Here is a 57,671-nt window from a genome sequence, read left to right as displayed (position 1 = left end):
GTTCATTTTGCTTCTTTAATTCTTCGTTTCGGATTTTAAATAATTTATAGAAGTAGTAGACTACTACTATAAGACATACAGGAATTGCTATGTTAAAAAGCATCATAATGATTGGAATTATACTTAAGGTTGCATCCATTTTAACTTTCCACATCCTTTATAGTTTATATTTAGATTATGTTAGACTATATAATCTTTATGTCTATAAAATAGGTGGAAGGAAAAATTTGAATACAGAACAATTGTTATCAATTTTGAAACAGAACACTGAACATACTTCCACCTTTTGGATTTGCTTTATATTCTAACTTAGCACCTAATAAATTAGCGCTATCATTGGCGATCGCCAATCCAAGTCCTACTCCTTTTTTATCAGAACGTTCTTTATTACCACGATAGAATTGGTCAAATATAAAGGGTATATCCTCTTGTGAAATACCAGAACCACTATCTTTCACACAAATGTAATTATCATCTACAATAATTTCAATTAATGAGTTACTATACTTTACCGAGTTATCTATAAAAATATAAAGAATTTGTTCTATTAATTCTCTATTACTGAATACGGTTCCCTTACCTTCAATCTCTATTTTTCTTTTGCTAATAAACTCGAATTTCTTTGCTACTCCTTTTGCTAACAAATCCAACTGAATTGTATTATTAATTATGTTACGTTTTTTTAAACTCGTTAAAAGCAACATTGGCTCTATTAAACCGTTCTTCATACGATTTGTCTCTTCAATAATATGTTCAATACTTTCTTTAGCAATTTCTGGATTTTCTAGTCCCCATCGCTCCAATAATTTTCCATATCCTTCGATAATTGTAATCGGTGTTTTTAATTCGTGTGAAACATTACTAACAAAAGATTCTTGTCTCTTTATCATGTCTTTAATTTTAAGAATCATCTGATTGAATGCCATTACAATTTGACCTAACTCATCTCGTTTATGTTTCAATCCGATTTCCTTTAAATCCTCACTTTCAGTAATCTCGTTCATTGTATTGATAATTACTTTAACTGGTTTAAATAAAAAATGTACAAATAAATAAATACATATTGTTCCAAGTGTAATAATGCTAATTGTAACTTCTATTAATACTTTTTGTAGATGGATTAACATTTCATTGAGATCACGATTGTAAAATGTAAATGCCACAAAATAATCATTTGTTTTATCGCTTACAGACATTCCAAAGGATGTTATAAACGGTCCTAAATATCTGCTATATTTTTGGCCATTTAAAGCTTTATTTAATTTTTCTTCCTCACCTGATCTACCACCATGAAATTCTTTTTTATATAAAACTTTATTTTTTTTATAAACAGTCATATACCCTTCATTAAAAAATATTCCTGCACTTACATTACCTTTATCCCAATCTTCTAAAGAGATGTCACTCATTATCTCTTTAAAATTATTCTCCATTTCTACATAGTTTTGCGCTGTAGCATGATTATAAGTCGTTAAATAAATTGCAATACTACCAGCTACCGTACATAGAATCAATATACAACTAAAGACAAATACTAATTTTGTTTTCATTTTCATCACATCAGTCCTTCCATTGATAGCCACTACCTCTTATTGTTACTAATTGATTTTGTTGTAACTTCTTTCTTAGATAGCCGATATACACATCCACAATTTTGATCTCACCATCAAAATCAAATCCCCAAACTGCATTTAGAATTTGTTCCCTTGAAAGGACTGCGTTTCTATTACGTAAAAAATAACTTAATAATGAATACTCTTTTTCTGTTAGAGCAATATCCTTTCCATTTTTCATAACTGATTTTTCTTTATAATTTATAAGTAACTCGCCCATTTGTTCTGTATTATTCCATTTTCTATTTCTCAATAAAACTCTTATTCTGGCTAGTAATTCTTCTACAACAAAAGGTTTTGTTACGTAGTCATTTGCTCCATGATCCAGCCCTTTAATCTTATCTTGAATCTGTCCCTTTGCAGATAACATTATTACAGGTAGTTCTGAATGGTACTTTCGAATCTCATTAATAACTTCCATACCATCTAGGTTAGGCATCATGATATCTAACAAAACTAATTCAAAATCATATTCATGCAAAACTCTTAAAGCACTAAGTCCATCGTAAACACAGTCTACTTGGTAACCAGCGTGATTTAATTCAAGCTCTAATAATCTAGCAATCTTTACATCATCTTCTACAATTAGAATCCGTATTCCCATTTCACTCTCACTCCTTATGAATAATTGTACAAAAACTTTGTAAGAATTTGGTAAGAATAAAACGAAAATTTCAAATTAAAACAAATGGATTAAAATTAAAAAAGAGTTGCCCAAAGCAACTCTTTTCGTACAACTATCTCGGTGCGTCAGTTGCATAAGAAAATGCATTTTAACCATCAAAATTTTCATTGTATGGGTTTGCGTACAAATCAATATCAATTTCAGCTTTTACACTATTTGCAAATTCAATTTGTTTTTTATCAAGATGCAAACCAGGAGTGTATCCATTTTCCATAATTATTACTATTGAAAAACAACAATCAAGTTCATATTTTGTTTTTAAATTATTTATTATTGATGATTTATTTTTTAATAACTGTAAAATCTGATCAAATTGTTCCTTTACATTATAGGACTCTTGGTAGCCAGTACTAATTTCCCAGGCTGATTCTTTTCGAAATTTTGTTTTTGCTGTATTAACATTGGGATTATGAGGTTTTAAAATTTTATCCCCTTTTTTATAAGCTGTGGTTGGTTCTATTTCTAACGATTTTGTAACATAATCTATTGGAAACTTATCTCCAAATAAACTAAAATAAACCATAACTTGTGTTTTGTCCAATTCGAATTTTCACCTCTCGAAGTTTCAAAATTCATCTGTTTATTATACCATCCTTATGCAACTATAAATTAACAATCGACTTTAGCAGAGCCAAAGAAAATCAGCAAAATTATCCCATAATAAAAGGGAGTTCAAAAGTACTTTAACTTTTGAACTCCCCTTTTTGCTAGTCTACAGACTAAATTTAACTTTGCTTCAATTTCTGTTTTTGATCTAAAAAATGATAAATTGCATGGGCTACGCCTGCTTCTTCATTTGTTTTTGTAACAAATGTACAGTGGCCTTTTAGCTCTTCTTTCGCATTTCCCATAGCTACTGGAAAACCTACTCGATTAAACATAGAGACATCATTAAAACTATCTCCAATTGCCATGCTCTCATTTAAATCTACTCCAAGGATTGGTGCAAGCTTTAATAATGCCGCCCCTTTACTTACATTTGCTGCATTAATTTCAACGTTATTTGAGCTTGACGAAGTAATTAGTAAATTCTCTTCTTGCATTAGTTTTAGACGAATGCGACTAATAACCTCTTCATTATTAGAAAGAAATAATATTTTATATACATCAAGATTATTAAAATCTTCAATAGAAGAGTAATTTCGAACTTTTCTTAAAGTAGCTGTTACTTTGTGTGTTTTGCCAGTTTGCTTATCAGTAAAAAATTCATCATATAGTGTATCTCGACACTTTGTAAATGATCCTTCACTAGTACTAATAATAAATGTTTTATTTTCTGCTTCACATATACTTAAGGCTTTCGCAAAAATTTCCTTATCCATTGAATCGTTGTGCAATATTTTTGCCTCATAGTCATATATTTGAGAGCCATTTAAACAGACAATCGGACAAGTTAGACCAGCTTCATCTAATGCCTCCTTCGCACTTTCATACATTCTACCTGTAGAAATGACAACATGGATTCCTTCCTTTTGTGCCGCTCGGATGCTTTCAATGTTTTCCATTGGTATTCCATTCTTACCATTTACCAGTGTACCATCCATATCAATTGCAATTAGTGCCATGTCGTTCTCTCCTTTTCTACTATTCTCTTATAATCTGAATGCTAACTATTCCCCAATTCTACTAAAGCATTCTTTTTACAATTTAACTATTTTCTATTTTATGTTTTCATTCTTTATTATTATAACGCAAAAAAAGACCTTCTGCATTCAGAAGGTCTTTAGACTGCCTACAAAACTCTTTTCCTAATAGAGCTTATAGCTCAATCTCAATAATCTCCTTACCAACCAAGCGGGCGCCTTGTTTGGCTACGACAATTCCGGTTGTAGAAGTGAATACATTGTTTGCTACAATTTTATCCATTACTTGATTGATTAATGTTGGATCAACTGGAATTGTTGGATTGTCTACTGTTAGCGTAACAATCTTTTCATTTTCATTTAAAAATTTAAGTTCTAATGTTTGAATCATATCGCTTTCCTCCTTTTTTAACTGTTTAAAAGTAGTCCATTGCTTAATACTTCTAGCTCTACTAATGGTAGATCTTGCAATGATGCTAAGGCATTACCGATTTCACTTAGCTTCACTAAATCAACATCAACTCGGACATTTTTATATGCCTTCCTCTTGATAATGATTTTTCCTTGTGCATCTTTTCCTGCATGTAAATTTACATACAATGTTAGTTGTTGAGTAGCAATTTGAGCCATTTTCAACTCCCCCTTTCGATGTATATGTACTTAAAAAAGGGGGGATTTTCGTTAATGGTTAATTATTTTTTTGGATGTTCAAGATCCAATTTTCACGTCCACAATATCACTTAATAACAGCTCCATATATCCAGCCTGTTCTTCATAAATAGATAGCCTATTTTGGTGTAAATTAATTTTCCCTATTTTTCCTTTTACATTATGGTGATAGTGGTCTTTATAATAAGTAATTTGTACACTTTCATCTTCGTGAATTGCCTGTTGAAGATGACGGTTCATTTCCTCTAATAGCTGTTCATCTACTTCTTTTTGTTGTTCATAATTTTGTGATACTTTCCAATCACGAAGCATTTTTACATGTTCTGGTAACATCATTGACGTCCATTTAATGGTGCCACGGTCACGAATCATCGGCATTCTTCTCCTTTTCTTCTCTTTTTATCTGGGTTAGAACTAGTGGCTTTGCAGGGGAAAAGGACAAAAGGAAATTTTTTAACCTTTATGTCCACCTACCAGCTTGCTTCGGGCAAGTGCTGTTCCTCCTTCCGCATAAGAAACAGCCCAGAGGAGCGAAGATGATCCGTATTTTTTTCGGACTGCGTCCATCACATATCCTAAATTGCGCTTTTGAGGTTTTTTCTGATCAAACAAATTTAACTGCATGATTTCATCACTTACAATATTCGAAAGAGAAATGAGAATTTGCCGAACTGTCTTCCCTTCATAATATCGATCAAATAGTTTTGTACAGATCTCATACAAATCTGAAGTAATATTTGTAGGTTCATCCATTGTATATGCATGAGAAAATCCTCCACCAAATTCTTCCCGACTATATCCAATTCCTAATGTAATCGTACGTCCTGCCTTCCTAGCATTACGAGTTCGGCGTGCAACCTCTTCACACATTTCACGAATAACAAATTTAATTTCTTCAACTTTTGTATAATCTCTCATTAATATTTGGCTTTTACCAAAGCTAATCTGTCCGTTCATTATTGGCGCACCTAGCTCAGACAGATCTACTCCCCACGCATGATGATATAGTTGATTTCCCATCACTCCGAATTTCTTCTCCAGCAAATGAAGAGGATATTTCGCTAACTGTCCTACGGTAAAAATACCCATTGCATTTAAAGTGCGTTCGGTTCTTTTACCGATTCCCCACATTTCACTAAGAGGACTTACCTGCCATAGTTTTTTTTCTACATCTTCATAAGTCCACTCCGCTATCCCATCTTTTTTTCCTTCTAAATCTAAGCAGAGCTTTGACAAAAGCATGTTCGGTCCAATCCCAATCGAACAAGGTAATTGAAATCGTGCCATAATCTCAGTACGAATTTTTTCGGCAATCTCCCACGCATCCCCCCATAGTCTCTTCACTCCATCCACCTTTAAAAAACATTCATCAACACTATATACATGTAAATCCTCTAAAGGGACAATTTCATTTAGTAACTTTACTATGTTCGTTGAGATTTCTAGATATTTTGACATTGAAGGATTTACAATTTTGATTCGAGGATCTTTTGGTATTTCAAAAACCCTTGATCCTGTTTTAATCCCAAATTCCTTTTTCAATCGCGGAGAGGCTGCAAGTACGATACTTCCTTCCCTCTCCACATCTCCAACAACTGCTAAATAACATTCTAATGGATCTAATTCGAGCATGACCGCAGAACAACTTGCATAAAAGCTCTTCATATCGATGCATAATATCCGATGATGTGGTAACTCTTCATAACAAATGCTCATACATATCACTCCGATTTTCCAAAAAATAGCAGAACTAATGTTCTTATTTTTATTATAAACATATATTAAACGAATATACGTTCGATTTCAATAAATTTTTTCGCTAGGAACAATACAAAATTTTAGCTATACTAAAATTAGCTTAAAGGAGGAAAGACTTAAAGTGGATGGACAGTTTGTAAAGCAGATGATTAAACGAGCGTTAATGCAATATAGAGGAGAACACGAACAGTGGATTACAGCTGATATGCTAGATAAACTGTACGAACAAATCGTTACCGAACAATTAAATGATGACCGTGAATTATATGAAATAGTACAAGATATTGTTTACGAATACGTAACGAATTATGCCTAAGCAATCGAAAAAACCCGAGAAAGAACATCCAGTTCTCTCTCGGGTTTTATGAATAGACAAATGATATTTCACTCGTAATTCCATCTTCTTCATCAAAACCAATAATGATTTCCATTGCATAGGATGAAAAACGATGAATCTCTTCCAAGTAAAAACCAATTGCGTCAGATATTTGTTGCTCAAAATAAATTAAATTCCGATGATTAGCTGATACTTCACAGCTTACACCATCATCTTCATTAAATAGAAATTCAATTTGTACACTTTCTGGTCGAATTCCTTCCAAATCAGCCGCATATACACAAATTGCATTGGCAACATCTTGTTCATCAAAATAGATTTTCACAAGTCACCTCAAAAGGGGAAAGTTAATATCGGTTTCTACGAAAGATTTTCTTAATAAACCAAATAATAACTATTATTACTAAAAAATCTAATAGTAATCCAAAAAATGAAAAACCAAATTGCTGACCACCATAGTAGCCACCAAATGGGTTTAGCATCGAACCAAAAAGAGAGCCTAACCCAAATGCACCTGCATAGCCTAAAAAATTCCTTCCAGGACTTCTATACGAACGATAGCTCGACCTTGGTGCTGTTGGACGATAACTTCTATTAGAACGATACGATCTCCTAATTGCAAGATGCGTTGATGTTTGTTTACTAGAAACTAAAGTATTGGCTTCTACCTTAATAGTTCGCTGGTTATACGTATTGCTACTTGCATCCACTGGGAATGACAAAGCTAACAAAAAAAACAAAACCCATATGGATATTAGAGAATTTATTTTCTTCAATATTGACCCTTCTTTCATCATCACATCTTTCTTAGTATGGATCATTTTTAATAAAAAAATGTGATAATTAAAGAGCTCTATAACCACTTAATACTTTGTTTAGTAAACAACTGATCCGCTAATAGGTGAGAAAAATAACCGACTGTACCAGCTAACCATAATCCATTTACATTTAAGTCTTTTTGCAGCAAATAACAAATTCCACTCCAAACAGCTAAAAAGTAAAGGGAATGAGTTGGTCCACGATGCTTTAATCTCGATGAAACAGCAATAAATAATCCAATCGCAAAGATTGACCAATAACCATAAAAGAAAAACCAACCAATAACTGCAATTAATATGCCTGTTAACATTAAGATTGTTTTTAAATGCCGTAACCAGCTCACACAAATAATAAATAATGTGAGAATACCTACTGCATAAATCCATGATCCAGAATAAATTAACTTCCCTGTCTTCACAACAATAAATAATGTAGCTGCTAAAAATAATAAGCTGAAGAGAACTTTTAGCGGCATTGAAACTTTTTTTGTTAATGAACTATTATGATGATCTAAATCAGGAGCCAAACTACTGATTGCACCAACTATAAGTGGGACGGTCATAGAATCATTTTTTGTTGCATACATTGTGACACCAGTTGCAAATAATCCTACAATTACATGACTTTTTCCATCCAAAACATTTACCATCCTTATCTTTCATACTCATACTTTTATTATAGTCGGATAAGGTTAGTTTTCATATGAATAAATTAACAAATGATGGTAATTTAAGAATAATAAATGTCTCTATATTCATTGACGATTGTTCTTTTTTCTGACAAAATATAGGAAGCTCAATATTATAGAAAACTAGTCGATTGGCGAGCCTTTTAGGCGAAGACTAAAGACGTAGTTGCACTTACACTTTATTCCTAAAATTGGCAAACTACATCGAGTAATTAACAACGCTAGCCAATTTATACTTTTTAAAGTGTAATAAAATACTTTCACAGTTTGCTTTGGGGGAAATTATGCAAGAAAAAGAAATGAGTGTCATTGACCATTTAGATGAGCTTCGAAATCGAATAATAAAAGTGATTGTTGCATTCGTTATTTTTTTAGGGATTGGATTATATTATACGAAAGCTATATTCAATTTCCTTGTTCAAGATTTGCATGGAAAGCTTCTAGCACTTGGTCCAAGTGATGTCCTTTGGATTTATCTTATGATTGGTGGAGTGTTCGCGATCGCGTGTAGTATCCCTGTCATAGCTTACCAAATATGGGCGTTTGTAAAGCCAGCCTTGCATGTAAAAGAACGAAAAAGCACAATGCTTTACATACCAGCTTTATTCTTATTGTTCGTTTGTGGATTAGCATTTGGCTATTATTTCATCTTTCCAAACGTTTTAAAATTTTTACAGGACATTGGAGAAGACTTAGTAACAGTTACATTCACAGCTGAACGCTATTTTAGCTTCTTATTTAACTTAGTTGTTCCTTTTGCGTTTTTCTTTGATTTACCAGTCATTATACTTTTTTTAACAAGTATCGGAATCGTATCACCAGCATTTTTAAGAAAATCTCGACGATTTGCATATTTTATCCTTATTATTATCGGAACAGCAATTTCACCGCCTGATTTTGTATCTGATATGATGACAAGCTTACCATTGTTAGTTATATACGAATTAAGTATTCTTGTTTCATCAATTGCATATAGACGACGTATTAAACGCCTACAACATGAATCGGAATAAAAATAAAAAAATGGACAGCAGTTAGTATGCTTGTCCATTTTTTTTTGACTATGCCTTATAATAAAATATGTGATGTATACAAAGTAACAACTAAACCTGAAAAACTATAAATTAACGATGCTTTAATAGCAATTTTTCTTTGAAAATCTTTATGTAAGTCATTAAATTCTAATCCAGCAGCACGCAACCATTGATATCGCTGCAGAGGAGTATAACTTACTTTTTTAGCTGTTTTCCAATAAAGGAAGACCGTCGTAACGAATCCTACCATAATAGCAATATTACTAGCCGATGAATCCGAGAGAACACTAACAAGGAACGTCAAAATTACTTGTACAATTAAAATAGCAAAAACGTAAATGAACTTTTTCATGTTAATCCTCCTTATTTAAGCTTATTTAAATTATATCAAAGATGTATTTTTCAGAATAGTAAAAATTTTGTAGAAACCGTGGGTAATTAGAACTAAATAGACAACAAATTGATAAGAGAAAGAGTCTGTTTATCAGACAAAAAAGTAAGAGATATGAAAAAATCCTATTCCCTTCTTCCTATTTAAGTTCTTACGTTCGACTTTAAACTTGTACAAAACGAACGTTAGTTCTATAATGAATATAGAAAAAAGATTCCCACATATATGAGAATCTTTAAGTTTAAATAATTATTAGTTTGAGGTGATCTCATCTTCCGATTTCGGCACAATGATGATTGTTTCTCCTTTTTTAGAGAACATGTATTGATCACGAGCATAGTTTGCTATGAAATCCGGATCATTTAATAGTCTAATCTGTCTGTTTAAATCTTTTTCAGTTTTAGCTACTTTTTTTTGTTCGACATGTAATGTTGAAAGTTCATGTTGCTTTGCCGAAGCGATCTTATTTTGACTATACATATATATTCCAGACGCGATAAGTAAAGACAAAAATAATGTTGTCAAAATGATTCGATGGATTCGTATTGTTTTTCTTTTTTTAGTCTGCGGAAATTGATTACGAGAAGGCTTGTTTAATTCTTCTCTTTGTGGATTAAATAGTTTTCGCGCTTCTGCCTTCACGTTAAAAACCTCCCTTTAAAAATATTATTCTACTCTAGTTTAACAATTAATATCTTTTTAGAAAAGAAAAAAAAGGTAAAACAAGTAAAAATTTGACTATTTTACACAGAAACTCGTCTTTTTTGTCGAGTTCTAGTCACGTATATTATCATAAAAAGATACCATTAATTACCTCATTTTCTTATTTTTTGAATATTTTAAATTTTTTTAACAAAAGTGGTTGACGAATATTTTCCCATCATGTATATTAAATATAAATTAACTGAATATTTAAACAGTTAAATTTTAGTAATCATGTTATACACATCCCCCCAATCCCTATCACCCAATTAGATAGGGATCTTTTTATGTTCAAAATCACAAGCCAACAAATTACCAATTTAGGGAAAGTTGGATTATAATACTTTTTAAAGGAGGTACGAGAAAATGCAAAAATTAGAAATTGGTGCTGCCCAAGATGCACTTCAAAATTATATAAATCAAACAGTCTATTTACATTTAGAAACTACAAATGGTGCATATGCTAATCACTTTAATGAAAAAGTAATGACGGTAAATGCCTTTATTAGAAATACGAAAGTAATCATTAGCCGTGCTACGATCACAGGCAAATACCCATTCCGTGTCGGATTAAAGCTTGAAGAAGGCTGGGTTGTTGCAGAAGGATTAACTGATTTTGAAGTTGATGAACAAGGTCGCCTCCTACTAGCAGGTCATAATGAGGATGGAAAGCTTGCAATCGCAATACATTTAAGCTATACGCCATTTTAAGAGAGGAGCACTAAAAATGAGTCAAAAACAAGAAAAAGTATTACTTGTGTTCCCTCACCCTGATGATGAAGCTTTTGGGGCTGCTGGAACGATTTCGAAGTTTACAAATAAAGGGATTCCGGTTACATACGCTTGTTTAACTTTAGGAGAAATGGGACGAAATATGGGAAATCCATTTTTCGCAACAAGAGAATCACTTCCTACAATACGTAAAAACGAATTAATCGACGCTTGTAGAGAAATGGGAATCCAAGATTTAAGAATGCTAGGATTTCATGATAAAACAATTGAATTCGAAGACCCTGAGGATGTAATTAGTCCAATAAAGGAAATCATCGACGAAATTCAGCCAACATTATTAATTACTTTTTATCCAGAACACGGTGTTCACCCAGACCATGATGCAACTGCAAGAGCTGCTGTTGAAGCAGTTCGACGAATGGATAAGGAAGATCGTCCAACAGTATGGTGTATCGCGATTACAAAAGAACGCTTTGAAGTTTTAGGAAAACCAGATATCGTGAATGATGTAATGGATGTTGCAACTCAGAAACTAAGAACGATGAAAGCACACCGTTCTCAGACAGAGGCAATGCTAAAAGACGTTGTAAAAATCGAAAAATTTGAGGATATACCCGATGATCGATTAAAATCATTTTTTGCAAAGGAATCATTCTATACCTATCAGTTTGAATAAGAACTTGCCAAAACCAATGTAAGAAGGTAAATACCTTATATATGTAGAAAGAAAAAGAGATTAAACTATTCTGGAGGTTAATGAAATGTTGAAAATGAGGTATTTAATTTTATATGTTTCAAGTCTAGAAAAATCTCTTACTTTCTATACTGAGTCTTTAGGCCTTCCTATTCGTGGAAATCATGGTACGTATGTCGAATTAGATACTGGCAATACCGTACTTGCTATGATTGAACGTGGCAATGTTCAAGAGCTGACTGGATTAAATTATTATAAAAATACTGAAGCATCGTCTCAAACATTTGAAATCGGATTTGTAACTGATGATGTGCATTCTACAATAGAAGATTTACGAACAAAAGGTGTAAACATCATCAAAGAACCGATTACAAAACCATGGGGCCAAACAGTAGCATATGTAGCAGATCCAGACGGTCATTATATTGAAATTTGTAGTTCAATGGACTAATAAAATAGCTAAAAAATCCATCTCTAATAAAGAGATGGATTTTTTTAATATCTACACAAAATTTCTAGTAGAACTATTACGACTAAACTTATAAATAGCAATTAAGAAAAATGCAGCCGCAAAAACTAGAAGGATTAAAATGTTTAAATATAAGCTTCCTAAACTACTTCCTTGTTGCAACTTCGTCAATGTCTCTAACGTCCATCTTTGTGGAAGAAAATCCGCAATTCTTTGTACGGATGATGGCATAATCTCAATTGGCCAGAAACAACCGGAGATCATAACAGTTGGAACAACAATTAAATTCTGCAATGCGCCAGATGATTTTGAACTATTTGAGAACGCCACAATCATTAACGAGATCCCGACCGAGACCAAAGCAAAAAGCATCATAACAATTGCCGCTTCCCAAAACGGAATATGAATATCAATATGAAACACTTTAGTCATAAAGAGAAGCGTAATAATTACTTGAATAGTCATTACAATCATATTTACTACAACATTTGAGAAAATATATTTTCTAGCATTAATAGGTGCTGACAAAAGTCTGTAGTAAATTCGATTTTCTTTTTCCTTTAAAATAATTTCAGAAAGATTCCCTGCAGACATTAGCATAATCATAATCAAAAAGCCTAAACTATATGTCGTCATATTTTCAGACTGAGATGAATCTGATAATGTTTTTGTTGCTACCTTGAAGCTTGCGTTTTGGTAGTTGGAATACATTTGATTAAATTTAGTTTGGTCTGTTTTTGCCACTTTACCAATTGCTGAAACATTATCGATATAATTATATAAATAAGATTTTACAAAGCTCGTAATTTGAGCACCTTTTATAGAAGATATTTGAATATGATCTGGATTACCAGAACGTATACTATCTGTAAAGCCATCATGGAACGAAATAACACAATCAAGTGATCCTGAAGCGAGCTTATCATTTGCATCCGTAGTATTAATTATTTCAATTCGAACGTTATCTAAGTGTTCTAAAAACTTAATCGTATCATTTGCAATATATTGATGATCCTCATTGACAATCCCAACGTGAACGATCGTTTTATTGGAACCACCATAAGCTAGAAAGGAAATAAAAATACCAATTAGAGGCACTAAAATATACATAATAATATTTTTCTTATTTTTAAAAGTAGCTCTTAAAGTGTTCGAAATTAGCCAAAAAACTGTCTGCATCCTACAGCCCCTCCCTTCTTTGTAGAGAAATAGATGCAAGAAATAGGAATAATAAAGAAAAACCTATATTAAAGACAAGCGCCGGGATAGCAGCTGATAAGTCGTTTGCATAAATAATTTTTGTAATTGCTGTATTAACCCATGTAAGTGGTGAAAGCTGAGTAATGAATTTTAAAATCCCACTAGTATCGCCCAATTTAAAGTAAGCTCCACCAAAAAATGAAGATAGCTGCACAACAATCATGATGAATGCTCTAGATGAAGCATTTGATTTCGTTATATAGCTTACAACTAACCCTAAACTAATTGATAGAAGAACTTCCGTCAGTAAAACAATAAAGACTAATAATAGATGGCTACCCCAGTTGGCTTTAAAAAAGAATTTACTGAAATAGACAACTACAATAATGCACAGAAAGTTAGCAACCAAACTTCCAAGTATTTTCCCGATAAAAATCTCAAATTTGGAAATAGGAGCAACGATTAATCGATCAGCAGTTTTTCTAACTCTTTCACCTGTGATCAATTTACTTGCAGACATAGCTGCATAAAGAACAATCATAGTAGTCATTGCAATCGCGTAATAATCCATCGAACCTGGCTGTTTATTTGATGCAATCGACGTGTCCTTAATATAATTATCATGAGAATTACCTAAAAAGACTTCTTTAACTTGAGTTGGATCGACTTTTGCAACTTCCACGCCAACATTATATTTATCTACAAAAGAAGTTAACATTCCTTGAATAACACTACCCTCAACACTGTTTCCTTCATTGATATAAAGCTTAATTCCGTTATCTTGAATAGAAATATAGCCATCATAATGATTTCGTTTCACTTCATTCTCACCATTTGTATTACTCGCAGCTTTTTCAAAATGAATTCCAGACTTTTTCGTACTTTTAATTAATTCGTTAAAATACTGCGAAAACTCACCTGTTGTTGATTGATCTTTATATAAAACATGCACATCTTTAATCGGGACGGATGTTGAAAAAGCATTTGAAAGTGATGTACCTAAGACAAGCATTAAAATGATTGGAAATGCTAACATAAAAAATAAGTTCCTTACATCTCGAAAGTCACGCTTAATTTCCATGAAAGCAATATTAAAAATATTCAAGCTAATTGCCTCCTTATTAAATAATTTCCCATGAAGTTAATCACGTAAATTTCGGCCTGTTAATGTAAGGAAAACAGTTTCTAAGTTAGGCGCATTTTCCTGTAATGAACTGATTTCGATTTCATTATTAATAAAATGTTGAATGATTTTATTTAAATTATTCACACCATTATCTGAAGTAATCGTAATAACATTATCTAAAATATGAACGTTCTCAACGCCATTAATCGCTTTAAGCTCAGTAATATCAATATTTTCAGTCGTTTTAACTTCAATTCGAATATCCTTTGTATTCGTAATAATCGATTTAAGCTGTTCTTTTGTTCCTTCAGCTATGATTTTTCCATGGTCAATAATCGAAATACGTGAGCATATTTCTTCAACTTCCTCCATGTAATGGCTCGTATAAATGATTGTACAACCCATTTCATTAAGTTTACGTACACTATTAAGAATATAGTTTCGTGAATGTGGATCAATCCCAACAGTTGGTTCATCCATAATAATCAGTTTAGGTCGGTGTGCAATCGCACACGCAATATTTAACCTTCTCTTCATTCCACCAGAGAAATTTTTTGGGTATTCCTTAAATTTATCTTCTAACCCTACAAATTGTAAGGCTTCTTCTACTCTTTCATTTAATTCCGAACCTCTTAAACCATAAAGTCCTGCGAAAAATCTAACATTTTCATAGGCAGTTAAATCTTCATAAATAGCTAAATCCTGAGGTACCATTCCTATATTCATTTTTGCGAACTTACTATTCTTCTTACTGTTTTTACCTAAAATTTCTACAGTACCTTGATTACTTCGAAGTAGCCCTGAAATAATATTAATTGTCGTACTTTTTCCTGCACCATTTGCTCCAAGAAATCCAAAAATTTCTCCTTCTTCAATTGATAAAGACATATTATCTACTGCTATAAAATCCCCGAACTTTTTAGTTAAATTTTTTATCTCTAAAACTTTCATCCTCTCACCTCTCTGAGCTTTTTACTATGATGCTATTATAATCAAAAGGGTGAACTAATATCAGTGTATTAGTTCACCCTTTTCACATGAGAATATTCATGTTTTTATTTAGGCAAAATCATGATGGACTTAATAGAAATTCATATCACATGTTAAGATTATTGGATTGGAAGTAAAGTTGTAACTGAAAAACCATCATGACCATCCACTATTATTTTCCCGTTTATAGCCGCTGTTCTCTCTTCCATCCCAATGATGCCTAAACCTTTTTTAATTTTCACTTTCCCTTTACCATTGTCTTTTACATTTGTTTTTATCATTTTATTCATAACATGTATTTCAAGCGAAACCTCTGTAGCATTTGCATATTTCATCGTATTTGTTAAAGCCTCAACTACATTTTCTTGAATTACTTTCCATTGAATTGGCGTAATAAGATCGAGATTTCCTTTATAGACAAACAATGTTTTTAAATCATGCTTAGCAGAAAATTCGTCTATGAATAATTTCATATGATGAATTCCCATTTGTTCAGTTGGAGGCTTCATATTTTTTAAAGTAAGTCTTATATTTTCAATTCCGTCCTTTGAAATATTAATCGCATTTTGAAGCAATTCTAATGCTTTATCTTGATTAGTACTCATTAAATGTTTAGCTGCTTCCATTTGATATAGCGCACCTGTCATTGAATGCCCTATTTTATCATGTATTTCTTGAGAAATACGATTTCGTTCCTCCAATTTAAAGGTATATTCCGATTGCTCAATAAACTCATTATGATTATTAATCTTTTTTGACAGCTTTTGAATCGTGCTCCTCATTTTATCAATTTGATCTTCTTTAAACCGTAATCTAGTGTTATACAAATTAACAAGTGAAAAAACGATAAAACTAAATAATGAAATTAATCCATAGATAGGCTGTAAAGAATTAGATAAGTAGCAAATTGGAAATAGTGCAAGAAAGCAACCGATCCATTTTTTTGAAGTAAAATAAGAAACGAGCTCTAAAATTGACATTGGCAGTAGTAAAAGAAATAATGGCTGAATCTTTAAATTGGAATAGACAATTAAACAAATTGATATGATTAGTAAAAATTTTATCAACGATCTATTTTTTATTAAATAAAGACTAATATTTAAACAAAAATAAACAAGCAATACAAAAAGTACCCAAGAGAAATTAGGAGTTTCTTTTTGAATACAAATTAGAGCTATATACAATATAACAGAGAGCTTATTTAAAATAATCCAACGCTCCATATGTAACTCCTTCGCGTTAGTCTACTTTCCCAGTAATATAGAAAATAGCAATTTGTGTTCGATGTTCTAGCCCTGTTTTTCCGAGAATTGAAGTAATATAATTAGCAACTGTTCCTTCAGAAATATAAATTTGCTTAGAAATTTCCTTATTCGAAAATCCTTTTGCAATTAAACCCATTACATCTAACTCTCTTTGGGTAAACAAACTCGTATCGATTTTCGTATCTGCTGTATTTGCATTGTTTGTTAAATTTGTTCTAATTTTATCCAGTACTAAATCTTGCATGATTGTATTTCCGTGATAAACACTTTTGATCGCTTCTCGAATACGTTCTGGTTCATTATTTTTTAATAAATAACCCTTTGCTCCATTTTTCACAGCATCAATAATGTACTCATCATCATCAAAAGTCGTTAAAATAAGTGGCTTTGTTTTAGTTTGCTCGGAAATATGCTTCGTAGCTTCTACCCCATTCATATTTGGCATTCGAACATCTAAAAGCGCAACATCTACTTCATTATTTTGACAATATTTTAACGCTTCATTCCCATCATTTACTGTTTCTAATACTTCAAACTCTTCATAAGAGCTCAATATGATTTTAAGACCTTCTCTAATAAATGAATTATCATCAGCAATAATTAATTTTATTTTGTTCATTTGAATAGAGGGAGAAAATTTCTACCTCGTTTTCACATCCTTTATTCCACGAATTATATTTCCATTATATACCACTATTGACTAATTACCATGAGAAGGAAAAGATAAATCTAAATGATTTGTAAACAAAATCACTTAATTACATAATTTTATTGTTTTATGAAACCTTGACGTATTCATTAATAAAAGGCATAGGAAAACACGAATACTCATTTTGTGATTAATTTCACAAAATATTCAATAGTTAAAGTAAAACATCATAAAAAATTTAGTAAAATTTAATTGAGCGCTCTGTTAAATTTTACTAAAAAATATTTACCATTTATCTTATTTGTTTATATTTCTGTCGTTTTCAAATAAGTTACAAATAAGTTAATACTTTGATTAACGTCGACAAAATGAAGAGGTAACCTTTTTCTTTATTGGTGAGTAAAACATTACAAGTTCTATTACAGGAGAAAAATAGGTTTATGGAAAAACTTAGTACTAAAAAAATACTTATTACATTTATATTGGTGTTCCTAACAAGTAGTTGTAATTCCACTAATAAGACATTTTTATTGAGAGGTACGTTTACCTGTAATGAACTGCCATTTGTATCAATGGTCTTTGATCCAGAAAATAACTATACATTTTATTATTATTACGAGGATTTAAAACGTAATGGAAAATTAGATAAAGGAACATTTTTAAAAAAATCTGAATCCAAATATATAATAAAAAGTTCGATTTTTAAAGACATAGAAGTCACATATAAAAATAGTGGTTTCAAGATTATGATAAATGAAAAGACATATTACTTTAAACAGATCGATGCAAACCCGAGTATCCAAACAAATTATGAAAGTAGGAAGTTTGATTATGAAAAAAATAGTAAGTTTATTAGTCTTTTTAAGCATCTTAGTTTCTTCAACCCCAATTAACGCACAAGAAATTCCAACTGATGAGACAAGCCAAGAAGCTTTTGTAATCCCTGTACCTCAAGAAGAAATTGATAGAGAAGAACAACAACAATTAGAACAACAAAATAGTAAAGGAAGAACTCCATTATATGAGTATAAAACTGAACTAGTGGGAACTCAAATAACAAAAAAGGTCAAAATTGGTTATGCAGAAGGTCAACCACCAAAAGGGACTATATTTCACTCTCCAGGAAGTTTTTATTGGTCAAATAGTGGAAGTAAGGTTACAGTTACAATATCCGTTGCATATGGTGCTTATTCAATAGGAGTAACGCCAGGAAGTATAAGTGGAACTGGGGTTGTAGTAAAATCGCCATATACTGGACAAGCAGTTAAACTTTTAATTCATAAAGATATAGAAGTTAAAAAATATAAGCAATATAGAAAAACTGTTATGGGTAGCGGAAAATGGGAATATGTAGGTGACGTATATACAAAGGTACCTGTGTTAAATCATTTTACAGTAGTAAAAGTATAAATCATAATTAAAACTATTTGAAATACAACCATAAAACTTGAAAGCTCAGAAGACTGAGCTTTTTTTATTGATAGGTGTGATTTCGAGCTCAAAATGAAATGATATGAAAAAATCCCTATGCATATGCAAAAGGGATTCAATAAAATTACTTATTTTCAATCAATACTTTACCAAATTGTACTTCATTATTTTCAAAGTAATCATGAGCGTCCTTCACTTGATCGAATGTAAAAGATTTTGGATTGATTAGCGGCTTTAGCTTACCTTCTTCAACTAAAGTAGCAATTTTATTTAAAATAGCACTATGTTCTTTACGCCCTTCCTCAGTTTTTTGAGTAAGCAGAATAAATATTACATGTAAAGATAAAGATTTGTTATGTAAAAGTGATAAATCATGCGTCGATCTTGCAGCAATTGCTAGAACAGTACCTTTTGGTTTAACTGCAATAAATGATTTATCTAGGTTTTCTTTACCGACAGTATCAAAAACAAGATCAAAACCTTGCCCATCCGTTAGGCGGTTAACATATTCTTGGACGGTCTCTTCCTTATAATTAATGACGTGGTCTGCACCTAGCTTTTTAACTAAAATAGCTTTTTCATTCGATGAAACAGTTGTCGTAACAGTAGCTCCAGAAGCTTTCGCCAACTGGATCGCTAGATGGCCAACACCACCTGCCCCACCATGAATTAAAATATGATCACCTTGTTTTAAATTACCTCTGTCAAAAAGTGCCTCCCATGCAGTAATAGCTGTTAATGGTAAACTTGCAGCTTCTTGAATAGGTAAATTTTTTGGAGCTTTAGCAATTACTGTTTCTTCTATTAAAAAATAATCTGAAAGAGTACCCGTAAAGACATTTAAACCGAAAACAAAATCTCCAACTGAAAAACGTGAAACATTTTCACCAACTTCAACAACTTCACCAGAAAAATCACTATGTAAAATCATCGGAAAATTAGGATGGAATGCATTTGGTACAATCCCTTTTCTAATCTTTGTATCAATCGGATTGATACTAGTCGCAGAAACCTTAACTAAAACTTGATGACCAGATGGCTTCGGTATTGAAAGTTCAATATTTTTAAACTCAGAGCTATCTCCATATTGATGAATGACAATTGCTTTCATAATAGCCTCCTCTTTCAAAATAGAAAATATTATTAAATCATTTTAGCATACATCAGATCGAAAAAAATACAATTTTGACCTCAAATTGAATCATAAGGGTTTGATTATAATGGTTAAAAATTTATAATTTATATTGTTTTTTCACATTGTTTCAGTATAATCAATATAAATCTTTTAATCTTAATTCATGGAGGAAAATGACTATGGTAAACAAATTAGAGGAATTAAATGAGAGAAATACGTTAAACCATAGAAATATTGTAAAGTATGTAAAACACGTCTTTGATGAGTTAGACTTAAAAGTTAGAAGATTTCGTGAAGAAACAGCAATTAAGGCAGCTCATCATGCAAAACCAGATTTAGAAGAAGAAAAATTATTTTATAACAATATTCACCATATGAAGACGTTACTAATTGACGTATTAGAACGTACTACTGAAGATCTTGAACATATGGGAGATAAAAACTGGAATAAAAACTTCAAAGACGGCGTAAACGCTTAATTTAAATAATAACGTATTTTCTCTATAAATAAGGATAGGAAGGTATTTAAACCTTCCTATCCTTTTAATTATTGCTTTATATCCGACTTCAAATTTCTTACATAATTTTTCAATACAAAAAGTACACTTTCATCAATTGGAATATTTATACCAAATCCATCACTTTTTTCAAGCGAAACAAAACCATGAAGCAAACTTCTAAAACCTCTTACCGCATGAATAAGTTCAATGTCCGTTAAATTATATGGTTTCAATAACTCATTGATTAAGTTCAAAATTTTATTCCCAGTTAAACGATACTCATCACCTGGTGTTTGAGACGGAGATAAGGTAGCTTTATATAAACCAGGATGGGTTCTAGCATAATCAAGATAAGCAAAAGCTAATGCAAAAATTGCATTCTCATTATTTTTTCCTTCAACCGATTCACAAAGTTTTTCATAAAGCTGTGTAATTCCATATACTGCAACACTATTTTTTAGTTCATCCAAATTCTTAATATGATTATAAATCGATGGTGGTTGAATCGTTAGCTTCTTTGCAAGATAACTAATCGTTAAAGCCTCCCACCCTTCTGTATCAACAATGTTAATTGAAGTACTCAGTAACTGATGAAAATTCAATCCAATTCTTGGTGACATTCCGTATAATCCCCCACTTACTGCATTTTAAGAGCACGGTCAATTGCTTCTTGTGGATCACTTAACATCGTACCATGACCGACTGCTAATAATGTAGGTTTTAATTCGCTAATTTTCTTAGCACTATTTAAAGCAGCATCTTTATTCCATGTTGCCATTGATGGAAACGGAAATAAAATTCTTAATTGTCCAGAAATCGCAAAACCACCTCTTAATGAAAAAGCATCACCAGCGATAATGGCATTTGTCCGTTGATCTAAAAATGCCATTGAACCTGGTGTATGACCAGGAACCTCAACTGCTATTAAAGACCCTATCGTGTCTCCTTCCTGGAGTAATCGATCCGGGATGGTTTGGATATTTTTAGGAACGCCGCCTTTTATAGGAGTATTAGGCTCATTAGCTTCTAAACTAGTGTCCCCTTTTAATAATTTTGCATCTCTTTTTGAAATGGAGACGACTGCATCTGGAAGTAGTGATTTTAATTGATCAAGCGCTCCAACATGGTCGCCGTGCGCATGCGTTAAAACGATATTCGTGATTTTTTTGCCGATTTGATTAGCTGCTTCAATAATTTTAGTCGCGCTAAAGGAAAGTGCTGTATCAATTAACGTAAGTTCGTTTTCTTCTTCAACTAAAAAACAATTTACAGGAAAGAAATTGGGTAAAAAGCTTAACTCATAAAGAAAATTATTTTTCGTAATCTTCAATTTATAACCTCCTAATAATAAAAACTAATACCTTTAGTTTTATAATACTAAAGGTATTAGTTTTTGTGAACAAAAATTCCAAATTTACAAAAAATCGTTAAAATAACTAAAAAACCCTTCCATCATAGATGAAAGGGCTATATTTTATTATTATTTTCTAGATAAGTCCATCTCTTTATAAGGAACAACTTTCGTTTTATGTTTAACTTTATAACCTAACCAAACAATTAAAAACACAGGAATTCCAATGTATGAAACAAGTACACCTTGCCAATCAATTGCATTACCTGTAAATGCTTGCCAGTTTTGAGCTAGCACAATAAATAAACAAGCTAAAAATGCTAAGATTGGACCTAGTGGGAACCATTTTGCGCGGTAAGGTAGGTCATTCAAATCTTTACCTTGAGCAACATAAGCCTTACGGAAACGGTAATGAGAAATCGCAATACCTAACCAAGCTAGGAAACCTGACAATCCTGATAAATTTAATAACCAAGTATACACTTGACCTTCACCGAAAAATGAAGATAAACAAGCAAGTGAACCAACTGCAAGTGTTACATATAAAGCATTTGTAGGAACACCATTTTTATTTACTTTTGTTAAGAATTTAGGAGCTTTTCCTTCAATTGCTAGAGTATATAACATTCGAGTAGATGCATAAGTTCCACTATTACCTGCAGATAAGACTGATGTTAAAATAACTGCATTCATTACAGAAGCCGCAAATGCAACACCTAATTTTTCAAATACTAAAGTAAATGGACTAACAGCCACGTCATTTTTCATTAGACCAGGATCTGTATAAGGAATTAATAAACCAATTACGATAATAGCTAAAACATAAAATAAAAGGATACGCCAGAAAATTTGACGGATAGCTTTTGGGACATTTTTCTCCGGATGTTCTGTCTCACCTGCTGCAACACCGATTAACTCTGTACCTTGGAATGAGAAACCTGCAACAATAAAGATTGATAAAACGCCTAAAAATCCATTATGAAACGGAGCATCTCCAACAGTAAAGTTTTTAAAGCCTGCATGATGTCCACTTATAATACCAAAAATCATTGCAATGCCAACAACTAAAAAGACAACTACAGTTACAACTTTAATTAATGAAAACCAAAACTCTGATTCACCATAGCCTTTAACTGAAAGTAAATTTAAACCTAAAATAATCACTAAAAAGATTCCGCTCCATAAAACAGCTGGAGAATGTGGGAACCAATATTTCATCAGCATTGCTGAAGCTAATAATTCAAAAGCTAAAGTGATTGCCCAGTTATACCAATAATTCCAACCCATAGCAAAACCAAATGCAGGATCAACGTAGCGAGATCCATACGTACTAAATGAACCAGAAACTGGCAAATAAGTCGCCATTTCACCTAAACTAGTCATTAAGAAATAAACCATAATACCAATTAGTCCGTAAGCTAAAACAGCTCCACCAGGACCAGCTTGACTAATTGAAGTTCCACTAGCTAAAAACAAACCTGTCCCAATTGAACCACCAATTGAAATCATCGTTAAATGTCTTGCTTTAAGGCCCCTTTTTAAAGAACCATCGTGAGTATTCGATACTACTTTATCATTTTTAGGGTTTGTTAGTCCCATCTTATTGCCTCCTCTTCATTCTTGCAATCTTATCTTTACGCGAGAATATGGGACGGTATAAAAGTGTTGTATGATGTGTATTTTACTCAGTATTTTCGTCAATATGTAAAGAATGGAAAATCTGGTAAAATACAAAAAAACACGTGAAGCAATGTTCACGTGTTTAAGACTCATATATATGTGTCAAACAGCATCAACATCTCTTCAATAGCCCTCCACAAGAAAATCTTGTGACAGTCCTATGCTTATTCAGCAATAGGCCCAATAATAAATTTAAATGGTAAATTTATTACTTCGGCAGTTTCACCTTTTATTACTTTTCACAGGTACCATAAACCTCAAAGTAACGACTAATCAAAACTGCGCCTCTATCCATACGAGATAAAGATTATATTAAATTTATTTTTATAAACTCAATATACAATCTATTAATCTAGTTTGTCAATAAATATTTCGACAAAAATAGACTCAACCTAAGAAATCTATTTCTTGATTTTCGCTTCATGATACTCATGTCTTGTACCTAGCACTTATGTTTTTGTATAATAATTCTATGTACTTCAAAGGAGGAATTTTTCACATGACAATTTATAAAGCATTGACACTTGCGGGATCTGATAGTAGTGGTGGGGCTGGATTACAAGCTGATATTAAGACGTTTCAGGAACGTAATGTTTATGGCATGAGTGCAATTACTACTTTAGTAGCGATGGATCCTCATAATCATTGGCATCATCAAGTATTTCCAATTGATATAGATACGATTGCAGCACAATTAGAAACAATCGTTGTTGGCGTTGGAATTCAAGCAATGAAAACAGGTATGCTTGGTTCAACTGAAATAATTGAGTTAGCTGCAAAAACAATAAAAAAACATAATATTGATCGAGTTGTTGTCGATCCAGTTATGATTTGTAAAGGAAATGACGAGGCTCTTCACCCAGAGACAAATGATGCATTAAGAGAAATTTTAGTACCACTTTCAACAGTTGTAACACCAAATTTATTTGAGGCAGCTCAATTAGCTAAAATGCCACCAATCTGCACTGTTGAACAAATGGAAGAAGCAGCACGCAAAATCCATGAATTAGGGGCTAAATATGTTTTAGTTAAAGGTGGAAGCAAAATTCAGCATGAAAATGCAATAGATGTATTATTTGATGGTGAAAAAATCGAGCATCTAGAATCGGACAGAATCGAAACTACATATACTCACGGTGCGGGTTGCACTTATTCTGCAGCGATTTGTGCAGAGCTTGCTAAAGGAGCAGAACCGAAAGAAGCAATCTACACTGCAAAGAAATTCATTACTGAAGCAATTCGTCACTCATTCCCACTTAATCAATACGTTGGCCCAACAAACCACATGGCATACCGATTACATGGAGAAGGCTAATAACAATAATGGGGATGTCTCATAAGTCAGGTTAACTGACTTATGAGGCGCCCTTTTTTATATTTTAAAAAAGGGAATGTACTGACGCCAGTAGAGGTTAACTTGAAGCTGATATGATTGACCTTTTTACAGATAGTAAGCAGATTTTATCAAGTTTTTTTTAATTTGGAACAGATTTACTAGTTTTTGTTTTGAAAGTATCTAATTTAGATGTCACAATACTGTAACTGGCATGGGTAATTTTTAATTTTATTTGCGATTCCTGGAATTTAATTGCAGTTTCACTAACTTTATTTGCGATATCCTAATTTTAATTGCAGTTTTGCCAAATTTAATTGCGTTTTTCAGATTTTATTTGCAGTCCACGTACATTTTTTATTTTAAAAATAAAAAAAGGGGAAAGGTTTCCCTATCCCTTATGTTCCCACTTTTCACTTAACAATTCCCTTAATTGCCTTAACTGCATTTCTTCCTTTGAAATAAACGAATCTTTCCCATTTAGCTAATAAACCATTTCCGTTTTCACCATTTTCAATCTGAAGCGTGTGTTGTTTATGAAATTCAGCAACTCGTTCATTACGTTTTGTATGGAAAGTGTTTAGACGCTTGTGAAGATGTAATGCATGTTTGTTTTGTCCCATATAAATTCTCTCCTCCTTTAGTTAATAGCTTAAATAGTTTATAAATAGCTAGAGCATACAATTTTCCGATTAATTTCTACTCTATTTCCCACATACTTTTACACTTTCAATAATTTTGAATACCAAGTGAAAATTACCATTATTTAACATTTTTTTATGTATTACATGTTATTATATATAGAAAGGAAGTGGATTTTATGAGAAAAAATTTTTCCATCTTAATGCTAACATTTCTGCTTTTTTTAGTAATTGGTTGTGAAAAAAATAATAACGAAGATATCCAAGCGATTGCATATGCAAGCTTAACAAGAACTGAACAGGCTGCGTTAAGTGATAAACATGGAGTCGTTAAAAAAGTAGAATCTATACCCAATCAAGCGACTTTATTTAATAAAAACTATCATAAAGATAAACTATATTCTGTTACTTTTAATGGAGATAATCCTGAAGAGAAGATCGTTATCTATATTGATACAGAGACAAACAAAAAAGTCGGAATGATTGGTGGGGAATAATTCTTTAAGCAATATAACCTCAAGAAATAAAGAGCGATATTCGTCATTAATCGCTCTTTATTTTTTATTGATTTTAATAAAACTAGTCATTTAATCCTTTTCCATCGAGAATTTGATCAATGTATTTTTCAACCCTAGACGTACGTGTTTTCGATTGTTTCGGTTGAGAAAAATAATAAATATAAGCTCTTTGACGTCCTGGCGTTAATGCTTCAAAAGCCGTTTTTAAGGTCGGGTTTTCATCTAATTTAAGTTGTAATTCTTCAGGAACTTCATAATCTGAAGTCTTTTTTAATTCCACTTGCAAACCTGCTTTTTCCACTTCAATTGCTTCTTTAATATAGTCCTTCAAAACGCTTTCCATTTCAATTATTTCCTGAATATTGGTGAATCGTATCTGACGTGCTGATTGTACATTTTCTGTTTGTTGAATCAGAATGCCTTTTGGATCTTTTAGCAACGCACCTTTATGAAACAGAAGTGCACAATATTCTTTAAAACCATGAATTAAAACGATATTTTTATTATCAAGTGTGTAACAAGGATGCATCCATTTAAAATCTTCAGTCAGTTCACAGTCAATGACGATTTCTCTTAACTTATAAAATTCTTCTTGCCACTTTTTCGCTCTCAATAAAAATGCTTCAACTTTAGGATGCATATTATTATTTGTCATCGATAAACACCTCTCATTAATTCCACTTTTTTAGCTTTAAATAAACATAAATTAACCTCAGAATTTTCATCCCAATAATATGATTCGTATTTCATGAAAAATCTTCGTTTTAAATTTTACTATAATGTTTTTATAATACCAATCGGATTGGCTCATTCACTTTAGTCTTAGCTAGTTAGCTCGGTCATTACTCCCCTTAAAAAAGTTATTCTTTAAACGGATGCAAATTTCCTTCAAACAAAAAAAGAACAGGTCCAAGGTTTCCCTTATCCCTGCTCTACATACTCTTCTAAGTACTTAGTACTGATCCCAAGCAACAACTTCATCTAACGTTAAACGAACTTTTTCGAAACCTGCTTTGATTCCTTTACCAACTGAAATTAGCATAACTGGTTTGAAGTTTGCTGGTACATTGAAAGCTTCTACAAATTTCGCTTGGTCAAATCCACCCATTGGAACTGTATCTAAACCTTTTGCTTTTGCTGCAAGCATAAATTGCATTGAAACTAATCCACCATCAACCATCGCAATTTTTGTTGCAATTTCTTCTGGTAAACTACCGTAGTTTTTCACGATTGATCCAACGTAGAAGTCTTTCACTTCTTGAGTCATCATACCTTTTTCAACTAATTCATCGTAAATGCGATCAGCATTTTTGTATGCTTCTGTATCACCTAAAACAGCGATTACTGCAGATGCATCCACAACTTGTTGTTGGTTATTAGCGATTGGTAATAATTTTTGTTTAGTATTTTGGTCTTTAATGACAAGGAATCTCCATGGTTGTAAATTTGAAGAAGATGGAGCTTGAACTGCAATTTCTAGTAATTCCTTAATTTCATCATCAGACATTTGAAAGCTTGGATCGTAATGACGAACTGATCTTCTTTCCTTTGCTACAGTGAAGAAATCCGTACTATCAAGTTCTTTTGGCGCTTCTTTACCAAAATCAATTTCGTTTACTTTATTTAAATACTCTTCTTTTTCAGATTTAACATTAGACATATTTAATCTCTCCTTATTTAACTGCACTATTTATAAATACAGTATATGACTTTAACTGTATAAAAGTCAACTACAGTTTATAAAAAAATAAAATCGAAACATCTTAGTTTCGACTAAATTAGAAAAAATACTAATAATTTGATTTTCAGACTGATTGCGAGCGTTTGGCGGTCAGTCTGAAACTAGTTTCGATTTTATTTTACCCATTTTCCTTTGGTAATAAGTCTGAAATTGTTTTCTTTGCAAGACCTTCAACAAGCCAGCTTTCCATCTCATCTTTTAAATCATATAAAGCAGATCGTGTAGATGGCGTAAAACATTCCTTACTATTTACATCTAAAAAGCCTTTTGAATATGGATCTGATCTCATCGCATCATAAACATCTTTTAAAGTAATTTCATTAGCACCTCTGGCTAAATAATATCCACCATCTCGTCCTTCTTTAGCTGAAATAATGCCTGCTTTAACTAAATTAGCAAGAATTTTTCTTAAAAAAGTAGATTGTGCTTCAAGTTTTTGAGCTAATACTGCGCTTGGACAAATTCCGTCTTGCTCCGCTAAAACTAATAGAGATTGCAGTGCTAGTCCAAACCATTTCGTACTAGAAACCTTATCTTTCAAGATCATTCACCTCAGTTACTAGTCTAAACTATTTTTTGAAAAAGACAACCTTATCTAAATAAATGTAATACAGGGTGAAAAAAATTAAGTGAATTTAGAAAAACCCTATGACTTTTCCTAAATTCACAATAATGATTCGTAGTTTTTAATGACAATAAGATTTGTAAGGATCATTTCTTTTGACATTTCACCATCGTAAATTTAAACGGAGGTTTACTTTCCATATTCTTATGTGGTTCAAGAATTTCGGAAACTTCGATGAGTCCATAGTTTCCAAATTCTTGTTTGATCGAGTCAGAATCATAAAAGAACATTTTTATCCCTTCCATTATTTCGAAGTAATCTTTATCTAGCTGTTTGCCCTTTCCAAACATTGGTGCATCCTTTGAAATCGTAGTAAAGATCATGTAGCCATTCGGCTTTAGCTGATTATAGCAATCTTTAATAAACTTCTCTCTCTCATGATCATTCAATAAGTGAATAAGTGCGTAACAAAATATACCGTCATAAAGCTTTTGGTCAAAAGGCATGTCTGTTACTGAACCATGAAAAATAGTAAAATTAATTCCATTTTGTCTTGCCAATTCAATCGCTGTTTTTGATATTTCAATACCTGTTACGTTTATTCCATTGTCAGTAAAAATCTTTGCGTTTCTACCATATCCAATCCCCGGAATCAATACATCCTTAACGTTCTTTTCAAGGAAAAAGTCCTTTGTTAAAATTGCAGAGTCTGAAGGTTCATACCCCCACATCATTTGATTTTCTATAAAACTCGATTCCCAAATTTCTGCCATATCTAAATCCCCTTTTAAAATCATTTAATCTACTTACCAACTTAAGTTAGATTATTGTGTTCAAAAAAAGAAAGACCAAAGGTCTTTCTTTTTTATTTCTATTTATGAAGCATTGCTCTTTGCCATTTCTTTATCTGATAAACGCTCGTTACCCATTAAGAAAATTGAAATCAATGCTAATCCTACTGGAACTAATGTCCAAAGGAATGTATGAGCAATTGATGTTGAAAACACGTCAGTAATTTTTGTCAGTATTGGCGCAGGAATCAATTTGGCAGCTTCAGGAGTAAAGGCCTGATTAATATTAGAGAAATTCTGAGGTGCGCCACTTTTTGCAAATGCATCAGCAATTTTATCTGTAAATACATTTCGTTGAATAACACCAAATACCGTAATACCTACTGTCATGCCTAGAGCACGAAGGAATGCGTTAGTTGAACTTGCAGAACCACGATTTTCATTATCAAAATGATGCATCGCAGACATACCAAGAACTGAGAACGATGCCCCTACACCAAATCCAACAATGATCATATAAACAATCACTTGGAATTTAGACGTATCAGGTGTTAAAGTACCTAAACAAATAATACCTACTAATAAAAGTACAACCGATCCAACCATGATATTACGATAACTAGTTTTATTTGCTAAAGCTCCACCAAATGCGGCAGAAATACTTACACTTACCATCATTGGTAATAAAACTAAACCAGAATTCGTAGCTGTTCCACCTTGAACAAACTGGATAAAGATTGGAATGTAAATTGTTGCAGCGATGAATGCCGCCCCATAAAATAATCCAACAAAGTTACTAGCAGCAAACAGACGATATTTAAACATACTAAACGAAATAATCGGTTCAGCAGCTTTCCGTTCAATGAATAAAAAGATAATAAGGAAAACAGCAAATCCAGCAAATAATCCAAGAATTTGAACTGAATCCCAAGCGTATTCTTTTCCACCTAGCTCAAGTGCAAACATTAAACAGATGATACTAATAACAAAAGTTGTTGCACCCCACCAGTCGATTTGTTGCTTCGTGTGGTTTTTTGATTCGATATAAAAATAACTAATTAGTCCAAGTGTTAAAAGTCCAAAAGGAATATTTATATAGAAAATATATCTCCAGTTAATATAATCTGTAATATAAGCACCAATTAATGGACCAAGAACGCTTGATAATCCAAAAACGGCACCAAAAATACCGCTCATTTTACCACGCTTTTCAACAGGAAACACATCCCAAATAATTGAAAAAGCAATTGGCATTAAAGCACTTCCACCAATACCTTGAATTGCACGGTAAATACTCAACTGAATAATCGAATTTGCTGTTCCACAAAGAATTGAACCTAAAATGAATAAAATAATTCCTAACATAAAAAATCTTTTTCTACCGTACATATCAGAAAGTTTACCGAAAATTGGCATCCCAGCCATTTCTGTAACTAAGTAAGCTGAAGTTACCCAAACAAATTTATCATAGCCACCTAAATCTTTTAATATTGTAGGCATCGCCGTAGAAACGATTGTGTTATCAAGGGAAGCGAAAAATATCCCAAGTAATAACGCAATCATAACAGGAACCAATTTTGTTTCCCTTTTTTGCATAACCATCTCTCCTTTTACATTTCAAGCATAAAAATTAATTTCAATACTGTATTCATAGCCTAACTTAAGTATTTGACTGACTTAAAAACGATATTCTTTCGAGACGCTTAGTCTAAAAAAAGAGCTAATCTTTGGCGATAATTAGCACAGCAATCAAAATCAGTCTCTATTAATGTATAAAATAGCATTACTTAATAGACCTAAACCTATTCCAATTCCAAAACCAAGAAATCCGCCTACGATTAAATGCGATGTAAAATAGCCTACACCTAAACCAATCGTTAATCCTAAAATTACAAAAGCAGCATAAAAAATTCCTACAGCTTCCTCATGTCTCATACTATATAATCATTCCTTCCATACAATTTAACTTCACATAAAGTAATAAATGTCACCATAAATACTTTAATTAATTTAAAGTTAATATAACATTGTTTCGTTACTTAAACAATATATAAATTTTAATTTATTATTTTATTTTTATTAAAAACAGTATTTTATATGTATATCATGCTACTTATTCAGTAACTTTATTGTATAAAAAGGAATACAACAACGTTACGTACAAAAATAACCCACAAAAACAAAACATTGTTGTGTTACCTTGGATACATTACTTAGGACCAGTCAGCCTCTTGTTCATTATCAATTTATAACAAAGACCAATTGCACTTATTAAGAAAAGCCAAGCTGCTAAATGAAACATAAATTGAATGTCAATTGATTCAAGTAAAGTTCCTACACCAATAATACAAATAGCTGTTACAAAAGAAGTCCAAAATAAGTAACTTCTATAAAAATCGGAAGAAGCGTTCATAAATAATTTCTTTTCAGCGATCTTGAATAACGCAGTAAATCCTCCAAATAAAACTTGCCCAATATAAACAATTTTTATATTATCGATCAAAGGAAGTGAAAAAAACAATAAACAGCAAAATAATGAATGGAATATCATTAATAAAAATGGTGAAACCCGGTCAACGAATCTGCCACCAAAATATACAACGACACTTAAACTTAATGAAAAAAGTCCATATAATAAACTAAATACGTCATACGCATCTCCTATATTCCTTAAGAAGAGTACATAATATGGAAATACTAAAGAGCTGCTAAATCCAATAATACTAAGCAATGCAATTAAAAAACGGTTCATAGGATTACTCCCCATAATTTTCATAAAAAGTATTCATAAATACATTATTTGGATCAAACTCTCTTTTCTTATTGAAAAAATCTTGCGTTTTTGGATATGCTATTACCATCTGTTGCTTAGACTGATATGGATAATACGGTAAATAATAAGTTCCTCGATGCGCCAAAGTTAGATCAGTCCACTTTTGAATTACCTCTTTTGCATATTGAACAGAATCTTTATCTTTACCGTGTTGAATCAAAACAACGAAAGCAAACATATCATCTTTTGCATAATTCATGACTGTTTCATCATCTTTTTCAACGTAACGAATCGTGATATTTAATATATTTAAATTTTCATATTGCAAATATTCTCTAACATCATCAATGTAACGAGTAAATTCATTTACAGGCACAAAAAATTCCTGTAAAACTTGTGTATCTTGACGGTCATCGAATTCCATAAACTTACTTTCAGAACGCATGACATTATTACGTGTTTCATAGTTTCCATTTAGGGAGTGAATAAAGCGATATTGAAAATCCCAAAAAAGATCTTTACCAATATCCGAAGTTCTGGACATACCTAACGCAAGCTTCGGTAAAAAAGCGGAATGATCTTCCTTCAGCTCTTGATCTGAATCGGTCATTTTACGGGATGTTGCCGTATAATTAATTGCATAAACCTTGTCTAAAAAGCTATCTGGTGCTACAGAAATCCTAGCAATATGCATTCTTGCATTTGGGTTTTCTAAAACGTTCTTCTTAAAATAATTTGGATATTTCTTATAGTCCATCGTTTTTGTTTCTACTCGATATAATTCATTATTTGTTAGTTGAAACTCTACTTCCAAAATAATTCCAAACAATCCATATCCACCTAATACATATGGGAATAATTCTTTATTCTCAGTGCGGCTTACTTTAATTACTTTCCCATCTGGTGTTAATAATGTAAACCAATTAACAGTACTAGCTAATGAGTGATTCCGAATGTCACGACCATGTGCGTTCACACTTAATGAACCACCTACTGAGAATATCTCTTGTGACTGAGTTACCTTTAAGGCAAGATGATAAGGATTAATCGCTTTTTGTACATCTCCCCATGTTGCACCACTTTGAACAATTACTGTCTTCTGAACGGGATCCACTTTTTCAACCTTATTAAATGTTTTTAAATCAATCACCACACCATCTTTATAATATGTATGACCTCCTTGACTATGTCGCTCGCCCGCAATTGAAACTGTCTTACCTTGTTTTTTTGCATCGATTACAATTTTCTTTAATTGATCTACTTCCTTTCCTTTGACTATACGATCAATTTTAGTAGGAAGAAGATGGCCAACATCATCAATTACTCCATGCCTTAATGGTGCAGGTTTATTCCACAGTGTATGTAAAACTGTCACAAACACGGTTAAGAGGAGTATTCCTACAAATATTCTTTTCCCCAAGTTCTTTTCCTCCTAATAGAAAAAATAATTTTAAGCGTTAAAAAAGACGTGCTTACACTAATGTATACACGTCTTCTATTACAATCTGCTTATTCAATATGGATATTAACTAAACCAACCAATCATTCGATTTACGTCTTTTTCATCTAAATGTCTTATCTGATACGTACGACCAAATTGGCTTGAAAGAATTGTAATGTATATAGATTTTAGTTTTACTCTTTTTTGAAGGAAACTTTGTTCACCGATCAATACTTGTATTCGCTCTTTTGGTAAAATCGCGGTTGTTCTTGATAAATAACCAGATTGAATGATCACAGTTCGATCTAATAATGTATAGCCTGCATTTCTAAATCCTAATTCCCCAATAAATATACCGATTAAAACAATGCCATAAACCCAGAAGTGAATAAATGGAAGTAATACAATTCCACTTGCTATTAGAAGAAACGTAATAATCATTCTTGAATAATACGTTTTTCGGGCTCTTTTTGGTGCTCGGTTTGTTATTTCATCATAGTTAATAGAAGGAATAAAATTTTTTAGGAATAAGTGGACATCCTTCGTTTTAATAAATGGATGTAGAACATGTCTACCTTGCTCCTGCTTATCCCCCATTCCAACAGCTTCGACGTAAACTGTAGAATAACCAAATAATTGGCGAATGATGCCTTCTTTTATAACTACTCCTTGAATTCGTTTTAACGAAACCGTAAATTCATTTTTTTCGAATAACCCTCTTGTAATAATTATTCGATCATCTTTTCTTTGGACAGTAAAGTTTGCAAATTTCAATATGTATCGAATGGTTGAAAAAATTAGGGAAAGTAATAAACTACCTAAAAATACAATAAAAAACATCATGTAAGTGAATGTTTGTATTTGATTATATATTGCCACATAAATACTATGTGGAAGTAAATCCTCGATTTGTGAAAATAATGATGCTAAAACGGCAAAAGCTAGTCCAACTTCAAAAGAAGTGATGCCAGCTAAAAAAAGTTTTCTCGTTTCAATTGTTAAACTTATATCTACTAAAGGTACTGCTTGTACACTATTTTCCTCAGCTACAACCAAACCTACTTTTTTCTTTTTAGAGTTTAATACTTCATTTTTTAATGAAAGTGCCACTTCCTTAGGTATTGCATTTAATATACCTTCAGCTTTTTTTCCACCAGCTGTCTCAATTCGTACGCTCACCACATTAAAAAGCTGTTGAACAAATCCAGCATTAATTGAAAATGACTGAATACGTTCTTTTTGAATAAATGTATTTTCGATTACAAATAATCCCGAACGAATTCTAAATTCATCTTCAGTTATATAGTAGGTAAATCGATACCATTTTATGATTGCCGAAGCAACTGGAAAAACAATCAGAACAGCAGCAAACAAATATTGAAACATTGACCCTTTACCACCTGAAACTAAAAGTATAATAAGTGGTATTAGTACGTTTTTAATTTGCTCTAAAAATACGGTAAGTATATAAGCTGGATGTTGTCTTTTTGGCTCATACATCGTCATCACTGATCCTTGCTAAGTAGATAATTTTATCTCTAAGCTTTTCTGCGATATGGTGTTCTAAGCCTTCAATTTCATGTGTGGTAGCAGCCGTGGAAATATTCACTGTAGATAAACCGTATCGACGCAGTAGTGGTCCTACTTCTGTCGTAACGTGTTGAACTCTGACCATAGGAATTACAATTCGTTTAATAACAAATATTCCTTTTTGAATTTCTAACTCATTTTCATAAATCTCATATGCGGTATATTTCAATTTAAGAGTAGGTAAAAATAAAGTTAAAAAAATAATTAACGCTATAACGACACCGATTATAATCATTAAAATAAAGAAGGGAAGTGAAAAATATCTCATAAGAAAATAATAGATAATTGGTAAAGCAACTAAAGAGATACTGCTAAGTAGCGATGTAATTCTCCATACTGACCTCATTTTAGGTGATGGTCTTTGTGATGGATTTGCTCTCATTTAATCACCTTTTCTATCTCATTAATCTATCACTTACTATATCATACCATGAGACAAACTATTCACAAACCTCCTATTTATCGACAAAGTTAAAAAAAGGTAATTTTCCCCATAATTGATGAAAAAATAATCATTTAACTAAGCAAATATCTTTAAGCTGATTAATCAATAAAAAAAGGTTAACTCATAGAGTCTAACGTACAAAGACTTATGAGTAACCCTATTTCAATCGTAATAAATAGTTTCAGATTCTCTAAAATTTACAATTACCTTAGCTTGTCCTTCTACAATCTTAGCAAATTCATCCATCGTAGTGTCATACTTAATATAGATTCTAGGTAAAAGATAGACTTCATTCTTTGTACCCTTTTCAAGATAATATTTCGGATCTGTCGCTACTGCAAATTTATAGTACTTTTTTGTTTCCTCAATTACTTTATCATTATGATAACCATAAGGATAAGAGAGCGCGATCACATCTTTTCCGGTGATTGATTGGATCTTATCTTTGGAACCTTTCAACTCATGCTTATAATCATCTATTTTCCTTAAATCCGGATGGGTTGCAGTGTGCGATTGGATTGAAAACATCCCTGAATCAGACATCTTTTTTAAGTCCGTGCTAGAAAGTCGATCCGGCCATCCAATATAATCAGATATCGCAAATATAGTTGCTCTTGGTGTAAACGTATCCGATTTCAATTTTTGAAAGATTTTTAACACATTTAAGTTATTTTTATAACCGTCATCAATTGTAATAAAGATCGGTTTCTTTACGTTATTACGGTCTCCCCATTGTTCAAAAGTTAAAGGCGTAAAGCCATGATCACGTAAATAAATCATTTGTTTTTCGAAATTCTCTGGTGAAACAAATAAATCCCTTACTCCATGACCCGTAAACTCATCGATATTATGATAAATTAAAATTGGAATTTTGTCTGCAGCATGTGTCTTTTCTGGTAACTGCATCCACAAAAATAGACATAGAAAAAATAAAGTTATCTTTCGCATATAAATCCTCCCTTTATCTTTTTACTATTTAGTGTTCCAATTTCCATTTTATCTATCATTATTTATAGTAATTTTATACTAATTGAAAAAATTATTTTACCTACGATTTAACTATACAATGATGCTTAACTTGTCTATTAATAAATTAAAGCCCATTACTCATAATGTAGTAACGGGCCTTTCTATTTAGTGGTTCATTTTAGAAGGGTCAATTTGGTTGAATGTTCCTTCAATCGGATTGATATCAAAAGCCTGACCGAATCCAGCGATAAATCGACCTTCTATTGGTGTAAGCTTGAATAACGACAGATCAATTCCTCTTAAAACCTCAATCATCTGATCTCCATGATTTTTTACAAACTTTTCAAATATGTGCTCTTTGTCCACATTGCCCACGAATTCAGGAGTACATTTATATCGAATTCGCTCTCTTGTAAATAATATTGGAGAAGTTGCTTCGTCTGCAATAATCATGATACTTATAAACTTATTGTTTTCTAAATGTTGAAAATGAGCTGCGATCTTACTAATGAAAATATAGAAGTTACCTTCGTAGATGACAAAAGGTGAATAACTAATATGCGGATCCCCTTTATGATCCATTGAATTGATCATCAACGTTTTACATTCAGATTGAAGTTTTTCATATATTTTAAATTGAACTTCTAATTGTTTTTCCATAAGCATCTCCCTTAAAGAAAATATTCCCCTAAAATTTCATGATAATAATCATCATTATCAATTATATTTCCAGAATTTTAAATCAAAATTAAAGAGCCTTAGTTACAGTTAAGGCCCTTCTATATCAAAGTTTTAGAGAGCTTTTACTCCCTTTTGACCATTCATTTGAAGAAGTGATTTGTTTATTCATATCATCCTCTTCAATCAATGTCTATGTTCGTCAATATTTACATTTTTATAGTATAAAAGCTCAAATTATTTCCGTGAAAATATTTTGGGACTTCGTTTTCATTTGTGTTCTACTTGTTTTGATAAAATACTTCTTTATTCATCTACCCCACACCAATCTAGTAAAGTGTAGGCAATTACCTCCGCACAACGAAATAATTCATCTAGATCAATGTATTCATTTGGATAATGTGCAACCTTTGTTTCCCCTGGTCCAAACACAATCGTAGGTATTTGTTTGATTTGTGTAAATAATCCACCGTCCGTCCCCCATGGAGAAGCTTCAATAATCGGTTCATTTTTATAAACATAACGATAAGATTTCTTGAGAGATTCCATAAATGGATGCTCAAGATCGATACTACCTGGTAACCATCTTGCTCCGAAAAATTCAATCTCAACCGGATTTTCAATAAACCAATCATCTATTAATGAGAGTGTTTTAAGCCACCTCGTTATTTCAAGTTTAGCTTCTTCAATTGTTTCATTTGGTGAAACACCTAGTCTTCCCTCAAGAGTAACTAAATCGGAGACTGAGGAGGGCCAAGTACCCCCATTTATTTTTCCGATATTAATTGGTATTGGAATTGGCACATTTTTGTAAAGTGGATCATCTAGTAGTCTTGTATTTCGAACTTTTTCTAATTGATTTATATGATTTATAACCATTATACTTTTTTCAATTGCACTAACTCCTTCATACCTCGTTCCACCGTGGGCAACTTTACCTTTTACTTTTATTCGAAACCAAACACTGCCTTGTTGTTTCGGAAATATTTTCATTTTAGTTGGTTCTGGAATAAGGACAGCATCTGCAACGTATCCCCGTAATATTGTTGCTAGCGTACCTGCCCCTCCGCTTTCTTCCTCAATAACACTTTCAAAATAGATATCGCCTTTAAGTGGAATATTACATTTTTTTATTGCCTCAATCGCAAATAATGCAGCAACATTTCCACCCTTCATATCTGTTGATCCCCTACCAAATAAGCGATTTCCTACGATTGCACCACTATACGGATGGCGCTCCCAACCACTTATTTCACCTTCAGGAACCACATCAATATGTCCATTTAATATAATCGATCGACCATTTCCTGTTCCCTTTAGAATTGCAACGATATTCGGACTATCTTCAAATGAAGTTCGTTCTGAAATAAAATAGGATGATTTTGTTAATTCCTCAATTGTCGGCTCAAAACGATCAATTACTAATCCAAGATTCTGTAAATAATTTGAAACAATTTTTTGAGCAGCAGCTTCATTTCCTGAAACACTTTTTTCACGAACAAGATTCTGAAGTAATTCAATTGCCTTGTTCTTATTTTTTTGAATGTAGTCATTAATTTTAGCTTTCAAATCCAATTTTGATCACTCCCAACGATGAACAACAACATTTGGGTTCACAAATAGTGGAGCACCAGTTTTCTCAATCACATCGCTGACTAAATATGGAGACATTACTTCATTTAACCAAAGCTCTCCACTTTCTTTTTTAACTTCAATTACGGCCATTTCAGTAATGATTAAATCTACGCAACTTGGAGATGTAAGAGGAAGTGTACAATCAGAGACTATTTTTGGGTCACCATTTTTATTAGTATGGTTCATTAAAACAATTACTTTTTTTGATTTTTGAGCTAAGTCCATTGCTCCACCAATTCCTGGCACTCTTTTACCAGGAACAATCCAATTTGCTAAATCACCATTTTTACTAACTTCAAGAGCACCTAGTACTGTTAAATCTAATAAACCTTTTCGAATAATCGCAAAGGCTATGCTGCTATCAAAATAACTAGAACCTGGAATTAATGTTACAGGTAATCCTGCAGCATTACATAAATTCTCATCTTCTTCACCCTTTTGTGGAGTAGGACCTAAACCTAACACGCCATTTTCTGCATGGAACATTACTTGGCAATCATCTGGTAAGTAATTTGGGATAAGTGAAGGAATTCCAATCCCAAGATTCACTATCATACCGCTCTTTACTTCTTTTGCTGCACGCTTTGCCATTATTTCCCTAGGATTTATTTTTCCCAAACCCACTTCCAATTCACCCCTTCCGATTGAACGATGTGGTTTACAAAAGCGCCAGGTACGATAATTTCTTCAGGTTCTAATGCTCCTAAAGGAACAATTTCATCAACTTCGGCAATAGTGATTTTTCCGGCCATTGCTACATAAGGATTCGTATTGCGAGCACTTTTATCAAAAACTAAATTCCCAAAAGGATCTGCTTTCTTCGCATATACAATTGAAACATCTGAAATGAGAGGAGTTTCAACTAAATACTCTTTTCCAAATACATTCACCCTCTGTTTATCAACATCTATTACACTATCAATCCCTATATCTACTAAAACGCCACCTAATCCAACTCCACCCGCTCGTATCCGTTCGATAAAAGTACCTTGAGGGCTGAACTCTATTTCTAACGTACCATCTGTCATTTGCTTTCCAGCATTCGGATTTGATCCGATATGCGTTGTAATCATTTTTTTTACTCTTTTAGCCGTCACTAATTGTCCGATCCCAACATCAGGAAAACCCGTATCATTTCCAATTAGAGTAAGATCTTTCACACCTTTCTCTAAAATGCTCCTTATTAATGTTGGTGGATTACCGATTCCTCCAAACCCACCGAACATTAACACCATATCATCTTTAAAATAAAGCAAAGCTTCTTCAATACTAATGATTTTCCCGAAAGTATTGATTGCCATTATTTAATCTCCTTTGCTTCTTGATTTAGCTCATTAAATACTTCCTTCAATAAAGTTAGCAATTCATTTACTTGCGCATCAGTAATGACTAAAGGTGGAGAAAGCAAGAAACTATTTTCAGATCTTCCATATGGACCACTAACAGATGGATACAGTAATAATCCATGATTTTTGGCAATCTCAATTACACGATTTGTTACACTTTTACAATCAAACAGATCATCATTTATTTCAATACCGATCAGTAGTCCTTCACCCCTGACATCGAAAAGAAAAGGATACTCTTTCTGCCATTCTTTTAGTTTTAATTTAATCTTTTCACCTTGTATTTTAGAATTTTGTACTAATCCGTTTTTTTCGACATAGTTTAAAACGGCTAAAGCTATACTTGCAGAAAGAGGATTCGCACTAAACGTATGTCCACTCATAACAAGTCGACTGCCTTCTAAAATTGGTTGCATTACACGATCACTTGCGATTGCTGCAGCAATAGGCGTATAACCAGCCGCCAATCCCTTACCAAGGACTAATAAATCGGGTACACAACTCCAATGGTTCATTCCGAACATTTCTCCAGTTCTACCTATTCCCGTCATTACTTCGTCCGCAATAAGTAGGACATCGTGTTTATCACAAATTTCTTTAATTTTTTCATAATATCCTTTTGGAGGAGTTAACGCAGCTCCTGCCGCACCAACAATAGGTTCAGCTATAAATGCTGCCACATTTTCCGAACCCAATTTCTGAATTGTACGATCAAGTGCAGTCGCACAAAGTAACCCACAACTTTCAGGCTCTAATTCAAATGGGCACCTTTTGCAATACGGCGCTTCAACCATAGGATAATCCTCTAGTAAACTAGTAAAACGTTTCCTCCTTAAAGGGTGCCCTGACATAGATAAGGATCCGATGGTGATACCATGGTAGCTCATGCTTCTTGATATAATCTTCGTTTTCGTATGAATTCCTCTTTCTTGAAAATGCTGTATTGCCATTTTCATAGCTGTTTCAGTTGCTTCAGTACCACTATTAACAAAAAAACTCCAGTTTAAATCCCCAGGTGTTAGCTGAGCTATTTTTTCAGCTAATTGTTCTGCCGCCTCACTCGTAAACTGTGATCTATAAACAAATGCCACTTTAGAGGCCTGTTTTACCATTTCATCAATTATTTCCTTAACACCATGACCAATACTTGCCGCAACTGCACCTGAAGAACCATCAATATATTTCTTTCCTTGCTTGTCCCATAGGTAGATAGTTTCTCCTCGATCAATTGTCGGATAACAATCACCTACAAGTGGTTTTATTAAATAATCCCTTTTAGTCATACTATCCCACCATCTTTCACTTAGATCTCATTACTATATATATAGTTGAAAGCGCATGAAGTTAGACTAATGAAAAACAATAGGGTTTACTTCGAATAAAATTATGAGGTGTATAGAAGCAAGATTGAAATATTAACGAGGCGTAAAACAATTTAGTATTATTAAAAATTGAAAAGCAAATAACAAATAGAAAAGGTTTAAATTAATTTAAATAAAGCTACGCTAAATTTAAATGTTGATTGCAACTGAAAAAGACCACAAAAATGTGGTCTTACTTTACTTTATGTAACGAACAATTGCGTTAGCCGACCATGGATTAATAATTACCTCAGTCCATGGAAGTTTATAACTTACTTCAATAGTTGTCGAAGAAACATCTACAAAAATTTCACCATTTCAAAATGTTCCACTGTTGGAAATGGGTCGTAAAAATGATGAAGCTGCTTTTTCCAATCTTGGTATTCATTAGATTGCCTAAATCCAATTGTATGGTCCTCCAATGTTTCCCACTGCACCAATAATAGATATTTCCCTTTTGTTTCCATGCATCGTTGTAATTCATGAGACATGTACCCTTTCATAGAAGAAATAATTTTTGATGCTTCTCGAAAAGCTTCTTCATATTGTTCCTCCATACCTTCCTTAACATATAGCATAGCAGCTTCCAATACCATTTAATCACCCCTAATTATTTTGATCTGACTTTATATTATTCGGCAAAACTTTAATCTCCACCTTTAAGTGTAATTAATCCACTAATCTACTAATTAGTTGAATAACAAAAACAACATTATTCTTTAATACAGAACAAAATAAAAAGAGCTTCGAGAAAATTACCTCTCTTAGCTCTTTTTTCTATCATCATTTAAGCAGTCTCTATGAACAGCTTCTGTTATTTTTTATTTCCGAATTTCATCATTAAATAATAACTTACTTTAGGGAATACTGAATAAACTTTTGCTCCAAATCCCATCCATGAAGGTAAATCGATTTCATGAACATTTTTTCCAATTAAAGAAATAACTTTCGAAGCAACTTTTTCAGGGTCTAGCATCATTTTTCGAACAGATTTTGCGTACGATCCTGACTCATCTGCTATATCAAAAAACGGTGTATCCATTGGACCTGGATTTATATTCGTAATATAGATACCGTCTTTTTCAACTTCTTGTCTTAAGGCATTGCTGAAACCTAGTACTGCATGCTTAGAACCTGCATATGCTGCAGCCTTCGAAGTTGCAATCTTACCAGCTAAAGAAGCGATATTAATAATATGCCCCTTCCCTTTCAGCTTCATAGACGTAAGGGCAAGCTTTGAACAAATCATGACTCCAAATACATTGACATCAAACATTTGCTTCATATCTTGAAGTGACATTTGTTCAACCGTTTGAAATAGACCATACCCTGCATTATTTATTAAAACATCGATTCCATCAAATTGTTCCTCGATCTGGTGAAATGCATCGTATACTGCATTTTCATCTGTCACATCTACAACAAAATAATGACATTTAACTGGAAAATCTTCTTGTATTTTTGCCTTTAAGTTTTTTAGCTCTGTTTCTCTTCTAGCAATTAAGACGATATTAGCGCCTTGTTTTGCTGCAGTTAAAGCTAAATCTTTCCCAAGACCACTAGAAGCACCTGTTATTACTACCGTTTGGTTACTTAACCTCAAAAATTCCCACCTCTATTATTGACTGACTGAATGCTCATTCGTTTTATACTCAAGTATACCATCATTTCGTTCATTTAAACTAATAAAACCTAAGTTTTCCAGATAGTCTAATTGACCAATTGTTTCAGATATAGTAAGTGAAAGTTGCTTTTGATAAACCTTTGGAAATAACATTTGGCAAACTTCATATGCAGTTAACGGTTGTTTTTTAATCATTTCATATACTTTTTCAGCTCTAGCTTTTTGCTTTTCTAATCTACTTTTTACTAACCCTTTAATATCGATAACTGGTTCACCATGTCCAGTATATAATTTTGTAATCGGAAGTTCTGCTATTCTTTGTAAAGAGTGATTGTATTGTAATAATGGTTTTACACGTTCGGTTTCACCATTTAATGGAGGCTCTATGATTGGGTTTGACGAAACTTTATCTAATAATAAATCTCCTCCAAATGCAATGCCATCATCCTCACTAATTAAAGAAATGTGAGAAGTTGCATGACCAGGTGTGTACAATACTTTCAACCCAAAAATACTATCAATTCGATCGCCTTCATCGATCGTATGAGTTAAAGAACGAATACTAGTATATGGCATTTTCTCTGTTGTTCGTGGCATTCTTTGTACATATTCTTGTGGTACACCGTATAATAGCGCATTTTCAATAAAATACTCATTATAGTAATTTAAAAATGATTCGTCCTGGGTTAAATATGGAATATTTCGTTCATGACCTAATATTTTTACATCCTCATTAAACTCCTCTAATAGTCCTGCATGGTCTGGATGATGATGAGTTAAAATGACTTGTTCAATATCTTCTAATTTATACCCTAATTTATCTAATTCACTTTTAAGTGCATCTAATGTATCTGGAGTATTCGTTCCTGTATCAATTAAAGTCAATAAATCTCCTTCAACTAAAAAAACATTTACAGTATTCATTGCATACGGTACCGGGAGTGTAATTTGGTGAATCTTATCTTCAGGGATCATACTTATTCCTCCTTATCTGAATCTTCTTACAGTTAATTCTAATATACATTTAAAAAAATAAAAACAAAGATGATTAGAATTTTACATTAATGTAAAGACAGAATCTAGAATGTACAGAAAACACGGGGACGGAAAAGGAATTAATCGTTACAAAACTTAGAAAAATTTCCTAATTACTTCTTTTCTCATTAAAATTTTCCCTTCAACTAAAAATTATTTAAAAATATTTTTGAAAAATTATATAAAAGTAATATGTCAACAAGGAATATAGCATTTATTTCTCTAATATAAATATCTATTACAATAGAGGTGAGGTGAATGTAATGTTTCTAGGCAAAGTTGCGTTTATTGGTGCAGGTAGTATTTCAGAAGCATTAATTGCAGGGTTAATAGATAGTGGGTATATTGAGAGTGATCAAATTGCGATCACTAATAGGGAGGATTTAGAGCGTTTAGATAGTTTACATACAAAATACGGTGTATTAGCTACTACTAACCGTCAGTTAGCAATCTCTGGTTCAAGTGTAGTTTTTTTAGCGATGAAACCTAAAGATGTTACAGTCGCTCTTGATCAAATTAAAAGTTTTTTCAATGAAAAACAATTAATTATTTCCTTAGTAGCAGGTGTTACAATCAATACAATTAAACAGTTACTAGGAAATGAAAATCTGAATATTGTTCGTGCAATGCCTACTACGTCTTCACTCGTTAGGAAATCTGCTACAGCACTTGCTTATCCAGATGAAGTTCCTTTTGAAAAAGTGCAAACAGCAAAAAGATTATTTGAGCGTGTTGGTATTGTCGCTAAAGTTGAAGAAGACGAATTACATGCTATGACTGGATTATTTGGTAGTGGTCCTGCCTATATATATTATGTCATCGAACAATTTGAACGAGCTGCAATGGCACTAGGGATCCATCGTGATATTGCCAAGCCATTTATTCAACAAACTTTAATGGGCTCGATTTCAATGCTTCAAGAAACGAATAAATCTCCATTGACATTGAGAAAGAAAGTTACAAGCCCAAATGGCACTACTCAAGCTGGAATATCTGTTCTTGAAGACCGTGAAGTTGCTAATTCATTTTTAAATTGCTTTATTGAAGCAACTGTTCGATCACGTGAGATCCAAGAGGAATATGAAAAAATTAATAAAATTTAATCTGCTTGTCATGACTCTCTTCTTTAGGTAATAAAATGATACAGGTAACTGTGTTGTCCTAAGGGGGAGAGTTTTCTGATGAAAATAACAAACCGTAGTGTATTACGAGCAAGTATTAAGCGTATTCTCATCACAATTGCTTTAATCGTCACACTAGTTTTAATTGTTGGCTTTCTAACAATCAGTTATGTTGTTGGCAATTCAATGGTAGAAGCAAAAGGCAAACCACTTAGCTACCCTCAAAAGGTATCAACTCTCTTACTATTAAAATTCGATTCATTAAAGAAAAATAAAGAATCAAATCATGAAGTACATAAAAAGCTAAATTAAGGGTTTAACTAAGTTCAAGCCTGAACTGGCATCATATTTTAAAAAAAAGAGCAAGGGACTCTATATTGATCCCCTTGCTCTTATTTTTAATCATTTTTGAGTTGCATGACTTGTTGAAACTTCTTCATGCATAATATGAAACTCTTTTTTAATAATATCTTTTTTCAACTTAATATAATCGTCTTCACTAATAGTTGGTGGTAGTGTAATTAAAATTCTTCGATAAACCGAATCACTATCTAGTGTAATACAGCTCTTCAAATTAGAATATTTATTTACAAGCTTAGCTAATCTTGCTAATGCACCTTCATGTTCCATCGTACTAACAGTTAATGAATAACCGCCGTCTTTTAGTCCCCATGCTTCTTCTAATAATTCAAAAACTGTTTTATGCGTTAAAATTCCTACAAATTCATTTAGATCGTTTACTACTGCTAAATAAGGAAAACGTTTAATCGTAAAGAATACTTTGAAAAATGGTGAATCCTCCTGAATTGGTGGACATTCTTTGCGCACAAAATCATTTACTGTCTTGCCTTGCAAAGAATCGTTATCTACTAAATACTCAGCTAAATCCACACGATAAAGATTTCCAACATACTCTTTATCGTTTTCACTTAAAACTGGAATACATCGATATTTTGTTTTCTTTAAAAGATCCCAAGCAAACTGCGCCTCAGTCGAAACCATACAATGAACTACATCATGTTTTTTTACGATATTACCTTTAATTCTCAATAATAACCCTACTTTCAAATTTATTTTACTAGTCATTCTTAATTTTTCTCTTTTAAAAACACCTATACAAAAATAAAAACTCCATCAAGTCGCATGATTTGAATAAAAGCACTGTTAAAATAAATGGATTCCATTAACCGCCCCACATTCCAAAGATTGAAACTCTAAAAACCTCCTTATACGCTCCTCATTGTTGGATCTTTTGATGTTGAATTATGTGGGAATCTTACGAATCTTACTTTAATAAATAACAATGTCTTTTAAAACGATCTCGAAGCCTTTCATAACTAATTCGCCCTTTCTCAAAATCTACCTTTTTTGTTTGATAAACTAATTCTAAATTTTCAAATAATTTTACAATACTATTTAAAGTCAACATCCTATCTATATTATTTAAAGAGAAATTTATTCCAAAATAATCAAAAAACAGACAAAAAATTGGGTTCATGAGGTACTTATATTGCCTTTTCTTGTAATCTACTTCCTCATAACAGGTTCACGAGGTACTCAAAATGCTCTTTCAGCCTTTTTAAATCCACAAAAAAAGAAGAGATTGGTGATCTCTTCTTCTCAAAAACGATTATGCTTCTTGCTTTACTTTATTTGTCAGTTCTTTTTTTAATAAGTCAATTTTGTAATCAAATGATTGTAGATCAAATTCTGAACGAACTCTTAGCTCTAAATCACGAATTTGTTTTTCAAAGTAGTTGAAGTCAATTGATGGCATTTTACTATTAAGTAAATGGTGAGTTTCATTTATTTTTTTTGTCGCGTGAGCCATGTTTTGACGAGACATTAAGTCATATTTTTTCGTATGAAGCTCTTTTAGCTTTTTTTCAATTTGATTAACTTGCTCATGCATAAAGCTAATTTCTTCTTCTGTTTTAGCGATTAATGTAACAAACTTTTCAGCTTGTTCTTTATAAAAAGCAAGATCTTCAGTTGCACGTTTGATTAACTCTTCGGCACCCGCTTCATTAGCAACCTTTAATTGCTCTTCACGTTTTTGCACCATTTGAAGTGCTCCCTCACGTTCGACTTGGAATTTCGTACGTAATGAGTAATGTCTTTCAAGTAATCCCCTTACTTTTCCTAATTCACTTTCAGATTGTTTAATGAAGTAATTTAATTGTGAGATAGGATTTTGTTGTTCTTTCTCATCTAATAAGCCATGTAAATCCGCTGAGATTTGATTTTTAATACGAGTAAATAAGTTTTTCATAATCATACACTCCTCTTATTTTATAGGGTTAAAATTTTCATCATAAACATTAAATTCATCATCTTTAAGTTTTTTTTGATTTTTATAATCTTTATATAGGTAATAAAGCAAAATTGCTGCTGCTGCACCTATTAAAGAAGGAAGACCACCTATTGCAATCGATAAACCGATTAATCCAATAATTGTCCAGATGATTTTCATTAAAATCGAATCTGTTTTCATAAACTTTTTAAAACTGAAATATGTGATTACTAACCCAAGTGCTAAAGTAATCAAGCCACCTAAATTCGCTAAAGCAACTCCAATTAATATTAGTACGAGGATAAAAGTTAAGAACTTCTTCATGACCTCGTCGCCTCCTTTCAACTTATACTCTTATCTTATACAAGTTTTTATATCGGAATAATGGCCTGAGGAATGGTTTTATATCAGACTTAAGAAGTAGAAGTACAAGACAAACAAAAAACCAGATCAATTTTGGTTACCCATTGATCTGGTTCTGACTAAAAATTAGGAAGTTTAACTCCTGCTTTTAATTGTAATAATTGTGATACCGTTACAAACTGATAGCCCTGCTTTTGAAGAGCTGGTAAGATTTGCTTCAGTGCATCGACAGTTTGACTACGGTCCCCCCCGTGATCATGAAAAAGAACAATATCTCCTTTTCTAGTATCTTTTAATACATTTGATACGATTTTATATACTCCAGGATTTTGCCAATCAAATGTATCCTGATGCCAAGACCACATAACAGTTAAATAGCCAAGATCATGCACGGTATTTATTGAACGCTCACTATAGTAACCAAATGGTGGTCTAAATAATACTGGTTCGACATGGGTTGCAGCTATAATTGCATCATGAGTTTTATGTAATTGATCTCTTATTTGTTCATCAGTTAAATACTGAAGTCTAGCATGCGTATATGTATGATTCGCAACTTCATGACCTTCTTTTATTTCTCTCATTACAACTTCAGGAAATTTCGCAACTCTCTCACCGACTAAAAAAAATGTAGCTTTAGCATTATACTTCTTTAACAAATCTAAAACTTCTGGGGTATATTCATCATTCGGCCCATCATCAAATGTAATTGCTATTACTTTCTCTTTTACAGGTACCTCCCAAATAGCAGTACCTTGTTTTTCATAGTAATATCGATTTTTACTTTCAGCTGATGCATTAATAGAACTGTAAAAAATAAATTGGAAACTAAAAATTAATAAAAGGATAACTTTTAACTGTTTCAAAGCCATGACCTTCCTTTTACACAGAATACTTATATCATGTCTCTAAACGATTCTTTTATGTAAACTTCTCAACTTTTTAAGCTTTTGCATCTTAACTGAAAATTTAATCATTTCTTGTGATATCGTATTCATCAAAATCATTCACGATATACGTATGATCAAAGATTTCACGTGCTTCATCTAACAATTTTTTTGAAGCTTCCCCTTGATATCTTGCACTTATATGTGTTAAATAGAGTGTTTTAATCCCCTCACATTTAGCAACTGTTGCAATTTGAGTACTTGTAGTATGGAAATAATCATAAGCATGAGCTGTTTCATCGTCTGCAAAGGTTGATTCATGAACTAATACATCCATACCTCTTGCAAGCAAATTACTTTTATCAGTTATACGAGTATCCCCTGCTATTGCAATGCGTCGACCTTTTTTTGAAGATCCAATAAAATCCTTACCATTTAAAATTCTTCCATCCTCTAAAGTTACTGTCTTCCCTTCTTTTAGGAATTTATAAACTGGCCCTGGCTTTACACCAATTTTCTTTAATTCCTCTACGTTCAATTCTCCAGGTAAATCCTTTTCAATAATTTGATAACCAAATGATTGAATTCCATGTTCAAGTTCTACTGCTTGAACAATAAATTGGTCATCTTCAAAAACGATCCCTTCAGAAATTTCAACGTAATGAATCGGATATTTTAAGTAAGTACCACTAATTTTAAAGCTAGTTTCCACATAATCCTTTAACCCTTTAGGTCCATAAATTGTTAATAAATCTTCTCCACCTAAGAAAGTTCTACTACTTAATAATCCAGGCAATCCAAAGATATGATCACCATGGCAATGAGTAATAAAAATCTTCTCGATTCGTCGTGGCCGAATAGACGTATGTAATATTTGATGCTGTGTTGCTTCACCACAATCGAAAAGCCATGTTGCTCCTCTTTCCTCTAAAAGCTGTAATGCAATACTTGTTACATTCCTACCTTTTGATGGCATTCCTGCTCCCGTTCCTAAAAATACAAGCTTCACGTTAATGCCTCCATCTTAATCATTTCTAATTGTTACAGTACCACTTGTCTATTAAATTGCCAACACTTTAAAGAATGATTTATGAATTGATTGGGAAATTTACACAATAGAGCTTAGTTTTTTAAATATAATATATGGAGGAAAACAATGCGAAGACGTTTTTTCCAAATCGCCACTGTCTCACTAATTGCTAGCCTTACTTTAACCAGCTGTGCTAATCGAAATAATAATATAAGTGCATCGGAGAAAGAAAAAGAAAATGATTTTAAAATTGGAATTGTTATGGGTAAAACTGAAATTCACGATAAAGGATTTAACCAAGCAGTTTGGGATGGAATTATAGAAACTGGAAAGAAACATGGTTGGAAAGAAAATAAAAATTATGTAAAAACAGATGCTCCAACAGACAAAGCAGCAAAAAAAGAATTAATGAAGTATGCAAAGAAAAAATATGATTTAACATTTGGAATAGGCTATTCATTTCAAAAAGCCATCTCTGAAGTTGCGAGTAAAGAAAAAAAATCGGACTTTGTCATAATTGATGGGATTGTTGAAAAACCAAATGTTGTTAGCGTTACCTATCGTGAAGAGCAGTCAGCATTCCTCGCTGGTATTGCAGCTGCGATGAACACTAAAACGCATAAGATCGGATTTATTGGTGGTACAAAGGATCCATTTATTAAAAGATTTGAATATGGTTTCAAAGCAGGTGTTATGTCCGTGGATCCAAAAATAAAAGTATTGACGGAATTTGCAAATTCATTTGATAAACCTGCAGACGGAAGTAAATTAGCAAAAACCTTATACAATGATAAAGGTGTAGATATTATTTTCCAAGTAGCAGGAAAAACAGGATTAGGTGTATTTACTGAAGCTAAAAAATTAAAGAAAAATGGCAAAAAGGTTTGGGTTATTGGTGTTGACCGGGATCAATATAAACAAGGATTACCGGAAAATGTCACCCTAACATCAGCAATTAAACGAATTGATAAAGGCGTAGATGAAGTAATCACCAAGTCATTAAAAGGGAACTTTCAAGGTGGACGCATTTTGAGATGGGGTATTAAAGAAAATGGCGTTGATCTTGCAAAAACAGATAAGAATTTAAATAAAGATACAAAAGAGCAAGTTGATTTATATAAAGCAAATATAAGAACAGGTCATATCGAAGTACCAGAAACAAAAAAGGATTTTGATAACTTCTCTCCTACAAAGCCTGAAAAAGCAGAAATTAAAAAGAAAAAAGTAAAAATTGGTAAATAAAAAAATCTTGTCCAATTATATGAATATTCTGCATATAGTATAGTACCAACAAAAAAGTTAGGTGTGATACTATGTCAATTCGAGATTTCATATTACTCTTCTATTGTTTTATCATCTTTTTATCTGTACCAATTGGGTATCGATATGCTTCAAAGAAAACAAAAGAAACTGGACAATTTTTACCGTATTTAGTAGTATCGCTTGCCATTGTTTTAGCAGACGGAATCCTTTCAATATTAGTTTGGTCACTATTTACATCACAAATGGATACATTCATGTATATCGGTGGATTACTTACTGGAATGATTTTCACATCAATCTGTGGCCTATTACTATTAACCGTTTTACTTTTAAGAAGAAAATATTTTTTAAACTCATTTGTTGATCTAAACACTGCTAGAATTGGAACAAATCCACCACCTGATGATCAATCTACCAATGATTTAAAGAAATAGAGCTCTTATGCTCTATTTCTTTTTAGTTGAATATCTGTTACTTCACTTAAAAATTTCGTAATTCGAAGCTAATAAATTGAGATTTAGTTCTAATATTGTTTATACTTTCTTTAATTGATTTAGGAGGTTTCATAATGAAAGTTACAATTTATTCGGACTATGTATGTCCGTTTTGCTATTTAGGAAAAAAACCACTTGAGGACGCTATTAAAGAAGTTAGCGATGTAGAGCTTGAATGGAAACCATTCCAATTAAGACCTGAGGGAGCTGAACCTTTAAGTCCTAATAGTTCTTATATTCAACAAGGATGGAAATTCGGTGTTCAACCACTTGCACAAAAACTTGGTGTAGAGTTGATTTTACCAACAATGGATCCCCATCCTTCAACTAAAAAAGCTCATAGAGGCTTTCTATTCGCAGAAGAAAATGGAAAAGGTGCTGAATATGCTCAAGCAGTTTTAGCAGACTTTTGGACAAAAGGTAAAGAAATTGGTGATGTAAACGTACTGGCAGATATCGCTGAAAAACTTGGCTTAGACCGTTCTCAATTCATTGAAGCTGTTTCAAATACAAAATATGACTCATCGATTCAAAACCCTAATTTTATTAATGCAGTACCAACTTTTATAATTGGTGATCAAGTTTTACAAGGTGTTCAAAGTAAAGAAGCATTTATTCAAGCATTAAACAACCAAAAACTTGTTGAGCAGTCTTCATTAAGCTGCGACATTGATGGAAACTGTTAATACTCTTTAATAAGGATGTCCCCTAAGTTTTTTTCTAACTTATGGGACATCTTTTTTAATTTAAATTAACTGGGATAAACAATTTTTCAATTCATTATTTTGTTAATAGTTCACCGATTCATTCTCAATCAAGAACAAACAAGCACAAATAACGAATCATTTCCCAGCTACATTAACTTGACTCCAATCAATCACAAACGGATTACCAGTTAAATTTTTTCTTACTTCAGTAACAATACTCATTTGCTTTTTTATAACTTCTGATTGAATTAATTTTTCTCCATCCCCACTACCATCATAATACAATGGCTTCTTCTCCATAATGTCACCTCCATTACTTATCAATGATTTATATTCTTTTTCTATGTCGAAAACCCCTTTTCGAATTTGGTAATTCACAAAACTTTTTACTCAAAAATTATTTTGCTATGAGCAATTTGTAGGACCTTAAATTTTTAAATCTAAGAACATGGTATCTATTTCTTTAATTATTTAATTTTTCTTACTATAATTACAATATAAATCTACTTTGAAAGGTGTTTTTCTCATGATAAAAGTTGGTATTATTGGTCTTGGCGCAATTGGCCAAAGATTAATTCCTTTATTTTCAAACCACCAAGAAACAAAAATAGTAGCAATATGTGACACATTAGAGGAAAGAGTTCAAGAAACAAGTAGCCAATTAGAATCAGTTTTAACCTTTACAAATCATCTTGAGATGCTTGAAAATACAGAACTTGATCTCGTTTATGTGACTGTACCTCCAAAATATCACTATTCGGTAGTAACTGATGTAATCGCAAAAGGAATTAATGTGCTTTGTGAAAAGCCTTTGGCAAACTCAACAGAGGAAGCTCTAGGACTTTATACCCAAGCTAAAGAAAAAGGTATTTTTCACGCAATGAACTTTCCATTAAACTACAATGTTGGTAGTAAGTCTTTTGCTAGCCTTATTAAATCCGGATATGTTGGCGACTTAAGAAGAATCGAATTAAAGATGCGTTTTCCTAATTGGCCGAGACTATGGCAACAAAATGAGTGGGTTGCTACAAAAGAACAAGGCGGTTATGTATTAGAGGTTGGTGTGCATTATATTCAACAAATTCAAAAGATTTTTGGTAATATGAAAGTAGGCACGAAACATATGCAATATCCCGCTGACCCTCTTGCTTCCGAAAATGGAATTATCGCCTTTTTAGAATTAGAAGATGGCACTCCTGTAATAATAGATGGCTTAAGCCAAATTGCAGGTGAAGAAGAAATTAAATTTACAGCATACGGTTCGAAAGGAACTCTTTCTTTAGTAAATTGGGCTAATTTAGAAGGAGGAAAAATCGGCGAGCCAATTCAACAAATTGAAGCCGATCAAACTTTAGCTGATTCATTAATTGACCATTTAGTAAAGGCTCTAAAAGGTGAAGAAGCTACAATTATAGATTTCTCTGAAGGCTACAAAGCACAAGTAGTTTTAGAAGCATTAAGAGGATAAATCCATACATAAAAGGAAAAGGTGCTTTCTCTAAAAAGCACCTTTTTTAACGCTTTTAATGATTGGTTTTATTTTACCGGAATCCAAATTTCAGTATAATAATCTTCACTAAATGGATTTCCTTCTGGATAAAGTTCAAATTCTGGGATACCTGCATGTGAATAGCCACTTGAAGGAAACCATTCCGAATAAATCTTTTTCCATGCCGATTGCATTGCGTTCGGCATCGCTCCATGAACACCAAATACAGCCCATTTTGATGCAGGAATTTCGTGAAAATAAAAACCTTCTGGTACATCTCCTTCGTATTCGGTTGCAACCCAATATTCTAGTAAATTTTTTGATTTTTGCTCCTCGCTCATCATGCATACACCTAAAACACCTTTAATGTCACCGTTGTTCAATTCGTACAAACGATCACTCGTACCATTTTCATTAACCTCTTCCCACATTTTAGGAATCAGTTGCTGTTGTTGATCATTCAAATAAGAAAACTCTTTTTTTACTCCAACTACTTGAAAAGCACTTTTTTCAACAATATTAAATTGCATTGGTTCGGCTCCCTTCAAACTCACCTGAATAACGAGGCGGTTATATGATTTTAGTTTTCCAATAAACTTTCTTGCTTCACTTGGTGTTACACCATGCTGTCTTCTAAACGCTTTTGCAAAAGCCTCAGGAGAGTCATACCTATATTTCAAGGCAATATCAATTATTTTATGATCAGTAGTTGTTAATTCATTGGCCGCTAGCGTCAATCTTCTTCGTCTTATATATTCAGCTAGATTAATATCAGTTAAAATTGAAAATGTTCGCTGAAAATGAAAAACAGATGAATTAGCTTGTTTAGAAATTTCTTCAATCGTTAACTCGTTTAATAAATTGTCTTCAATATAATCAATTGCCTTTTGTAAAGATTCAACCCAAGCCATATGACTCCTCCCTTAATTACATCCTAACAAGTTAAATTGATTGAGTCCTGTCTTTTTATGCTCTTTTGTGACAGATAATCGTCAATTAGTCTCTTTTCGATCAGTCATTGATAAAATGACAATCGTACTTATAATACATAGGCTACCGATCCAATCTATCATTTCAAAATTTACTCTTAACCAAATGACTGACAGTACAGCAGCTGATAATGGTTCCACACATGCAAGTAAGCTAGATTCGGAAGCATTAATATACTTTAAACTCTCTAAGTAGCAATAAAAGGCTATTAACGTTCCAAATATAACAATAAAAATGACTGCGAAATATGCACTCATCGACCAATGACCTTGGAAATTAAAAGGTGAATGTATGAAACTAAAACAAATTCCACCGATTAGCATTCCCCACCCTACTACGATAGTCGACCCAAATTTTTTTAAAAGATTCTGAGGATGAATTGAATAAAATGCTAAAGCAAAAGCTGACGCTAACCCCCAAAATAATGCCCATCCAGTAATAGACAATCCTTTAATCGTTCCATGTGTTACCAATAAAAATGTCCCTGCAAGCGCTAAAATGACAGCCAGTACTTCTTTTCTAGTTGGTACTTTTTTGAAACGCATTGCTAAAAAGCATGTAATAATGACAGGTGCCAAATATTGTAAAATTGTTGCTGTAGCAGCATTTGAAGCTTTTATTGCGGCAAAGTATGTATATTGAACTGCTAACATTCCAAGAATACTAAATAACAATAAACTAAAGATATCCTTCTTATCCTTCCAAATTTCCGTTATATGTCCTTTTTCTTTTAGACTAGCAAAAATTAATAGGATGATTCCTGAAAACAATAATCGAATAACGACTAACCATTCTGGACTAAAATGATTTCTTTGAAATACAAATTGTGCAACAGTTCCAGATATGCCCCATAATATTGCCGCAGTTAATACGAGAATAATTCCCTTCGTTCTAGAATTTGTTAAGGCAATCTTATCTGCACTCATTCTTACTCCCTCCACAAAAAACAACAAATTAAAATAAGTTAATAGAAAAATCGTACCTAAATATTCAGAATATATCAATCAAAAATCTTTTTATTTTCAACAATTAGATTAATTGAGAAATTATGATTAGAAATTGCTTAATTGGAAAAATTGAACATATACGATTTTGTATTAAATGATTTAGGAGACTAGTCTATGAATGAGTTATATGAATGTATCATAGTAGGGGGAGGTTTCGCAGGCTTACAGGCATCCATTCAGCTTGGTCGATACCAAAGGAATGTACTCGTAATTGACTCAAATTATGGTCGCTCAACATTATGTAAAACATATCGTAATATATTAGGTTGGCCGAATAGTATAAGTGGACAAGAGCTAAGACAACTAGGAAGAAAGCATGCTGAAGTTTATGGTGTATCATTCATCCAAGATAAAGTAATAAGTATACAAAACGTAAACAATCAATTCTTAATAGAGACGGAAACAGGAAAATCTTATTCTGCCAAAACAGTCTTACTAGCAACTGGACTAATTGATCGAATTCCTCAAATTAAAAATCTAGTCGATTGTCTTGGATCGACAATTTATGTTTGTCCAGATTGTGATGGATATGAAATTTTAAATAAAAGTGTTTTAATACTTGGATCTGGTAATATTGGTGCAAATCTTGCCATAACATTAGCTTATTGGTCAAAACAAATTACATATATTAATCACGATGGACATGACCTTGACTCCAAATTACATGACCAACTACAGAAAATTGGAGTTCACTATCGAAAAGAAACGATTAAAGAAGTACTCAAAGAAGACGATTCCACTTTTAAAGGCATTTGTTTACATAGTGGTGAAATAATTTATGGGGACCGAGCATTTATTGGTTTTGGTGGAAATAAAGTACAAAATAGTCTCGCTATCCAGCTAGGAGTAAATCTTTTAAATAATAAGCATGTTATTGTAGACTCACGGACAAAGGAGACGAATGTTACAAATGTATGGGCAGCCGGCGATTTAGTAGCCCACTCTCAACAAGTCACAATAGCAATGGGCGATGGTACCCAAGCCGCTGTTTGGATACAAAAAAGATTATTAGAAATGAGTGTAAAAGAATCATAAATAAAGCACTTTGTTCCCCCATCTTTTAGCCATTACACAGCTTAAACTAAAAATTCCCTACACCTTATCCATCTAACAAAATACCATTTAAGTTTAACAAAAAAAGTATTACATCATTAAAAGAAGTAATACTTTTTTGCTGTTTTCACTTAACAAATCGTATTAGAAAAATACTTTTATTAAAGTATACATAGTGACGATTGCTAAAATAAACACTAAAATTGGTATTAATATTCGGATGAAAGTTGAAGGTATTCGATATCTTCTATAAGTATCCTCAATACAAATAATACATAGTAAATAGATTAATCCTGATATAATTGCTCTAGCTAAATCAAAATTCCCTAGTGATTTAATGGTGTGATTAACATGCTGAAATATATAAAATTGTACAAGATTAAAAATTAAAAATAATAAAAAATAATAAAATACACTTAATATATAAGTACTAAATTTTATTTTTTCATGCTCAATATTTTGGCGCTTTCTAATAAAGCGCTTCTTATGTCGCTCTTTCCTCGGTATAAATTGTTCGTCCATTTTAGTACATCCTTAGTTTAAAAATTAAATTATTTAAATCAAATTCTTACCTATATTGTACATAAACATTCCATTATTTAAAAATTTATAATACATCTCTACAAAATTTACATCAAACTAAATAATCATAAAAATAATTATACCAAATTTCATTGAATACATTTACTATTTTTTTCCAAAAAAAATAAAAAAAGTGTACTTAGAATGAATCTAATTACACTTTTTCACGCTACTGAAAAACAACCTTGTTAAATAAGTTAGCAAATTTTCGTAAAAGAAGTAGAGTGATGTTGATTTCCATGTGACATAAGAGTATGACAACATCTTCTTTTTCACTTTTACATCTCATAAACCTTTTATGAGTAAGGTATTTTCTTATTTTTGCTGTTTTACTTACTCATGTACCCTTCATGCGGAACCTTTTTTCTTATTTTTGCTGTTTTACTTGCTCATGAACCACTCATG

General features: G+C 32.3%; 68 protein-coding genes and 1 riboswitch (1 of these 69 only partly in view). Of the genes, 16 read left to right on the top strand and 52 right to left on the bottom strand.

The genetic code is table 11. From position 1 onward, the window contains the following. The 9 genes from BM319_RS24480 to BM319_RS00410 form a co-directional block, all read right to left on the bottom strand. On the bottom strand, positions 1–139 hold the 5' portion of the coding sequence (locus BM319_RS24480; RefSeq protein WP_175495527.1) for a hypothetical protein. 38 nt of this gene lie to the left of the window's left edge; only the first 139 of its 177 coding nucleotides appear in the window; the start codon lies at positions 137–139; its stop codon lies off the left edge, out of view. A 109-nt stretch (positions 140–248) separates the two neighbouring features. Further along, the gene (locus BM319_RS00445) at positions 249–1,556 is read right to left on the bottom strand and encodes a sensor histidine kinase (protein ID WP_139226460.1); all 1,308 of its coding nucleotides are present in this window, start codon (positions 1,554–1,556) and stop codon (positions 249–251) included. Positions 1,557–1,560: 4 nt separating this feature from the next. Further along, positions 1,561–2,217, bottom strand: coding sequence for a response regulator transcription factor (locus tag BM319_RS00440; RefSeq protein WP_091021047.1), 657 nt, complete (start codon positions 2,215–2,217; stop codon positions 1,561–1,563). 169 nt (positions 2,218–2,386) lie between these two features. Continuing rightward, positions 2,387–2,839: a DUF4279 domain-containing protein gene (locus BM319_RS00435; RefSeq protein ID WP_091021046.1), complete on the bottom strand. Its 453-nt coding sequence runs from the start codon at positions 2,837–2,839 to the stop codon at positions 2,387–2,389. Between the two features lie 184 nt (positions 2,840–3,023). After that, positions 3,024–3,863, bottom strand: a complete 840-nt coding sequence (locus BM319_RS00430) for a Cof-type HAD-IIB family hydrolase (RefSeq protein WP_069033392.1) — start codon at positions 3,861–3,863, stop codon at positions 3,024–3,026. A gap of 193 nt (positions 3,864–4,056) precedes the next feature. Further along, positions 4,057–4,272 (bottom strand): DUF2922 domain-containing protein, encoded by a 216-nt coding sequence (locus BM319_RS00425; protein ID WP_254664575.1) that lies wholly within the window; start codon positions 4,270–4,272, stop codon positions 4,057–4,059. 17 nt (positions 4,273–4,289) lie between these two features. After that, the gene (locus BM319_RS00420; RefSeq protein WP_069033393.1) at positions 4,290–4,511 is read right to left on the bottom strand and encodes a DUF1659 domain-containing protein; all 222 of its coding nucleotides are present in this window, start codon (positions 4,509–4,511) and stop codon (positions 4,290–4,292) included. A gap of 78 nt (positions 4,512–4,589) precedes the next feature. Beyond that, on the bottom strand, positions 4,590–4,922 hold the full coding sequence (locus tag BM319_RS00415; RefSeq protein WP_069033394.1) for a YolD-like family protein: 333 nt from the start codon (positions 4,920–4,922) through the stop codon (positions 4,590–4,592). Between the two features lie 81 nt (positions 4,923–5,003). Then, the gene (locus tag BM319_RS00410; protein ID WP_069033395.1) at positions 5,004–6,266 is read right to left on the bottom strand and encodes a Y-family DNA polymerase; all 1,263 of its coding nucleotides are present in this window, start codon (positions 6,264–6,266) and stop codon (positions 5,004–5,006) included. 163 nt (positions 6,267–6,429) lie between these two features. On the opposite strand from BM319_RS00410, the gene BM319_RS00405 reads away from it, so the two are divergent. Continuing rightward, the gene (locus tag BM319_RS00405) at positions 6,430–6,624 is read left to right on the top strand and encodes a YqzH family protein (RefSeq protein WP_069033396.1); all 195 of its coding nucleotides are present in this window, start codon (positions 6,430–6,432) and stop codon (positions 6,622–6,624) included. Positions 6,625–6,670: 46 nt separating this feature from the next. Here BM319_RS00405 and BM319_RS00400 read toward each other — a convergent pair whose 3' ends face one another. The 3 genes from BM319_RS00400 to BM319_RS00390 form a co-directional block, all read right to left on the bottom strand. After that, positions 6,671–6,970, bottom strand: a complete 300-nt coding sequence (locus BM319_RS00400) for a DUF2653 family protein (RefSeq protein ID WP_069033397.1) — start codon at positions 6,968–6,970, stop codon at positions 6,671–6,673. A 22-nt stretch (positions 6,971–6,992) separates the two neighbouring features. Further along, complete coding sequence (locus BM319_RS00395; protein ID WP_069033398.1) at positions 6,993–7,376, bottom strand: hypothetical protein; 384 nt, start codon at positions 7,374–7,376, stop codon at positions 6,993–6,995. A 122-nt stretch (positions 7,377–7,498) separates the two neighbouring features. Further along, positions 7,499–8,101: a metal-dependent hydrolase gene (locus BM319_RS00390; protein WP_069033399.1), complete on the bottom strand. Its 603-nt coding sequence runs from the start codon at positions 8,099–8,101 to the stop codon at positions 7,499–7,501. Between the two features lie 335 nt (positions 8,102–8,436). Between BM319_RS00390 and tatC the strand changes: the two genes are divergently transcribed. Continuing rightward, positions 8,437–9,165: a twin-arginine translocase subunit TatC gene (tatC, locus tag BM319_RS00385; protein WP_069033400.1), complete on the top strand. Its 729-nt coding sequence runs from the start codon at positions 8,437–8,439 to the stop codon at positions 9,163–9,165. 55 nt (positions 9,166–9,220) lie between these two features. On the opposite strand, the gene BM319_RS00380 is transcribed toward tatC, so the two are convergent. Continuing rightward, positions 9,221–9,538 (bottom strand): hypothetical protein, encoded by a 318-nt coding sequence (locus BM319_RS00380; protein WP_056475504.1) that lies wholly within the window; start codon positions 9,536–9,538, stop codon positions 9,221–9,223. A 291-nt stretch (positions 9,539–9,829) separates the two neighbouring features. After that, positions 9,830–10,219: an FtsB family cell division protein gene (locus BM319_RS00375; RefSeq protein ID WP_069033401.1), complete on the bottom strand. Its 390-nt coding sequence runs from the start codon at positions 10,217–10,219 to the stop codon at positions 9,830–9,832. 426 nt (positions 10,220–10,645) lie between these two features. On the opposite strand from BM319_RS00375, the gene BM319_RS00370 reads away from it, so the two are divergent. The 3 genes from BM319_RS00370 (at position 10,646) to BM319_RS00360 (ending at position 12,156) form a co-directional block, all read left to right on the top strand. Continuing rightward, positions 10,646–10,990, top strand: a complete 345-nt coding sequence (locus tag BM319_RS00370; RefSeq protein WP_069033402.1) for a YojF family protein — start codon at positions 10,646–10,648, stop codon at positions 10,988–10,990. A 16-nt stretch (positions 10,991–11,006) separates the two neighbouring features. Then, positions 11,007–11,687, top strand: coding sequence for a bacillithiol biosynthesis deacetylase BshB2 (gene bshB2, locus BM319_RS00365; RefSeq protein WP_069033403.1), 681 nt, complete (start codon positions 11,007–11,009; stop codon positions 11,685–11,687). Between the two features lie 85 nt (positions 11,688–11,772). After that, a complete protein-coding gene (locus tag BM319_RS00360) occupies positions 11,773–12,156 on the top strand; it encodes a VOC family protein (protein ID WP_091021045.1) in 384 nt (127 codons plus the stop codon). A 51-nt stretch (positions 12,157–12,207) separates the two neighbouring features. On the opposite strand, the gene BM319_RS00355 is transcribed toward BM319_RS00360, so the two are convergent. The 5 genes from BM319_RS00355 to BM319_RS00335 all read right to left on the bottom strand — a co-directional run bounded on the left by BM319_RS00355 (position 12,208) and on the right by BM319_RS00335 (position 17,374). Beyond that, a complete protein-coding gene (locus BM319_RS00355; protein ID WP_091021044.1) occupies positions 12,208–13,353 on the bottom strand; it encodes an ABC transporter permease in 1,146 nt (381 codons plus the stop codon). Position 13,354: 1 nt separating this feature from the next. Further along, positions 13,355–14,479: an ABC transporter permease gene (locus BM319_RS00350; protein ID WP_091021043.1), complete on the bottom strand. Its 1,125-nt coding sequence runs from the start codon at positions 14,477–14,479 to the stop codon at positions 13,355–13,357. Between the two features lie 36 nt (positions 14,480–14,515). Continuing rightward, a complete protein-coding gene (locus BM319_RS00345; RefSeq protein WP_069033407.1) occupies positions 14,516–15,451 on the bottom strand; it encodes an ABC transporter ATP-binding protein in 936 nt (311 codons plus the stop codon). A 158-nt stretch (positions 15,452–15,609) separates the two neighbouring features. After that, positions 15,610–16,713, bottom strand: coding sequence for a sensor histidine kinase (locus tag BM319_RS00340; protein ID WP_091021042.1), 1,104 nt, complete (start codon positions 16,711–16,713; stop codon positions 15,610–15,612). A gap of 16 nt (positions 16,714–16,729) precedes the next feature. Beyond that, entirely contained in the window at positions 16,730–17,374 is a 645-nt protein-coding gene (locus BM319_RS00335; protein ID WP_069033409.1) for a response regulator transcription factor, read from the bottom strand. A gap of 861 nt (positions 17,375–18,235) precedes the next feature. Here BM319_RS00335 and BM319_RS00325 point away from each other — a divergent pair. Beyond that, positions 18,236–18,814: a hypothetical protein gene (locus BM319_RS00325; RefSeq protein ID WP_091021041.1), complete on the top strand. Its 579-nt coding sequence runs from the start codon at positions 18,236–18,238 to the stop codon at positions 18,812–18,814. 145 nt (positions 18,815–18,959) lie between these two features. On the opposite strand, the gene BM319_RS00320 is transcribed toward BM319_RS00325, so the two are convergent. Further along, positions 18,960–19,946, bottom strand: coding sequence for a zinc-dependent alcohol dehydrogenase family protein (locus BM319_RS00320; RefSeq protein WP_069033412.1), 987 nt, complete (start codon positions 19,944–19,946; stop codon positions 18,960–18,962). Positions 19,947–20,149: 203 nt separating this feature from the next. Between BM319_RS00320 and BM319_RS00315 the strand changes: the two genes are divergently transcribed. Further along, positions 20,150–20,449, top strand: a complete 300-nt coding sequence (locus BM319_RS00315; protein WP_069033413.1) for a hypothetical protein — start codon at positions 20,150–20,152, stop codon at positions 20,447–20,449. Between the two features lie 68 nt (positions 20,450–20,517). Here the strand turns inward: BM319_RS00315 and BM319_RS00310 are convergent, their stop codons facing one another. The 3 genes from BM319_RS00310 to BM319_RS00300 form a co-directional block, all read right to left on the bottom strand. Continuing rightward, positions 20,518–21,090 (bottom strand): TetR/AcrR family transcriptional regulator, encoded by a 573-nt coding sequence (locus tag BM319_RS00310; protein ID WP_069033414.1) that lies wholly within the window; start codon positions 21,088–21,090, stop codon positions 20,518–20,520. A 17-nt stretch (positions 21,091–21,107) separates the two neighbouring features. Next, positions 21,108–21,800, bottom strand: a complete 693-nt coding sequence (locus tag BM319_RS00305; RefSeq protein WP_091021040.1) for an MBL fold metallo-hydrolase — start codon at positions 21,798–21,800, stop codon at positions 21,108–21,110. 150 nt (positions 21,801–21,950) lie between these two features. Further along, positions 21,951–23,420 carry an amino acid permease gene (locus tag BM319_RS00300; RefSeq protein WP_069033416.1) on the bottom strand — a complete coding sequence of 490 codons (1,470 nt, stop codon included), beginning with the start codon at positions 23,418–23,420 and terminating at the stop codon, positions 21,951–21,953. A gap of 200 nt (positions 23,421–23,620) precedes the next feature. Next, positions 23,621–23,799: riboswitch (Lysine riboswitch) on the bottom strand. 201 nt (positions 23,800–24,000) lie between these two features. On the opposite strand from BM319_RS00300, the gene pdxK reads away from it, so the two are divergent. Further along, positions 24,001–24,816 carry a pyridoxine/pyridoxal/pyridoxamine kinase gene (gene pdxK, locus BM319_RS00295; protein ID WP_091021039.1) on the top strand — a complete coding sequence of 272 codons (816 nt, stop codon included), beginning with the start codon at positions 24,001–24,003 and terminating at the stop codon, positions 24,814–24,816. A gap of 431 nt (positions 24,817–25,247) precedes the next feature. On the opposite strand, the gene BM319_RS00290 is transcribed toward pdxK, so the two are convergent. Next, on the bottom strand, positions 25,248–25,457 hold the full coding sequence (locus BM319_RS00290; protein WP_091021038.1) for a hypothetical protein: 210 nt from the start codon (positions 25,455–25,457) through the stop codon (positions 25,248–25,250). A 197-nt stretch (positions 25,458–25,654) separates the two neighbouring features. On the opposite strand from BM319_RS00290, the gene BM319_RS00285 reads away from it, so the two are divergent. Next, a complete protein-coding gene (locus BM319_RS00285) occupies positions 25,655–25,972 on the top strand; it encodes a hypothetical protein (protein ID WP_091021037.1) in 318 nt (105 codons plus the stop codon). An 82-nt stretch (positions 25,973–26,054) separates the two neighbouring features. Here the strand turns inward: BM319_RS00285 and BM319_RS00280 are convergent, their stop codons facing one another. The 19 genes from BM319_RS00280 to BM319_RS00190 form a co-directional block, all read right to left on the bottom strand. Then, positions 26,055–26,648 carry a YdeI/OmpD-associated family protein gene (locus BM319_RS00280; RefSeq protein ID WP_056475450.1) on the bottom strand — a complete coding sequence of 198 codons (594 nt, stop codon included), beginning with the start codon at positions 26,646–26,648 and terminating at the stop codon, positions 26,055–26,057. A gap of 297 nt (positions 26,649–26,945) precedes the next feature. Continuing rightward, a complete protein-coding gene (locus BM319_RS00275; RefSeq protein WP_069033421.1) occupies positions 26,946–27,653 on the bottom strand; it encodes a nitroreductase family protein in 708 nt (235 codons plus the stop codon). A gap of 199 nt (positions 27,654–27,852) precedes the next feature. Beyond that, the gene (locus BM319_RS00270; protein ID WP_084006839.1) at positions 27,853–28,275 is read right to left on the bottom strand and encodes an RrF2 family transcriptional regulator; all 423 of its coding nucleotides are present in this window, start codon (positions 28,273–28,275) and stop codon (positions 27,853–27,855) included. A gap of 170 nt (positions 28,276–28,445) precedes the next feature. Beyond that, positions 28,446–29,072, bottom strand: coding sequence for a class I SAM-dependent methyltransferase (locus BM319_RS00265; protein WP_069033423.1), 627 nt, complete (start codon positions 29,070–29,072; stop codon positions 28,446–28,448). 102 nt (positions 29,073–29,174) lie between these two features. Beyond that, on the bottom strand, positions 29,175–30,686 hold the full coding sequence (locus tag BM319_RS00260; protein WP_069033424.1) for an MDR family MFS transporter: 1,512 nt from the start codon (positions 30,684–30,686) through the stop codon (positions 29,175–29,177). Between the two features lie 159 nt (positions 30,687–30,845). Then, positions 30,846–31,025, bottom strand: a complete 180-nt coding sequence (locus tag BM319_RS00255) for a hypothetical protein (RefSeq protein WP_069033425.1) — start codon at positions 31,023–31,025, stop codon at positions 30,846–30,848. A 274-nt stretch (positions 31,026–31,299) separates the two neighbouring features. Beyond that, a complete protein-coding gene (locus BM319_RS00250) occupies positions 31,300–31,842 on the bottom strand; it encodes an MFS transporter (RefSeq protein WP_069033426.1) in 543 nt (180 codons plus the stop codon). Between the two features lie 4 nt (positions 31,843–31,846). Continuing rightward, entirely contained in the window at positions 31,847–33,283 is a 1,437-nt protein-coding gene (locus BM319_RS00245) for an FAD-binding oxidoreductase (RefSeq protein WP_091021036.1), read from the bottom strand. Positions 33,284–33,388: 105 nt separating this feature from the next. Beyond that, positions 33,389–34,804 carry a PH domain-containing protein gene (locus BM319_RS00240; RefSeq protein ID WP_069033428.1) on the bottom strand — a complete coding sequence of 472 codons (1,416 nt, stop codon included), beginning with the start codon at positions 34,802–34,804 and terminating at the stop codon, positions 33,389–33,391. Beyond that, positions 34,797–35,276 (bottom strand): PH domain-containing protein, encoded by a 480-nt coding sequence (locus tag BM319_RS00235; RefSeq protein ID WP_069033429.1) that lies wholly within the window; start codon positions 35,274–35,276, stop codon positions 34,797–34,799. Before BM319_RS00235 ends, BM319_RS00240 begins: the two co-directional genes overlap by 8 nt. 225 nt (positions 35,277–35,501) lie before the next feature. Continuing rightward, positions 35,502–36,287 (bottom strand): polysaccharide deacetylase family protein, encoded by a 786-nt coding sequence (locus tag BM319_RS00230; RefSeq protein ID WP_069033430.1) that lies wholly within the window; start codon positions 36,285–36,287, stop codon positions 35,502–35,504. A gap of 186 nt (positions 36,288–36,473) precedes the next feature. Further along, positions 36,474–36,968 carry a HugZ family pyridoxamine 5'-phosphate oxidase gene (locus BM319_RS00225; protein ID WP_069033431.1) on the bottom strand — a complete coding sequence of 165 codons (495 nt, stop codon included), beginning with the start codon at positions 36,966–36,968 and terminating at the stop codon, positions 36,474–36,476. A 324-nt stretch (positions 36,969–37,292) separates the two neighbouring features. Then, positions 37,293–38,561 carry a peptidase gene (locus BM319_RS00220; protein ID WP_069033432.1) on the bottom strand — a complete coding sequence of 423 codons (1,269 nt, stop codon included), beginning with the start codon at positions 38,559–38,561 and terminating at the stop codon, positions 37,293–37,295. Positions 38,562–38,567: 6 nt separating this feature from the next. Continuing rightward, a complete protein-coding gene (locus tag BM319_RS00215) occupies positions 38,568–39,212 on the bottom strand; it encodes a 3-oxoacid CoA-transferase subunit B (RefSeq protein ID WP_439097777.1) in 645 nt (214 codons plus the stop codon). 14 nt (positions 39,213–39,226) lie between these two features. Continuing rightward, positions 39,227–39,856: a CoA transferase subunit A gene (locus tag BM319_RS00210; RefSeq protein WP_286133816.1), complete on the bottom strand. Its 630-nt coding sequence runs from the start codon at positions 39,854–39,856 to the stop codon at positions 39,227–39,229. 65 nt (positions 39,857–39,921) lie between these two features. Further along, on the bottom strand, positions 39,922–41,250 hold the full coding sequence (locus BM319_RS00205; protein WP_069033435.1) for an aspartate aminotransferase family protein: 1,329 nt from the start codon (positions 41,248–41,250) through the stop codon (positions 39,922–39,924). 377 nt (positions 41,251–41,627) lie between these two features. Then, a complete protein-coding gene (locus tag BM319_RS00200) occupies positions 41,628–41,924 on the bottom strand; it encodes an antibiotic biosynthesis monooxygenase family protein (protein WP_069033436.1) in 297 nt (98 codons plus the stop codon). A gap of 218 nt (positions 41,925–42,142) precedes the next feature. Next, on the bottom strand, positions 42,143–42,931 hold the full coding sequence (locus BM319_RS00195) for an SDR family NAD(P)-dependent oxidoreductase (RefSeq protein ID WP_069033437.1): 789 nt from the start codon (positions 42,929–42,931) through the stop codon (positions 42,143–42,145). Positions 42,932–42,946: 15 nt separating this feature from the next. After that, positions 42,947–43,927 carry an MBL fold metallo-hydrolase gene (locus BM319_RS00190; protein ID WP_069033438.1) on the bottom strand — a complete coding sequence of 327 codons (981 nt, stop codon included), beginning with the start codon at positions 43,925–43,927 and terminating at the stop codon, positions 42,947–42,949. A 323-nt stretch (positions 43,928–44,250) separates the two neighbouring features. Between BM319_RS00190 and proC the strand changes: the two genes are divergently transcribed. Continuing rightward, a complete protein-coding gene (gene proC, locus BM319_RS00185) occupies positions 44,251–45,090 on the top strand; it encodes a pyrroline-5-carboxylate reductase (RefSeq protein ID WP_069033439.1) in 840 nt (279 codons plus the stop codon). A 78-nt stretch (positions 45,091–45,168) separates the two neighbouring features. After that, positions 45,169–45,420, top strand: a complete 252-nt coding sequence (locus BM319_RS00180) for a hypothetical protein (protein WP_069033440.1) — start codon at positions 45,169–45,171, stop codon at positions 45,418–45,420. Positions 45,421–45,510: 90 nt separating this feature from the next. On the opposite strand, the gene cbpA is transcribed toward BM319_RS00180, so the two are convergent. The 5 genes from cbpA to rnz all read right to left on the bottom strand — a co-directional run bounded on the left by cbpA (position 45,511) and on the right by rnz (position 49,660). Then, on the bottom strand, positions 45,511–46,194 hold the full coding sequence (gene cbpA, locus BM319_RS00175; protein ID WP_084006841.1) for a cyclic di-AMP binding protein CbpA: 684 nt from the start codon (positions 46,192–46,194) through the stop codon (positions 45,511–45,513). Positions 46,195–46,738: 544 nt separating this feature from the next. Further along, on the bottom strand, positions 46,739–47,380 hold the full coding sequence (locus tag BM319_RS00170; protein ID WP_069033441.1) for a PspA/IM30 family protein: 642 nt from the start codon (positions 47,378–47,380) through the stop codon (positions 46,739–46,741). A gap of 15 nt (positions 47,381–47,395) precedes the next feature. Then, positions 47,396–47,725 (bottom strand): lmo0954 family membrane protein, encoded by a 330-nt coding sequence (locus BM319_RS00165; protein WP_069033442.1) that lies wholly within the window; start codon positions 47,723–47,725, stop codon positions 47,396–47,398. 158 nt (positions 47,726–47,883) lie between these two features. Next, the gene (locus tag BM319_RS00160) at positions 47,884–48,636 is read right to left on the bottom strand and encodes a polysaccharide deacetylase family protein (RefSeq protein ID WP_069033443.1); all 753 of its coding nucleotides are present in this window, start codon (positions 48,634–48,636) and stop codon (positions 47,884–47,886) included. A gap of 97 nt (positions 48,637–48,733) precedes the next feature. Then, positions 48,734–49,660, bottom strand: coding sequence for a ribonuclease Z (gene rnz / locus BM319_RS00155; RefSeq protein ID WP_091021034.1), 927 nt, complete (start codon positions 49,658–49,660; stop codon positions 48,734–48,736). A gap of 147 nt (positions 49,661–49,807) precedes the next feature. Here rnz and BM319_RS00150 point away from each other — a divergent pair, with 147 nt between their 5' ends. The 3 genes from BM319_RS00150 (at position 49,808) to BM319_RS00140 (ending at position 52,124) form a co-directional block, all read left to right on the top strand. Beyond that, entirely contained in the window at positions 49,808–50,923 is a 1,116-nt protein-coding gene (locus BM319_RS00150; protein WP_069033445.1) for a BMP family lipoprotein, read from the top strand. Between the two features lie 71 nt (positions 50,924–50,994). Then, entirely contained in the window at positions 50,995–51,378 is a 384-nt protein-coding gene (locus tag BM319_RS00145) for a hypothetical protein (protein WP_069033446.1), read from the top strand. Between the two features lie 134 nt (positions 51,379–51,512). Beyond that, positions 51,513–52,124, top strand: coding sequence for a DsbA family oxidoreductase (locus tag BM319_RS00140; protein ID WP_091021033.1), 612 nt, complete (start codon positions 51,513–51,515; stop codon positions 52,122–52,124). A 156-nt stretch (positions 52,125–52,280) separates the two neighbouring features. On the opposite strand, the gene BM319_RS24475 is transcribed toward BM319_RS00140, so the two are convergent. Beyond that, positions 52,281–52,445, bottom strand: a complete 165-nt coding sequence (locus BM319_RS24475; RefSeq protein ID WP_175403476.1) for a hypothetical protein — start codon at positions 52,443–52,445, stop codon at positions 52,281–52,283. Positions 52,446–52,671: 226 nt separating this feature from the next. Here BM319_RS24475 and BM319_RS00135 point away from each other — a divergent pair, with 226 nt between their 5' ends. Then, positions 52,672–53,613 carry a Gfo/Idh/MocA family protein gene (locus tag BM319_RS00135; protein WP_069033448.1) on the top strand — a complete coding sequence of 314 codons (942 nt, stop codon included), beginning with the start codon at positions 52,672–52,674 and terminating at the stop codon, positions 53,611–53,613. 68 nt (positions 53,614–53,681) lie between these two features. Here BM319_RS00135 and BM319_RS00130 read toward each other — a convergent pair whose 3' ends face one another. Continuing rightward, on the bottom strand, positions 53,682–54,545 hold the full coding sequence (locus tag BM319_RS00130) for an AraC family transcriptional regulator (protein ID WP_069033449.1): 864 nt from the start codon (positions 54,543–54,545) through the stop codon (positions 53,682–53,684). 81 nt (positions 54,546–54,626) lie between these two features. Then, positions 54,627–55,550 (bottom strand): DMT family transporter, encoded by a 924-nt coding sequence (locus BM319_RS00125; RefSeq protein WP_069033450.1) that lies wholly within the window; start codon positions 55,548–55,550, stop codon positions 54,627–54,629. A 195-nt stretch (positions 55,551–55,745) separates the two neighbouring features. Here BM319_RS00125 and BM319_RS00120 point away from each other — a divergent pair, with 195 nt between their 5' ends. After that, positions 55,746–56,666 (top strand): NAD(P)/FAD-dependent oxidoreductase, encoded by a 921-nt coding sequence (locus tag BM319_RS00120; RefSeq protein ID WP_069033451.1) that lies wholly within the window; start codon positions 55,746–55,748, stop codon positions 56,664–56,666. Between the two features lie 162 nt (positions 56,667–56,828). Here BM319_RS00120 and BM319_RS00115 read toward each other — a convergent pair whose 3' ends face one another. Continuing rightward, a complete protein-coding gene (locus BM319_RS00115) occupies positions 56,829–57,206 on the bottom strand; it encodes a hypothetical protein (protein WP_069033452.1) in 378 nt (125 codons plus the stop codon). Between the last annotated feature and the right edge of the window lie 465 nt (positions 57,207–57,671).

Source organism: Bacillus sp. UNCCL81 (genome assembly GCF_900112535.1).
GTDB lineage: Bacteria > Bacillota > Bacilli > Bacillales > Bacillaceae_G > Gottfriedia > Gottfriedia luciferensis_B.
The sequence above is the reverse complement of the archived record's forward strand: the minus strand, read 5'-3'. Positions and strand labels throughout refer to the sequence as shown.

Bases quoted from the DNA above. Each gene is read 5' to 3' on its own strand.
- BM319_RS00445 (WP_139226460.1), bottom strand. From the start codon at position 1,556: ATGAAAATGAAAACAAAATTAGTATTTGTCTTTAGTTGTATATTGATT.
- BM319_RS00440 (WP_091021047.1), bottom strand. From the start codon at position 2,217: ATGGGAATACGGATTCTAATTGTAGAAGATGATGTAAAGATTGCTAGA.
- BM319_RS00430 (WP_069033392.1), bottom strand. From the start codon at position 3,863: ATGGCACTAATTGCAATTGATATGGATGGTACACTGGTAAATGGTAAG.
- BM319_RS00425 (WP_254664575.1), bottom strand. From the start codon at position 4,272: ATGATTCAAACATTAGAACTTAAATTTTTAAATGAAAATGAAAAGATT.
- BM319_RS00420 (WP_069033393.1), bottom strand. From the start codon at position 4,511: ATGGCTCAAATTGCTACTCAACAACTAACATTGTATGTAAATTTACAT.
- BM319_RS00415 (WP_069033394.1), bottom strand. From the start codon at position 4,922: ATGATTCGTGACCGTGGCACCATTAAATGGACGTCAATGATGTTACCA.
- BM319_RS00410 (WP_069033395.1), bottom strand. From the start codon at position 6,266: ATGAGCATTTGTTATGAAGAGTTACCACATCATCGGATATTATGCATC.
- tatC (WP_069033400.1), top strand. From the start codon at position 8,437: ATGCAAGAAAAAGAAATGAGTGTCATTGACCATTTAGATGAGCTTCGA.
- BM319_RS00380 (WP_056475504.1), bottom strand. From the start codon at position 9,538: ATGAAAAAGTTCATTTACGTTTTTGCTATTTTAATTGTACAAGTAATT.
- BM319_RS00370 (WP_069033402.1), top strand. From the start codon at position 10,646: ATGCAAAAATTAGAAATTGGTGCTGCCCAAGATGCACTTCAAAATTAT.
- bshB2 (WP_069033403.1), top strand. From the start codon at position 11,007: ATGAGTCAAAAACAAGAAAAAGTATTACTTGTGTTCCCTCACCCTGAT.
- BM319_RS00360 (WP_091021045.1), top strand. From the start codon at position 11,773: ATGTTGAAAATGAGGTATTTAATTTTATATGTTTCAAGTCTAGAAAAA.
- BM319_RS00355 (WP_091021044.1), bottom strand. From the start codon at position 13,353: ATGCAGACAGTTTTTTGGCTAATTTCGAACACTTTAAGAGCTACTTTT.
- BM319_RS00345 (WP_069033407.1), bottom strand. From the start codon at position 15,451: ATGAAAGTTTTAGAGATAAAAAATTTAACTAAAAAGTTCGGGGATTTT.
- BM319_RS00340 (WP_091021042.1), bottom strand. From the start codon at position 16,713: ATGGAGCGTTGGATTATTTTAAATAAGCTCTCTGTTATATTGTATATA.
- BM319_RS00335 (WP_069033409.1), bottom strand. From the start codon at position 17,374: ATGAACAAAATAAAATTAATTATTGCTGATGATAATTCATTTATTAGA.
- BM319_RS00325 (WP_091021041.1), top strand. From the start codon at position 18,236: ATGAAAAAAATAGTAAGTTTATTAGTCTTTTTAAGCATCTTAGTTTCT.
- BM319_RS00320 (WP_069033412.1), bottom strand. From the start codon at position 19,946: ATGAAAGCAATTGTCATTCATCAATATGGAGATAGCTCTGAGTTTAAA.
- BM319_RS00315 (WP_069033413.1), top strand. From the start codon at position 20,150: ATGGTAAACAAATTAGAGGAATTAAATGAGAGAAATACGTTAAACCAT.
- BM319_RS00310 (WP_069033414.1), bottom strand. From the start codon at position 21,090: ATGTCACCAAGAATTGGATTGAATTTTCATCAGTTACTGAGTACTTCA.
- BM319_RS00300 (WP_069033416.1), bottom strand. From the start codon at position 23,420: ATGGGACTAACAAACCCTAAAAATGATAAAGTAGTATCGAATACTCAC.
- pdxK (WP_091021039.1), top strand. From the start codon at position 24,001: ATGACAATTTATAAAGCATTGACACTTGCGGGATCTGATAGTAGTGGT.
- BM319_RS00290 (WP_091021038.1), bottom strand. From the start codon at position 25,457: ATGGGACAAAACAAACATGCATTACATCTTCACAAGCGTCTAAACACT.
- BM319_RS00285 (WP_091021037.1), top strand. From the start codon at position 25,655: ATGAGAAAAAATTTTTCCATCTTAATGCTAACATTTCTGCTTTTTTTA.
- BM319_RS00280 (WP_056475450.1), bottom strand. From the start codon at position 26,648: ATGACAAATAATAATATGCATCCTAAAGTTGAAGCATTTTTATTGAGA.
- BM319_RS00275 (WP_069033421.1), bottom strand. From the start codon at position 27,653: ATGTCTAATGTTAAATCTGAAAAAGAAGAGTATTTAAATAAAGTAAAC.
- BM319_RS00265 (WP_069033423.1), bottom strand. From the start codon at position 29,072: ATGGCAGAAATTTGGGAATCGAGTTTTATAGAAAATCAAATGATGTGG.
- BM319_RS00260 (WP_069033424.1), bottom strand. From the start codon at position 30,686: ATGCAAAAAAGGGAAACAAAATTGGTTCCTGTTATGATTGCGTTATTA.
- BM319_RS00255 (WP_069033425.1), bottom strand. From the start codon at position 31,025: ATGAGACATGAGGAAGCTGTAGGAATTTTTTATGCTGCTTTTGTAATT.
- BM319_RS00250 (WP_069033426.1), bottom strand. From the start codon at position 31,842: ATGAACCGTTTTTTAATTGCATTGCTTAGTATTATTGGATTTAGCAGC.
- BM319_RS00240 (WP_069033428.1), bottom strand. From the start codon at position 34,804: ATGTATGAGCCAAAAAGACAACATCCAGCTTATATACTTACCGTATTT.
- BM319_RS00235 (WP_069033429.1), bottom strand. From the start codon at position 35,276: ATGAGAGCAAATCCATCACAAAGACCATCACCTAAAATGAGGTCAGTA.
- BM319_RS00230 (WP_069033430.1), bottom strand. From the start codon at position 36,287: ATGCGAAAGATAACTTTATTTTTTCTATGTCTATTTTTGTGGATGCAG.
- BM319_RS00225 (WP_069033431.1), bottom strand. From the start codon at position 36,968: ATGGAAAAACAATTAGAAGTTCAATTTAAAATATATGAAAAACTTCAA.
- BM319_RS00215 (WP_439097777.1), bottom strand. From the start codon at position 39,212: ATGGCAAAGCGTGCAGCAAAAGAAGTAAAGAGCGGTATGATAGTGAAT.
- BM319_RS00210 (WP_286133816.1), bottom strand. From the start codon at position 39,856: ATGGTGTTAATGTTCGGTGGGTTTGGAGGAATCGGTAATCCACCAACA.
- BM319_RS00205 (WP_069033435.1), bottom strand. From the start codon at position 41,250: ATGACTAAAAGGGATTATTTAATAAAACCACTTGTAGGTGATTGTTAT.
- BM319_RS00200 (WP_069033436.1), bottom strand. From the start codon at position 41,924: ATGGTATTGGAAGCTGCTATGCTATATGTTAAGGAAGGTATGGAGGAA.
- BM319_RS00190 (WP_069033438.1), bottom strand. From the start codon at position 43,927: ATGATCCCTGAAGATAAGATTCACCAAATTACACTCCCGGTACCGTAT.
- proC (WP_069033439.1), top strand. From the start codon at position 44,251: ATGTTTCTAGGCAAAGTTGCGTTTATTGGTGCAGGTAGTATTTCAGAA.
- BM319_RS00180 (WP_069033440.1), top strand. From the start codon at position 45,169: ATGAAAATAACAAACCGTAGTGTATTACGAGCAAGTATTAAGCGTATT.
- cbpA (WP_084006841.1), bottom strand. From the start codon at position 46,194: ATGACTAGTAAAATAAATTTGAAAGTAGGGTTATTATTGAGAATTAAA.
- BM319_RS00170 (WP_069033441.1), bottom strand. From the start codon at position 47,380: ATGAAAAACTTATTTACTCGTATTAAAAATCAAATCTCAGCGGATTTA.
- BM319_RS00165 (WP_069033442.1), bottom strand. From the start codon at position 47,725: ATGAAGAAGTTCTTAACTTTTATCCTCGTACTAATATTAATTGGAGTT.
- BM319_RS00160 (WP_069033443.1), bottom strand. From the start codon at position 48,636: ATGGCTTTGAAACAGTTAAAAGTTATCCTTTTATTAATTTTTAGTTTC.
- BM319_RS00150 (WP_069033445.1), top strand. From the start codon at position 49,808: ATGCGAAGACGTTTTTTCCAAATCGCCACTGTCTCACTAATTGCTAGC.
- BM319_RS00145 (WP_069033446.1), top strand. From the start codon at position 50,995: ATGTCAATTCGAGATTTCATATTACTCTTCTATTGTTTTATCATCTTT.
- BM319_RS00140 (WP_091021033.1), top strand. From the start codon at position 51,513: ATGAAAGTTACAATTTATTCGGACTATGTATGTCCGTTTTGCTATTTA.
- BM319_RS24475 (WP_175403476.1), bottom strand. From the start codon at position 52,445: ATGGAGAAGAAGCCATTGTATTATGATGGTAGTGGGGATGGAGAAAAA.
- BM319_RS00135 (WP_069033448.1), top strand. From the start codon at position 52,672: ATGATAAAAGTTGGTATTATTGGTCTTGGCGCAATTGGCCAAAGATTA.
- BM319_RS00130 (WP_069033449.1), bottom strand. From the start codon at position 54,545: ATGGCTTGGGTTGAATCTTTACAAAAGGCAATTGATTATATTGAAGAC.
- BM319_RS00125 (WP_069033450.1), bottom strand. From the start codon at position 55,550: ATGAGTGCAGATAAGATTGCCTTAACAAATTCTAGAACGAAGGGAATT.
- BM319_RS00120 (WP_069033451.1), top strand. From the start codon at position 55,746: ATGAATGAGTTATATGAATGTATCATAGTAGGGGGAGGTTTCGCAGGC.
- BM319_RS00115 (WP_069033452.1), bottom strand. From the start codon at position 57,206: ATGGACGAACAATTTATACCGAGGAAAGAGCGACATAAGAAGCGCTTT.